This is a genomic window from Stenotrophomonas sp. Pemsol, assembly GCF_003586545.1.
GTDB classification, from domain to species: Bacteria; Pseudomonadota; Gammaproteobacteria; order Xanthomonadales; family Xanthomonadaceae; genus Stenotrophomonas; species Stenotrophomonas sepilia.
On the sequence record NZ_CP025780.1, the window covers coordinates 1920746 to 1978416 of the forward strand.

At 66.0% G+C, this 57671-nt stretch carries 51 protein-coding genes and 1 pseudogene (2 of these 52 running past the window's edge); 22 read left to right on the plus strand and 30 right to left on the minus strand.

All coding sequences use genetic code 11. The features are described from left to right. Positions 1-478, plus strand: the 3' portion of a protein-coding gene (locus tag PEM_RS08975) for an ABC transporter six-transmembrane domain-containing protein (RefSeq protein WP_111174630.1). Its footprint begins 449 nt before the window's first position; 478 of the gene's 927 nt are visible here — the last part of the coding sequence; its start codon lies off the left edge, out of view; it ends in the stop codon at positions 476-478. A gap of 96 nt (positions 479-574) precedes the next feature. Here the strand turns inward: PEM_RS08975 and PEM_RS08980 are convergent, their stop codons facing one another. The 3 genes from PEM_RS08980 to PEM_RS08990 all read right to left on the minus strand — a co-directional run bounded on the left by PEM_RS08980 (position 575) and on the right by PEM_RS08990 (position 3118). Next, on the minus strand, positions 575-1687 hold the full coding sequence (locus tag PEM_RS08980) for a crosslink repair DNA glycosylase YcaQ family protein (protein WP_005416674.1): 1113 nt from the start codon (positions 1685-1687) through the stop codon (positions 575-577). 71 nt (positions 1688-1758) lie between these two features. Then, a complete protein-coding gene (gene lepB, locus PEM_RS08985) occupies positions 1759-2385 on the minus strand; it encodes a signal peptidase I (protein ID WP_065196347.1) in 627 nt (208 codons plus the stop codon). A 139-nt stretch (positions 2386-2524) separates the two neighbouring features. Next, positions 2525-3118 (minus strand): TetR/AcrR family transcriptional regulator, encoded by a 594-nt coding sequence (locus PEM_RS08990; protein ID WP_005416676.1) that lies wholly within the window; start codon positions 3116-3118, stop codon positions 2525-2527. A gap of 255 nt (positions 3119-3373) precedes the next feature. Between PEM_RS08990 and PEM_RS08995 the strand changes: the two genes are divergently transcribed. From PEM_RS08995 to PEM_RS09015, 6 genes are all read left to right on the plus strand, one after another. Beyond that, positions 3374-5569 (plus strand): TonB-dependent siderophore receptor, encoded by a 2196-nt coding sequence (locus PEM_RS08995; protein WP_111174822.1) that lies wholly within the window; start codon positions 3374-3376, stop codon positions 5567-5569. Between the two features lie 175 nt (positions 5570-5744). Beyond that, positions 5745-5882, plus strand: a complete 138-nt coding sequence (locus tag PEM_RS20260; protein ID WP_155760274.1) for a hypothetical protein — start codon at positions 5745-5747, stop codon at positions 5880-5882. A 65-nt stretch (positions 5883-5947) separates the two neighbouring features. Continuing rightward, positions 5948-7192, plus strand: coding sequence for an efflux RND transporter periplasmic adaptor subunit (locus PEM_RS09000; protein WP_111174823.1), 1245 nt, complete (start codon positions 5948-5950; stop codon positions 7190-7192). Next, entirely contained in the window at positions 7192-9354 is a 2163-nt protein-coding gene (locus PEM_RS09005) for a peptidase domain-containing ABC transporter (protein ID WP_111174824.1), read from the plus strand. The genes PEM_RS09000 and PEM_RS09005 overlap by 1 nt, the downstream gene beginning before the upstream one ends. Continuing rightward, complete coding sequence (locus PEM_RS09010; RefSeq protein ID WP_146256601.1) at positions 9351-10304, plus strand: hypothetical protein; 954 nt, start codon at positions 9351-9353, stop codon at positions 10302-10304. Before PEM_RS09005 ends, PEM_RS09010 begins: the two co-directional genes overlap by 4 nt. 211 nt (positions 10305-10515) lie before the next feature. Further along, complete coding sequence (locus PEM_RS09015) at positions 10516-11835, plus strand: bifunctional NUDIX hydrolase/phosphatase PAP2 family protein (RefSeq protein ID WP_162911587.1); 1320 nt, start codon at positions 10516-10518, stop codon at positions 11833-11835. Positions 11836-11903: 68 nt separating this feature from the next. On the opposite strand, the gene PEM_RS09020 is transcribed toward PEM_RS09015, so the two are convergent. Then, the gene (locus PEM_RS09020; protein ID WP_111129284.1) at positions 11904-12275 is read right to left on the minus strand and encodes a hypothetical protein; all 372 of its coding nucleotides are present in this window, start codon (positions 12273-12275) and stop codon (positions 11904-11906) included. Between the two features lie 659 nt (positions 12276-12934). Between PEM_RS09020 and PEM_RS09025 the strand changes: the two genes are divergently transcribed. Further along, positions 12935-13870: a hypothetical protein gene (locus PEM_RS09025; RefSeq protein WP_146256602.1), complete on the plus strand. Its 936-nt coding sequence runs from the start codon at positions 12935-12937 to the stop codon at positions 13868-13870. A gap of 26 nt (positions 13871-13896) precedes the next feature. Here PEM_RS09025 and PEM_RS09030 read toward each other — a convergent pair whose 3' ends face one another. The 15 genes and pseudogenes from PEM_RS09030 to PEM_RS09105 form a co-directional block, all read right to left on the minus strand. Continuing rightward, entirely contained in the window at positions 13897-14628 is a 732-nt protein-coding gene (locus PEM_RS09030; RefSeq protein ID WP_065196354.1) for a fimbria/pilus periplasmic chaperone, read from the minus strand. Positions 14629-14633: 5 nt separating this feature from the next. Further along, positions 14634-15671 carry a fimbrial protein gene (locus PEM_RS09035; RefSeq protein WP_146256603.1) on the minus strand — a complete coding sequence of 346 codons (1038 nt, stop codon included), beginning with the start codon at positions 15669-15671 and terminating at the stop codon, positions 14634-14636. 18 nt (positions 15672-15689) lie between these two features. Next, positions 15690-18257: a fimbria/pilus outer membrane usher protein gene (locus PEM_RS09040; protein ID WP_111129288.1), complete on the minus strand. Its 2568-nt coding sequence runs from the start codon at positions 18255-18257 to the stop codon at positions 15690-15692. 89 nt (positions 18258-18346) lie between these two features. Then, complete coding sequence (locus PEM_RS09045) at positions 18347-19075, minus strand: fimbria/pilus periplasmic chaperone (RefSeq protein WP_111129290.1); 729 nt, start codon at positions 19073-19075, stop codon at positions 18347-18349. A gap of 69 nt (positions 19076-19144) precedes the next feature. Continuing rightward, positions 19145-19657: a fimbrial protein gene (locus tag PEM_RS09050; RefSeq protein ID WP_111129292.1), complete on the minus strand. Its 513-nt coding sequence runs from the start codon at positions 19655-19657 to the stop codon at positions 19145-19147. Positions 19658-20054: 397 nt separating this feature from the next. Then, positions 20055-20558: pseudogene (locus PEM_RS09055) on the minus strand (fimbria/pilus periplasmic chaperone); the annotation flags it as partial. A 578-nt stretch (positions 20559-21136) separates the two neighbouring features. Next, a complete protein-coding gene (locus PEM_RS09065) occupies positions 21137-21931 on the minus strand; it encodes a molecular chaperone (RefSeq protein WP_111129295.1) in 795 nt (264 codons plus the stop codon). Next, on the minus strand, positions 21928-22959 hold the full coding sequence (locus PEM_RS09070) for a fimbrial protein (protein WP_111129297.1): 1032 nt from the start codon (positions 22957-22959) through the stop codon (positions 21928-21930). Before PEM_RS09070 ends, PEM_RS09065 begins: the two co-directional genes overlap by 4 nt. Before the next feature lie 2 nt (positions 22960-22961). Then, positions 22962-25571, minus strand: coding sequence for a fimbria/pilus outer membrane usher protein (locus tag PEM_RS09075; protein ID WP_111129299.1), 2610 nt, complete (start codon positions 25569-25571; stop codon positions 22962-22964). A gap of 86 nt (positions 25572-25657) precedes the next feature. Beyond that, positions 25658-26404, minus strand: a complete 747-nt coding sequence (locus tag PEM_RS09080; RefSeq protein ID WP_111129301.1) for a molecular chaperone — start codon at positions 26402-26404, stop codon at positions 25658-25660. An 80-nt stretch (positions 26405-26484) separates the two neighbouring features. Next, on the minus strand, positions 26485-27039 hold the full coding sequence (locus PEM_RS09085; protein ID WP_111129303.1) for a type 1 fimbrial protein: 555 nt from the start codon (positions 27037-27039) through the stop codon (positions 26485-26487). A 166-nt stretch (positions 27040-27205) separates the two neighbouring features. Further along, positions 27206-27889, minus strand: a complete 684-nt coding sequence (locus PEM_RS09090) for an outer membrane protein (RefSeq protein WP_111129305.1) — start codon at positions 27887-27889, stop codon at positions 27206-27208. A gap of 69 nt (positions 27890-27958) precedes the next feature. Next, complete coding sequence (locus PEM_RS09095) at positions 27959-28855, minus strand: hypothetical protein (RefSeq protein ID WP_065196365.1); 897 nt, start codon at positions 28853-28855, stop codon at positions 27959-27961. Positions 28856-29102: 247 nt separating this feature from the next. Continuing rightward, positions 29103-29420: a hypothetical protein gene (locus PEM_RS09100; RefSeq protein WP_134955340.1), complete on the minus strand. Its 318-nt coding sequence runs from the start codon at positions 29418-29420 to the stop codon at positions 29103-29105. Further along, the gene (locus PEM_RS09105; RefSeq protein ID WP_111129307.1) at positions 29413-30090 is read right to left on the minus strand and encodes a response regulator; all 678 of its coding nucleotides are present in this window, start codon (positions 30088-30090) and stop codon (positions 29413-29415) included. The genes PEM_RS09100 and PEM_RS09105 overlap by 8 nt, the downstream gene beginning before the upstream one ends. Before the next feature lie 77 nt (positions 30091-30167). Between PEM_RS09105 and PEM_RS09110 the strand changes: the two genes are divergently transcribed. Continuing rightward, complete coding sequence (locus PEM_RS09110; RefSeq protein ID WP_065177737.1) at positions 30168-30815, plus strand: response regulator transcription factor; 648 nt, start codon at positions 30168-30170, stop codon at positions 30813-30815. Positions 30816-30838: 23 nt separating this feature from the next. Here PEM_RS09110 and PEM_RS09115 read toward each other — a convergent pair whose 3' ends face one another. Together PEM_RS09115 and PEM_RS09120 are read right to left on the minus strand one after the other, a co-directional pair. Beyond that, positions 30839-34210, minus strand: coding sequence for a hybrid sensor histidine kinase/response regulator (locus tag PEM_RS09115; protein WP_111129309.1), 3372 nt, complete (start codon positions 34208-34210; stop codon positions 30839-30841). Between the two features lie 32 nt (positions 34211-34242). Further along, entirely contained in the window at positions 34243-36909 is a 2667-nt protein-coding gene (locus tag PEM_RS09120; RefSeq protein ID WP_111129312.1) for an ATP-binding protein, read from the minus strand. Positions 36910-37128: 219 nt separating this feature from the next. On the opposite strand from PEM_RS09120, the gene PEM_RS09125 reads away from it, so the two are divergent. Continuing rightward, positions 37129-38001: a hypothetical protein gene (locus PEM_RS09125; RefSeq protein WP_111129314.1), complete on the plus strand. Its 873-nt coding sequence runs from the start codon at positions 37129-37131 to the stop codon at positions 37999-38001. A 42-nt stretch (positions 38002-38043) separates the two neighbouring features. Here the strand turns inward: PEM_RS09125 and PEM_RS09130 are convergent, their stop codons facing one another. Next, complete coding sequence (locus PEM_RS09130; RefSeq protein ID WP_005416694.1) at positions 38044-38469, minus strand: organic hydroperoxide resistance protein; 426 nt, start codon at positions 38467-38469, stop codon at positions 38044-38046. A 117-nt stretch (positions 38470-38586) separates the two neighbouring features. Next, entirely contained in the window at positions 38587-39252 is a 666-nt protein-coding gene (locus PEM_RS09135; RefSeq protein ID WP_111129316.1) for a TraX family protein, read from the minus strand. Between the two features lie 114 nt (positions 39253-39366). Here PEM_RS09135 and pip point away from each other — a divergent pair, with 114 nt between their 5' ends. The 8 genes from pip to PEM_RS09175 all read left to right on the plus strand — a co-directional run bounded on the left by pip (position 39367) and on the right by PEM_RS09175 (position 47483). Then, positions 39367-40314, plus strand: a complete 948-nt coding sequence (gene pip / locus PEM_RS09140) for a prolyl aminopeptidase (protein WP_111129318.1) — start codon at positions 39367-39369, stop codon at positions 40312-40314. Positions 40315-40521: 207 nt separating this feature from the next. Then, positions 40522-40821: a hypothetical protein gene (locus PEM_RS09145; protein ID WP_065177732.1), complete on the plus strand. Its 300-nt coding sequence runs from the start codon at positions 40522-40524 to the stop codon at positions 40819-40821. Positions 40822-41114: 293 nt separating this feature from the next. After that, positions 41115-41414 carry a hypothetical protein gene (locus tag PEM_RS09150; RefSeq protein ID WP_005416698.1) on the plus strand — a complete coding sequence of 100 codons (300 nt, stop codon included), beginning with the start codon at positions 41115-41117 and terminating at the stop codon, positions 41412-41414. A 63-nt stretch (positions 41415-41477) separates the two neighbouring features. Then, complete coding sequence (gene mgtA, locus PEM_RS09155; RefSeq protein WP_111129320.1) at positions 41478-44237, plus strand: magnesium-translocating P-type ATPase; 2760 nt, start codon at positions 41478-41480, stop codon at positions 44235-44237. 31 nt (positions 44238-44268) lie between these two features. Beyond that, positions 44269-45006 (plus strand): MgtC/SapB family protein, encoded by a 738-nt coding sequence (locus tag PEM_RS09160; protein WP_065177730.1) that lies wholly within the window; start codon positions 44269-44271, stop codon positions 45004-45006. A gap of 239 nt (positions 45007-45245) precedes the next feature. After that, on the plus strand, positions 45246-46301 hold the full coding sequence (locus PEM_RS09165; protein ID WP_111129322.1) for an ATP-binding protein: 1056 nt from the start codon (positions 45246-45248) through the stop codon (positions 46299-46301). Then, positions 46294-46935, plus strand: coding sequence for a response regulator transcription factor (locus tag PEM_RS09170; protein WP_005416702.1), 642 nt, complete (start codon positions 46294-46296; stop codon positions 46933-46935). The genes PEM_RS09165 and PEM_RS09170 overlap by 8 nt, the downstream gene beginning before the upstream one ends. Continuing rightward, a complete protein-coding gene (locus PEM_RS09175) occupies positions 46932-47483 on the plus strand; it encodes a DUF1697 domain-containing protein (RefSeq protein WP_111129324.1) in 552 nt (183 codons plus the stop codon). Before PEM_RS09170 ends, PEM_RS09175 begins: the two co-directional genes overlap by 4 nt. Before the next feature lie 69 nt (positions 47484-47552). Here the strand turns inward: PEM_RS09175 and PEM_RS09180 are convergent, their stop codons facing one another. Both PEM_RS09180 and PEM_RS09185 read right to left on the minus strand, forming a co-directional pair. Next, entirely contained in the window at positions 47553-48725 is a 1173-nt protein-coding gene (locus PEM_RS09180) for a low temperature requirement protein A (protein ID WP_111129326.1), read from the minus strand. A 9-nt stretch (positions 48726-48734) separates the two neighbouring features. After that, positions 48735-49001: a hypothetical protein gene (locus PEM_RS09185; RefSeq protein WP_005416705.1), complete on the minus strand. Its 267-nt coding sequence runs from the start codon at positions 48999-49001 to the stop codon at positions 48735-48737. 203 nt (positions 49002-49204) lie between these two features. On the opposite strand from PEM_RS09185, the gene blaL1 reads away from it, so the two are divergent. Beyond that, positions 49205-50074, plus strand: a complete 870-nt coding sequence (blaL1, locus tag PEM_RS09190) for a L1 family subclass B3 metallo-beta-lactamase (RefSeq protein ID WP_111129328.1) — start codon at positions 49205-49207, stop codon at positions 50072-50074. A gap of 116 nt (positions 50075-50190) precedes the next feature. On the opposite strand, the gene PEM_RS09195 is transcribed toward blaL1, so the two are convergent. The 3 genes from PEM_RS09195 to PEM_RS09205 form a co-directional block, all read right to left on the minus strand. After that, a complete protein-coding gene (locus PEM_RS09195) occupies positions 50191-50730 on the minus strand; it encodes a DUF411 domain-containing protein (protein ID WP_111129329.1) in 540 nt (179 codons plus the stop codon). Positions 50731-50844: 114 nt separating this feature from the next. Further along, on the minus strand, positions 50845-51186 hold the full coding sequence (locus PEM_RS09200; RefSeq protein WP_095377611.1) for a hypothetical protein: 342 nt from the start codon (positions 51184-51186) through the stop codon (positions 50845-50847). Between the two features lie 25 nt (positions 51187-51211). Continuing rightward, positions 51212-53497, minus strand: coding sequence for an FdhF/YdeP family oxidoreductase (locus tag PEM_RS09205; protein ID WP_111129331.1), 2286 nt, complete (start codon positions 53495-53497; stop codon positions 51212-51214). Between the two features lie 244 nt (positions 53498-53741). Between PEM_RS09205 and fdhD the strand changes: the two genes are divergently transcribed. Next, on the plus strand, positions 53742-54581 hold the full coding sequence (gene fdhD / locus PEM_RS09210) for a formate dehydrogenase accessory sulfurtransferase FdhD (protein WP_111129332.1): 840 nt from the start codon (positions 53742-53744) through the stop codon (positions 54579-54581). Between the two features lie 204 nt (positions 54582-54785). Next, entirely contained in the window at positions 54786-55784 is a 999-nt protein-coding gene (locus PEM_RS09215; RefSeq protein WP_162911588.1) for a TraB/GumN family protein, read from the plus strand. 56 nt (positions 55785-55840) lie between these two features. On the opposite strand, the gene PEM_RS09220 is transcribed toward PEM_RS09215, so the two are convergent. Continuing rightward, the gene (locus PEM_RS09220) at positions 55841-56377 is read right to left on the minus strand and encodes a peroxidase-related enzyme (protein WP_095377525.1); all 537 of its coding nucleotides are present in this window, start codon (positions 56375-56377) and stop codon (positions 55841-55843) included. Between the two features lie 106 nt (positions 56378-56483). Here PEM_RS09220 and PEM_RS09225 point away from each other — a divergent pair, with 106 nt between their 5' ends. After that, positions 56484-57365 (plus strand): AraC family transcriptional regulator, encoded by an 882-nt coding sequence (locus PEM_RS09225; protein ID WP_111129336.1) that lies wholly within the window; start codon positions 56484-56486, stop codon positions 57363-57365. A gap of 251 nt (positions 57366-57616) precedes the next feature. Here the strand turns inward: PEM_RS09225 and PEM_RS09230 are convergent, their stop codons facing one another. Next, positions 57617-57671, minus strand: the end of a protein-coding gene (locus PEM_RS09230; protein ID WP_005416714.1) for a TetR/AcrR family transcriptional regulator. It continues 503 nt past the right edge of the window; only the last 55 of its 558 coding nucleotides appear in the window; its start codon lies beyond the right edge, outside the window; its stop codon occupies positions 57617-57619.

Sequence of the window (57671 nt, forward strand, 5' to 3'; positions counted from 1 at the left end):
TGCGGTGGCCATGCTGCTGGCGATCGAACCGATGGTCGGTGCCGCTGGCCTGGTCACCCTGCTCGGGGCCCTGCTGGTACTGCCGTCGTTCGCACGCCGCAACGAGCAATTGCATGGCCGGCTGAACAACCGCCTGGAACACGAGATCCGCCTGGTCGACCGGGTCAGCCCCTCGGTACTGCGCCGCCACTACACCACGCTGTCGCGCCTGCGCATCCTGCTGTCCGATCGCGAAGCCGGCGCCTATGTGGTGATCGGGCTGGCTGCTGCGGCATTGTTCGCGCTGACCATCGGCCGCCTTGCCACCACCGACGGAGTTACCCCGGGCCATGTGTACGCGGTGATGACCTACCTTTGGACGTTCGTCGGCAGCCTGGATGATGCACCGTCGATGGTGGATCAGCTGGCACGGTTGAAGGACATCGGCCGCCGCGTCAGCCCCGGCATGGAGGATGCGGAGCGCAAGGACGCCGCTTGACCGGTAGATGCCCACCTTGGTGGATACCGGTGGAAGCCAGCGCCAACCAAGGTTGGCGGCTGACAGGAGCGATAGGCGCCCATGCGCCGCTTGGCGCTACAGGAACTCCGCCATGCGCTGCAGTTCGTCTTCAAGCGCGCCACGAAACACCTTGTCGCGGGCCAGCGACTTGCCGGCATAACCCACGTTCGACACCAACTCACCCTCGCGCACGCTGAGATTGGCCCAGCCCACCACCTGGTCGTGCCACAACACCGGCAGTGCGTAGTAGCCATACTGGCGCTTCGGTGCAGGCGTGTAGGCCTCGAACTTGTACACCCATCCCCACAGCAGCTCGAAGCGACGGCGGTCCCACACCACCGGGTCGAACGGCGCCAGCAGGCGCACCTGTTCGTCCGGTGCATAGCGGCGCGAACGCGGATTCTCGTCCGCCGGCCAGTACCAGGTGGTGCCCTCCAGCGTGCAGCTGGCCAGCTGCTGCTTGGCCAGCGCCAGTGCCTTGCGGGTCTGCTCGGCCAGATGCGGTGCACCATAGCCCAGCAGGCGCACCAGATAGGTCAGGCTGGCCGATGGCAGCGGCGCGTACTTGCGCACCACCAGGTCGATCAGCGCGGCCGCGCGCTCGACCTGCGCTTGTTCGCTGGCATCTGGCTCGGCATGCGCGGCCACTGCATAGATGCGGGTGCCACTGTCGCGCCGCTGTACGCGCAGCAGGCCGCGGTAGTGCATGCCGTCCAGCAGGTGCGTGCTGGCATTGCTGGTGCCGCCCCAGTAGTTGGTCACCCGGCCATGCGCAAACGCCTGGTCAACCTCGCGGGGGTGCACACTGCCGCGCTCGCGCACGAACGCCAGCACCTCGGCAGCGCGGCGATGGGTCTCGGCGTCCCACTCGCGCTTGGCCGCGCGCGGGTGCATCAGCGCCAGATGCTCGCGTGGCAGGAAGCCGTAGTTCACCAGGCAGTCCTCTTCCACCGGCAAGCGGCTGTAGCGCCGCTCAAGATCGCCTGAGCGGTAGTCCTTCACACGGTGCCGCAGGGTCAGGTCCTGCGCGCGTGCCGGTGCCCGGATCGGGTCGGCCTGCACGAAGCCCAACCGCCGGATCGCGGTCAGCAGCGTGGTCGGCCTGAACAGGGTGCGCGCCACTGCATAGCGGCGAAGGTCATCGAGGGTGGGCGTAGCTGGCATGGCCGCATTGTAGATCCACGCCATGCGTGGATGGGAACACGGCAATTCCCCCGAGGGCTAGCGCTCATCGCACCCGGACACTTCACCGGGCCCAACTACAGGCGCTGCCAGACCACGCCCTCACCGCGGCGAAAGTACACCGCCACGGCGCGGCCGTAGATCCGGTCCGCATCGACCCAGCCGAAGAAGCGGCCGTCCAGGCTGTTGCCACGGTGATCGCCCAGCACCAGCACCTTGCCGGCAGGTACCCGCAGATCGGCAATGTCCGGGCCTCCGCCATGCGTTAGATCCAGTCGGGCCTGCCGCTTGCCGAACCGTTCCACGTCAGTCATGGCAGTCACCTGCAAAGGCTGGCCATTGATGGTCAATCGTCCCTCCTGCAAGCGCACGTGGTCCCCGGCTACTGCGACCACGCGCTTGATCATGCGCACGCCATCGGCCGGGGAAGCGAACACCACCACCTCCCCGCGTTGCGGCACGTTGTCGCCCATCAGCTTCAGCCCGGTGAAAGGCAGGCGCAGGCCGTGCGCCCGCATGTCGACAACCACACGATCACCCGGCTGCAGGGTGGGCTGCATTGAACCGGTTGGCACCACGTAATGGTTGGCCAAGGTGTCACGTGCTGCTAAGAACAGGCCCAGCAGCACCAGCAGCGGCAAGGCCTCCTTCTTCAGCCACAGCAGCGCTCGCTGGGGCAACGGCGCGCGGGAGGGGGCATGCATTGAGGGCTCCGGAAGATGATGGAAGGATCCAGCCCCCAGCCTAGACGTACGGCTCTGGGCCATGCATAGGACAAATTCCAGATGTCCTCACGGGGCGCATGGAGTGCCCGCCCGGAGGGCTGTCCGGCCTGGCTCGACGTTACAGCGCGCCGTCCGCATCCAGCATCTGCAACGACCCGATCACCAGCGCCCGCATGCCCTGCTTGAACTCGGTGATCACCTGGCCCTCTTCGTCATCCGCAATCGCGTAGATGGTGTCGGCGCCGGCGATGCAGTAGAACGCGATTGTGGCCAGCAGCCAGCGTGCCTTGTCCATCGGCAGGCCGAAGACTTCGGCCACGTGCGCCTGGTGGGAGGCGATCTTCTCCAGCATCGGCGCGGTCGCCACCGTGCGCCGCAGCAGGTACGGCGGCAGCCCGGGATGCGCCTTCACCACCTCGCACAACGATTCCACGAACACCATCAGATAGCCCTGCAGGCCGCCCGCCGCATCGGCCGAGGCGCGCGGAATCTGCCAGCGCTGGAACACCGCCTGGGCCACCAGCCGCTTCAGCGCCTCCAGGTTCGCCACGCGCTTGTACAGCGCGGCCTGGGTCACCGCCAGTTCGGCGGCCACGTTGGCCATGGTCAGGTTGGGCAGGCCCAGGCGAATGCCGATGTCGGCCAGGCGCTCGGGGGTGATGGTGGGCGGGCGGCCACGGGTCGGCGCCGTTGGATCGGGGTGCGGGCTCATACGGTGCGTGTTCATACCCTGCCGAGGGTGCCAGCAAAGGGACCCTCTTGTCCGCTTCGGTCTATTTAGTTTAATTTACCCAACTAATTCGGAATGCGTCTGGTTCGCACTCATGGCGCCGCCCGAACCGAGCCCCAAGCTCACTTCCCGCCAGGTCCCCCACCCAGCCGACAACCCTGCGCTGCGCGCTCTTCCCGTGCTTGCCGATGGCAGCGCGCCAGGCGCGCTCGCGCCCAAGATTCACAGGACCCTGGCATGACCACGTACCCCTCCTCTTCCCCGCAGAACCGAGCTGCCGCCGCGTCCTGCAGCCAGCCACTCCCACACGGCCTGGCGCGGCGCTACCGCGCATCGGCGCTCGCGCTTGGCCTGATGGCATCGTGCGCCGCGCTGGCCGACACCGCGCCGTCCACACTGCCCTCGGTGCAGGTGCAGGAACAGCGCCGGGTCACCGCAGACTATGCGGGCGGGCAAGTGGCTGCCGGCGGCCGCGTCGGCCTGCTCGGCAACAAGGACTTCATGGACACGCCGTTCAGTACGGTCAGCTATACCGAGTCCTTCATCCGCGACCGCCAGGCCAAGGACCTGACCGACGTCATCGCCGCCACCGACCCCACCGTCTTCAGCAACGGCGTCACCGGCGCATGGAGCGAGAACTACGCGATCCGCGGCTTTGCCTCCAGCACCAGCGACACCACCTTCAACGGCCTCAGCGGCATGGCGCCGTACTACCGTACCTCGCCGGAAATGTTCGAACGCATCGAGGTGCTGAAAGGCCCCTCCGCGCAGCTCAATGGCATGCCGCCGGGCGGCTCGGTGGGCGGCGCGGTGAACCTGGTGCCCAAGCGCGCTGGCGAGCAGCCGCTGTTGCGGGTCAGCGCCAACTTCGCCTCCGATGCGCAGTTCGGCACCCATGTGGACATGGGCCGTCGGCTCGGCGCCGACAAGCAGTTCGGCATCCGCTTCAACGGCGCGTACCGTGATGGCGATGGCGCGGTCGGCAAGCAGCGCAAGAAGGTGCAGCTCGGTTCGCTGGCCCTAGACTGGCGCGGCGAGCGTGCGCGGCTGTCGGCCGATCTGTACAGCGCCGATGACCGTGTTGATGGCCCCGCACGTGGCGTCGGCCTGGCACCCGGCGTCGCCATTCCGCGGCCGCCGCGTGGCGATACGCTGATCAACCCGGACTGGGCCTACGTGGACAGCCAGGACAAGGGCGCGATGCTGCGCGGCGAACTGGACATCAACGATAGCCTGATGGCCTACCTGGCCTATGGCACCAGCAGGACCGATTACCGCTACAACGGTTCGATCAGCGCGCAGATCCTCAACCCGGCCGGTGACTTCACCACGGTAATCGGCCAGCTCGCCTTCGATATCAGGAAGCAGTCCGGCGATGCCGGCCTGCGCGGTTCGTTCCACACCGGCAGCGTCGGCCACCAGTGGGCTGCCAATGTGACCCACTACCAGCATACCCAGAACGACTACGGCCGCCGCAGCGTGCCCGGCTGGGACTGGACCACCAACCTCTACAACCCGGTGTGGGGCCCGGTCGCGCCGTTCGTAGCGCCGCACATCTCGCATACCGAACTGCGGCTGGACAGCATCGGCTTCGCCGACACCTTGTCCTTTGCCGATGAACGTGTGCAGCTGACGCTGGGTGTGCGCCGCCAGCAGGTGGTCAGCGAGACCTTCAACGTGGCCACGGGTGCACGCACCTCACGCTACGACGAGAGCGCCACTACCCCGGCAGCGGCGCTGCTGGTGAAGGCGACCGACACGATCTCCCTCTACACCAACTACATCGAAGGCCTCAGCCAGGGCGCGACCGCGCCGATGACCGCTGCCAATGCCGGTGAAGTGTTCGCACCGTTCCGCACCAGGCAGAAGGAGCTGGGCCTGAAGCTGGACCTGGGCCGCTTCGCGCACACTTTCAGCCTGTATGAAATCAAGCGGCCCAGCAGCTACACCGACCCGGTCACGAATATCTTCTCGTTTGGCGGCGAACAGCGGAACCGGGGCGTGGAATGGGGCTTCTTCGGAGCACCACTGGACGGCGTGCGCCTGCTCGGTGGCGTGGCCTATGTGCAGCCGAAACTGACCCGCACGGCTGGCGGCGTGAATGAAGGCCGCATGGCCACAGCGGTTGCGCAGCGTCAGGCCAAGCTGGGCGTGGAGTGGGATGTGCCCGCGCTGGAAGGCCTGACTCTGACAGGTAATGCCACGGCGATGTCGAAGCAGTACATCAGTGCCGACAACCGCCTGTCGGTGCCGGGGCGCACGTTGTTCGACGTGGGCGCGCGCTACAGCACCGCTGTGGCGGGTCGACCGCTTGCGCTGAGAGCCAGCGTGAACAACGTGACCAACAAAGCATACTGGGGCATGCCGTTGCTGTCGAGCCTGGCGCTGGGCGCACCGAGGACGGTGCTGCTCTCGGCAACCATGGATTTCTGAGCAGGCATGGAACTCCTGTAGAGCCGAGCCCATGCTCGGCTCTGTTTCGTTCCGTCACGCGATCTGCGCCCGCCCTCGTTCGCTCTAGAACGTGTCCGATATCAACGCCTTCACACGGCCTACATCATTCGTGCGTCGTCAGCTTCGACGACGCTTCAACGCTAGGAGAGAAACGATGCAGACCCTGTCTGAAAGCCAGGCCCAGTCCATTCGTGGCGGTGGTGGCGGTCTTGTCATTATCGGCGCCGGCCTGTCGCTCTACGGTGCGATCGCGCTGATCAAGTGGGAATGGCGCCCGTGGAAGTGGTGCTGATCCACTGAGCCATGCGTGAACCCGCGAGGCGGCCCTCCGCCTCGCTCTGCTGTGGGTAGCTGTTGATGATCGAGAAACTGGGCCAGGTTCTTCCACGCACCGGAATATCCTGCATCGCACTGTCGTGGGCCTTGGCGGTGGTTTCCGCACTCGTACTTGTGGTGCTGTTGAAGGGGCGTTACGCGCGCACCGAAGAAGTACGTGGATACATCGCACTGGGCAACATCACCCGGGTAACTGTCGAACGTGCCGGCGTATTGCAGGTGCTGCGGGTTGCGCCTGGGGAGAAAGTCGAAGCAGGCCAGCCGCTGGCCAGCGTCACTATTCCAGAACTCGACGCTGTCTCCGAACACGGTCTCAGTGCCGGCACACTCGGCCTGCAGAGCCTGCAGGAAGTGCATTCCAGCGTGCAGCACGAAACCAGGCAGGCGCAGGCGCTTCACACGCTCCGCCTGCGCAGCATCGATGAGCAGGTCCAGCAGGTGGACCAAGAACTGCGCGCGCTCAATGCCGCGCTGGAAGCCACTACGGCCCGACAGCGCTTGGCCGACAGTGCGCGGAAGCGTTACCAGGCGTTGGCCGAGCAACGCTTTGTCACCCAGCTTGAACTTGAAGACGCCCAGGCCCGGCAGCAGCAGTTGCGCGCCGAACACGCCAACATGCAGGCCTCCATCCTGGCCGCGCGCCAGCGCCGCACCCAACTGCAGCACGAACGCAAACGCACCGAAGAGGAACTGACCACGCGCCTCAACAGCCTGATGTTGCGCGGCAACGACCTTCAGGAGCGCATCCATGCCCAGCGCCGCGAGCGCGGCTACACGGTGTTTGCCCCGGTCGCCGGCGTTGTCGACATGGTGTCGCCGGCCGTCGGAGACAACCTGGTCCCCGGGGCTCCGCTGGCGCTGATACGGACCGATGCCGACGCGCGCCAACCCATGGCGCGGCTGAGTCTTCCCCAGCGAACGGCAGGGCTCGTCCAGGTCGGGGACACCGTCAACGTGCGCATCGATGCATTCCCGTATGAGCGTCATGGGCTGGTGCCGGGAAAGGTCCTGCGCCTGACCTCGGGCACGCTCTCCATTCCAGGCCTGCCCGATCAGAAGGACGCCCCAGCGTTTCTCGCCGACGTAGCACTGGACATGTCGCCGGCAAGCGTGCGTATCCGTCCGGAATGGCTGAAGGACGGCATGGATCTGCAGGGTTCGGTGCGCCTGCAGGAAGTGAACCTGCTTGAGTGGCTGTTTCTTCCCGTCCTCAGGGGATGGACCCGCAACAGCGGCGACGTCCTGCTGAACAACGAGCACCCGTGATGCGCAAGCCCTTCACCTCCCTTCTCCGTTCCCTGCTCGGCCGCCGTCGGATAACCCCGGTACTGCAGGGCGAAGTAGCCGAATGTGGCCTCGCCTGCCTGTCCATGGTCGCCCAACACCATGGCAAGCAGGTCGGCCTGCAGCAGCTTCGGCAACGCTACCGCGTCTCACGCGATGGCCTGTCGCTGTTCCAGGCATTGCGCATCGGCGAAGAACTTGGTTTTGCCGGGCGACCTCTCCAGCTCTCGCTGCAGGAAATCGGCGAACTGCGCCTGCCCGCCATCCTGTTCTGGGACCAGCACCACTTTGTCGTGGTCGAAGCAGTCAGCCAACGTGGTCTTTCCATCATCGATCCGGCCGTCGGACGCCGGCAGTTCCGTTGGGCCGAGGCCATGCCATTGTTCAGCGGTGCCGCACTGGAACTGATTCCAACCGCGACCTTCACGCACGAAGGCGAGGCAGGCACCGCCTCGCCCCTTTCCGTGCGCAGCGTGCTGGCCAGCAATCCACGCCTGCTCAATCACCTTGCCACACTGGCGGTGCTCGGGGTGCTTGCACAGCTGGTGGCCATCGCATCGCCCAAGCTGTTCTCGCTGGTGATCGACGAAGTGGTGGTCAAGGACGACCAGGAACTGCTCTACCTGCTGCTGTATGTCTTCGGCCTGATCTTCGCCATCAGCGTTGCTGCCTCCTGGCTGCGCACACTGGTGAATGAGCGGCTTCGGGCCTCGATCAACACCGATCTATCGGCTGGCCTGATGTCGCGCGTGCTGCGCCTGCCAACGCGATACTTCGAGCGCCGGCGCCCGGTTGACATCCTGCGTCGGCTGGAAGCCACCGATCTGGCGCATGTGGCGTATACCCAGGGCTGGGTCGATATCACGATCGACGCTCTGTTCGCGGTCGTCTTCCTGGTACTGATCGCGCTGATCAACATGAAACTGGCAGGAGTAGCGGTGGGCCTCAGCCTGTTGTTCTTCGCCATCCGCGCCATCAGCCTGCCAGCGATGGCCAAGGCACAGCGGCAATCCATCGATGCAGAGACCGCGCGCAACCACACGCTGCTGCGGGCCGTTACTGCAATGGAGACGGTGAAGCTGCGCGGGCAGGAAGGCGTGCGGCTGGCCGAATGGGCCAACCAGCAGGCCGATGTACAGCGCACACGGGCGCGCGTGGACCGCATCCAGGCCATGACCGGCACGGCGCACGAAGCCATCTCGCATGCCAATACGCTGGTGATCAGTGCGCTGGGCGCGCTGGCCGTGCTGCGTGGCGACAATACCATCGGCGACCTGTTCTCATTCGTCCTGTACAAGGACATGTTCATGGGCTGCACCCAGCGCATGATGGAACGCTATGCCGGCCTGCGCCTGGCGCAGGTGGAACTGGCACGGACCACCGACATCACCGATGCACTTCCCGAACTGCCCTGCGACGCCGGCTACCGCTCCAGCGCAGCGGCCGGCGACGAGCCGGTGCGCAGTCTCGCGATCTGTGGTGCCACGCACCGCTATGGCAGCTTCGACAACCCGACCTTCCGTAACCTTCATCTGGAGGTGGCCATGGGCAGCAAGACCGTTGTCACCGGCCCTTCCGGCTGCGGCAAGAGCACCCTGCTGAAGGTGGCGGCCGGCTTTCACGCACTGGACGAGGGCGCGGTCCGGGTCAATGGCGTGCCGTTGCAGCGCTTCGGCCTGGACCAATACCGCCGGCGCATCGCACTGGTCGGCGATCGCGATGAAGTGATGCCGGCCAGCCTGGTGGACAACATCTACGCCGACTGCCCCGTGCGCGACGAACGCCGCCTGCAGCAGGCGCTGGAGCAGGCTGACCTGCATCAGGCAGCGCTGGCCCTGCCCGCCGGCTACAACACGCAGCTGGGGTTTGCCGGGGTTGAGCTGTCCAGCGGCCAGCGCCAGCGCTTGCTGATCGCCCGCGCGCTGTACATGCAGCCAGACCTGCTGATCCTGGATGAACCGACGGCGCATCTGGACCGCGACGCGCGCGACGCCGTCATCCAAACGCTTAAGTCGTTGCCGGTCACCTGCCTGATCGCCAGCCATGATGCAGAACTGGTCGCCGCCTGCGATCAGCGCTATCGCATGCAGGAAGGCCAACTTCGGTCGATGGCTGCGCCGCAGGCCCGCGTCGTGCCTGCATGAGCCAGGCTTGGATCGCCCGCCAGGCCATGGGCCACATCAGCGGCCAACTGCTGCGCCATCTATTGGTGATGGCCGCCGCGCCCTTGCCCGGTCGATGGGATGCGCCACTCATGCGCGCTGCGATGAGCTCGCAGGCAATCGCGTGGCCGTTGCGCCAATCACGGTATGCAGCTGCGCTCTGTCATCTCCAGGCCTTGGGTCTGGACCACGCCGACGCAATCGAGCAGGCGGCGCTGCACGTTGCCATCGAACTGCTGCGCGATGTCCGCTTCCGTCGTTACGAAATCAGGCGACCGGCGCAATGGCGCCGTCGGATCCATGACATGCAATGGAACGACCCGCACCACTATTGGCAGGAGATGGCGGCCAGCGGCGGCCTGATTGCGCTGTTGCACACCGGGGAATATCGCCTGGCCGTCGCGCGGGTCATCGAGGCCCATCCACAGTCTGCGCACGTGCTTGTGCCCGCCCTGTGCCGGGAGGGCGACGCCATGTTCCAGGCGTTGAAGAGCCTGGAAGCGTTCGGGCACCGGGTGGACGTGGTGCATCCGGGCGAGCCAGGCCTGGCCACGACGCTGTTCCGCCATCTGCGCCGGGGTGGTACCGCCGTCGCCTTCATTGATCTCCCCGCTGCGATTGGCCCACAGCGCTTCGGCGACCCGGTGCGCTGTCGCTTCCTCGGGCGCGACGCACGCTTGGCGTTGGCGCCGCTGCAACTGGCCGCCAAGGCCGGTTGCCCGGTGCTGCTGGCGGCCAGCTGGATCAGCCGGCACGGCACCGGGCATCTGGAACTGCTGCATCGCGCCGGGAGCCTGACCACGCCCGATGTCGTGCAGGCAGTCCTGCAATCTGCCAGCGACTTCATCACACACGACCCTTCCAACTGGTTCCTGCTGGACCGGCTGGACAACTACCTGCATGCACGCCCTCAGCCCCGTTCGCTGGCATGACGCCCGCGAGGTGCCGGGACATCGGCGCCCGGTCAGGCACGACGCGGATCCGCTGAAGCACACTATCGGATTCGTACGAATCCGATAGTGTCCTTCCCAGCGGGGCTCCACCATCGGCGTGACCCTCTCACGCGGCGGTGCCATGCCCCTTCCAGCCCTCCCTTCCTTCGCCGCCTCGTTGCGAAGTGTGCTGCTCGCAACACTCCTGCTCGTGCCCCAGCTGGCCAGCGCTGCATCGGTCTGCGTCATGCGTTCGGGCGAGCGCATACTGCTGGTGCAGGACGTCACCTCGCGCTGGCAGCTTCCTGGTGGTACCGCATTGCACGGTGAGCTCCCTCCGCAGACAGCCCTGCGCGAAACGTGGGAGGAGACCGGCCTGCAGATCGCCACCACCGACCTGCTGGAAGACGACGCCGGTGTCCATGTGTTCGCCTGCCGCGCGACCCAGCCCATACAGGTGCAGGGGGCTGCAATAGATGTCCTGGACGCCCCGCATCTCGGGCGCGAGCTTATCCAGGCGCGCTGGGTCACCCGCGACGAAGCCCGCCAGCTGCGTACGCGCTTCCCGCAACAGCTGGAGCACGCCTATCAGCGCCTGCACGCAGTAGCCGAGAGCGAAGTACGTCCCGTCGCGCGCTTCGGGCCCGCCTCTGCCTTCCGACAGGCGGAGCTGGATCGCGTGCAACGTACCCAGCAGTGGCCGGTGCGCGGGCTGGCGGTGGTGGGTAACGCCCTGGGCGAATTCTGGTTCTATCTGCTGGCGATGCCTGTGTTGTGGGTGGCGTTCGGCGCGCAGGCATCCCGCCTGATGTTGATGGCGCTGATGGTGGTCACGCTGGCCGTGCAGAGCATCAAGGTCTTCGCACCGGTGCCACGCCCCTTCAGCTTCGACACCACGCTCAGCCTGGCCGGTGCCGCCGGCCCTTCCCTGCCTAGCGGGCACACCACCAGCGCTACCTGCTTCTTCGTGCTGGCCGCGCTGTGGTTGTTGGCACGCCAACACACCACCGGAGGGTTCAAGCGCGCGGCAGTGCTGGGCATCGCGCTGCTGGCCGGAGTGATCGCCGGGATGGCCCGGGTCTGGTTGGGGGTTCACTATTGGAGCGACGTCGCTGCGGGGTTGTTGCTGGGCGGTGCGATCGCGGTTGCAATCCATGCCCTGGGTAAGTCGCTGGCACGCGCCAGCCATCCGGCTGCGCGCGAGCGAATCTGCTGGGGTGTCATCGCCGTTGCCAGCCTGGCCGTGGGCGTGACCTGGCAGGCCATGCCGCTGCTGTTGCCGTTCTGCGTGGCGGCCGCATGCGCGGTGGTGCCCCGTGTCGCGCCGGAACGTTCGTCGATGGGCTCGGCAGCATGGCTGCTGGCCGGCCTGCTGGTGCTGGGTGGCGTGTGCCTGCCGATGGCCCAGCGCGCCGAACCGTTCGTGCTTGCGGCCGGCCTGCAGGCGCTGGTCTACGTGGCGCTGGGCGCGTGGGTGGCGTGGGGTGCCAGCGCGGTTGCCGCGTGGCGGCCGATGAAGCACCAACGGTAGCGTAGCTCTGCTGTAGAGCCGAGCGTGGGCCCGGCTCTACATGAACAGCACCCATGCATGGTACGGATCTATTCGGGATGCAGCCGGAAAATGGCGTGGTTGGTCAGCGCCAGCGCGGCCAGCTTCAGCCCTTCCATCACGCGATCGCCCACGTAGTGTTCCGGGCCACCGTTCTGGCGCGCGCGCTCGGCGGCCAGCAGGATCTCGTTGACGATGCGCAGGCCCGCCAGGGCGCCGTCAGTGTCGGCCAGGGCCTGGCAGCGGCCCGGCAACTGATGGCGCTCGGGCCAGGGTTGGCCGTCCGCGGCCACGCCGCGACCAATCTGGTGCAGCAGCGCGATCAGGTTGTTGGGGTCGGGCCTTGCGCTCGCTTCCTCGCCCTCATCGCCGTTGGCCGGGGCGTACCGGGTGCGCAGAGGGGGAACATCCGCTGGGTTCATGGCTGGTCTCCGTACAGAAATACGGCGCCACCGCCCTTAACAAAGGCGGCGGGACGGTACGTGTGTGGAAACCGGTAGCTAAGCGTCATTACCCGGTGGGTACGCTTGCGCGCACCCCACGTACCGCCCGCCATGGAACGCGAACGGAATGCCAGCCGGCGCCGCGCAAGGCGACGCCGGCTGGCAAGCGTAAACAACGCATAGCTAAACGGGTTTCCACACCCGGCCACCCTTTTCCGGTGGCAATCCATCATGCGCACAACCGGCCTGCCATCAGCAAGCGCTGCGGTGCACAGACGGAGACATTCATGCAGCGGGCGGCATTGTCGCATACCGGCCATTCCCCGTGTTCCGGGCCTTGGCGTGGACTACCGGTCCCGACGCGACAGTCTTGTCTTCTCTGGCGTCCCAGCTTCAGCCACAGCCGCCGCAACCATCACCGCGTCTATGGCGACAACGGGATGCCGCCCCTGCCCGGCTGGTCGTCGTGTGTCCTTTGCGCTACCGTCCGGCTTGGCAGCGCAGGAGATCGTCGCGTGGGCGAGCAGGTGCAGGCAGGATATCGTTCAACCGGCCGCTGGCTGGCATGGCTGCTGCTGGGCGTGCTCGCCGTCGCCTGCCCGGCTGTTCATGCCTGCAGTGCTGGCCCGGCGAAATGGATGTCCGCCGCGCCAGGCTACTACGACTCGTACGCCGAGAACGACATTGTGGTCGGCTGGACCCGTGCGGTGGTGAACTACTACGTGGACTGCGACCCAACAGCCAGTGCCCGCGTTTACGTGCGTGCACAGGGCAAGATGGTGGGCTTCACCGATGGCCGAGCCATCTTCAGCACCGATCACGACGGCATCGGCGTGCAGGTCGAGTTCCGTTACATCCGGGCCGTTTCCGGATCGGGTGAGCCGGAGTATTCCGAGTGGCAGGCCGTAGGTTCTGCCGGCACGGTCGTCACCGCCTACGCGAACTACGTCAAGGGTGACCCCACCGCCTCGTTGCCCATCGAAGTGGACTACCGCTTCGTGGCACTGCGGGACTTCGCCGGCGAAGACATCCTGATGGGCGACCTGGAACCGTTGGCCGTCCGTGACATGAGCTATGGGCTATCGCTACAGCAGTTGTCGGTGGAGGGCGTGCGGCGGCGCCCGCGCGAGCATGCCAGCTGCGAGTTCAGTTCTGCGCCCCCGTCCACGCTCACCGTTCCCAGCGCGCATCTGGGCATGCTGCGCGAACTGGGCGACGTGGGGCCTCCAGCGAATTTCTCGTTCGCCTGGCGCTGCCGCGCAGGCAACCAGGGCCACAGTGGGCGGGGCGACTTCCGCTTCCTGTCGGCTGCCGCCGTCAGCGGCGTGCCCGGGCACCTGACCGCCAGCGGTACCGCACGCGGTGTCGATATGCTGGTCACCCTGCAGCGTGCGGACGGCAGCCAGGACCCCATCCTCTTTGACCGCTGGTATGCCAATATCCTGGCGCCCGGCGCCGGCGGGTTGCCCAGCGCCGGCAGCCAGAGCATGCAGGTACGCTTCATCCGCAATGCCGACGCATTGCGGGCCGGCAGTGCCAGCAGCACCCTCACCATCCAGGTCGTACCGTTCTGAGTGTCCGACGGCTGCGCCGCAACACGTCAGCTGCCGCCGGCAGGCAGGTCCTTGGTTGCCACGTGTTCCAGCCCTTCGTCGTCGATCCAACGGTACTCAAGCCGGTTGCCCACCGGAGTTGCCCCCGAATGAAGCGAACTTTCCCATTCCGCGAACGGGGCGATGGTGGACGTATCGGGCGTCACCGCCACCGCTGCGCCGCCCAGCTGCACACCCGCCAGGCTGACGTGATACGGGCCGGAATTGCGCGCACGCAGGGTTATCGCTCCGGCAGCGGAATGTTCCACCTGCCAGTGCAGGCCATCGGCCGCATCGCGTGGGCTGCCGGGCAAACCTTGGGGACGATGGAACAGTTTCAGCTTCCAGTGCACGGCCACGTCCAGCGGTTGGGTGGTGCCATCCGCCTTGCTGCCCATCACATCCAGCACGTTCAGCCAGAACATCGATTCGCGATCGGTCGGCAGCGCACGCGTGTCGGCGGGGCGTATGGTGATGTCGCGCCGCTTGCCAGCCTCCAGCTTGAACACGGGTGGCGTGACGACGAACGGTTGGCGCTGCTCTTCCAGCGGAACGTCGCCTGGGCTCTCGCCTACCCAGGTCTGGACCAGCGAGGGCCGATCCCCCTGGTTGCGCAGGCGGATGGAGGGCGCGTCAGCGCCTGTCACATGCACCACCCGCGTGGCGTCCACCCGCAGGTCGGCCGCCGCCGGCGGCGCTGTGCCAGCGGCAAGCACAAGCAACAGCAGTTTCTGGGCCAAGCGGTTCAATATTTGAGTACCTCGATCGTCAACGTCCCCTGCACATCGCCGGGGACCAACGTGGCTTCGCCATTGCGGACAAATCGTACCTGAAGATCACGCCGGCCCGTGTAGGGCAGTGGCTTTCCCTTGCTGTACCAGACTTCATGCTCGATCGGCTTTTCTTCCTTGGTACCAGGGTCGGTCATGCTGACCAGCAGATCCGCCCCCTTGGCCGTCCCGGTACTCTGGATATGCCCCGTTTTGCCGGATGATGCCTTCGTATACTTGAACCTGAAATCGCCACCACCGGCATAGTCCCCATCATTCCCATCAACGCAATACCAGCCAAATGAGAATTCTGAAGCACGCCCGGTGTCGCCCTCGCGCGCGAGGGTGCCTGGCGCCGTGGTCGGTACCGTCACGGTGCTCGGCGGCGTACTCGAGAAATTGCAATAGGAATACAGGCGGCGCGTCACCCCGAATCCCTCCACATCGGGTTCGGGCAGCGAAAGTCCGGAGTGGGAACGGCTGTTGGCCATTGCCAGAGCTTGACCATTCACAGTTCCGTTGCCCGTAAAATCATTGATTGCAACGTAGCGAAAATCGTACTGCACCGGGAAATGCCAGGTCCCGTCTGCCGCGTTGGGGATGGCTACGCCGGCTGCCACGCCTCCCATATCATCCAGTCGCTTCCAGTCGGACATTCCCCCGGAAACTGTCGGATGACGATATTCGATCTGCAGGCCGATATCCCGATCAGACGTACTGAATGTGGGTACACCTTCGACCTCACCGTAGTAGGGCGCCCTCGAGAGGAGGGTAATATCCACCCGCTCTGACGGATCACAGTTCACCTTGTAGTGGATTGTGTTTCCGGTAGAGCCTTTGACCTCGTCACCGGCCTTGAACCCATCATCGAAGTACACATTACTCATCGGCACCCAGGTGTCGTCGCCCGCGCTGCACCCTGCCCTGGCTTCGCCGGCCGCCAGGGCACCGCCAGCCAGGATCATCGCCAGCAGTAGGCGCGCGTGGCTTCCCGGTTTCGTCGTCATGTTCATTGTTCACCTCTGTCTTGATCAGTTGGGGGCACCTACGCCCGTGCCCAAACCGGACTCGTCCGCCAGTCGGGTTTCACGCTGGCAGCTGCTCATGTGAATCGGCTCATCGCCGGCCGTGGTCAGGTCATAGGCAATCGTGCAGCTGTCCAGCGGACCACTGCCGGTATCAACCCGCAGCACGCCCTTGTCATTGATGCCGCGGACCCACAGACGGCTGCCCTGGCCCACGATGCCTACCGCCACGCCCTGCTCGTCGAAGACATCCAGGCCGAACGGCAAGGCCTTGCCATGGCTGTCCCGGGCTTCGATCAACGCACTGCGGCCAACCGCCGTCGGAATCATCATCTTCACTACCGCGCCAGCGGTCGGAACCGCCGACACCGAGCCGGCTTTCAGTTCCACGTCCATCGACAGTCCCTTTGAATCCACCGAGACCTCGTTCTGGCGGTACGCGCTCAGGTAGGGAACCACCGCATAGCCGTTCTTGTCGGTGCGGATACCCTGGCGGTTGCCCACCATCGCCTTCGCGGCCCCCGGCACATGCAGCAGGCCGACGGTATCGCCAGTTCGCTGCGAGAAGGTCGCACCGCCACCGTGGACCACCACACTGCCGGTGGCCGACAAGCCGAGCTGGTGCCCGCTGTCGCTGCTGTTCCACGACGCCCCCACGCTTGCCTTGGGACCCAGGTAGTTCACGCTGGCACCGAAGTCCCGCTGCTGGCTCGACTGGCCGTAAGACAGGTTGTAGGACCCCTGCTGGTCCGCACCGAACTGTCCGCTCAGATTGGCGTTGTACCCGGTGTCGCGGCCGATGCCATTGGCCGAAGCACTCAGGCGCGGCGCGGCAGGCGCACGCCCCAGCGGCACGTGTACGCTCAGGTTCGCGCTGTTGCTGGCCTTCTTCGGGCCACCCGACAGCGAGGATTCCAGCGAACGACGCGCACTGATGTTGAACGTCGCGCGCCCCAGTTGGCCGGCATAGCCCAGCGAAAAGTTGGTGCTGCGACGGTTGTCCGTCCAGTAGTCGATTGAACTGCCCTGCAGGTACAACGATCCCTTGGGCAGGCGATGGTTCACGGTCAGGTCGAGCCGGCTGCGCTGGCGCGAAAGGCCGGCGCCACTCTCACCGTCCGCCAGTGCGCGCTGCAGGCGCGCTGCGTCGGAAAAGTCCAGGTAGCCGTCCGTCGAGTACCGGTAGGCCGCCAGGGTAAAGCTGGTGGCCGCACTGAAACTGCGGCTGTAGGCCAGCCGATAGGATTGCCCCTGCATGCGCGTGCCGAAGCCGGCCACCTCGCCCGGCAGCCGTGTATCGGCGAAGGTGACGTCGCCGGAGAACGCACCCAGGCGGGTGTTCACCGCCGCCCCCAGCAGCAGCGCTGCATAGCCGTCGGCTACCAGCGCGCCGCCATAAGCGGTGACCGCGCTGCCGACGCCGCGGCGCACGGTCGCCTGCGCGAACATCGGCGCATCGGTCTGCTCGTTGCGCAGCTGGCCCACGGTCACGCTGCTGCGCTGCTGCCCCTGGCGCAGCAGCCCCGGCACGGCGGCATACGGCACCACAAACGACTCGACGCGGCCATCCGCCTCGGTCACTTCCACTTCCAGATCACCACCGCGCGAGGTGTTGCGCAGGTCGTCGATCTCGAAGGGGCCCGGTGCCACGGTGGTTTCGAACACTACGTGGCCCGCCTGGCGGATGGTCACGCGCGCGTTGGTCTGCGCCACGCCACGCACCACCGGGGCATAGTTGTTGGCCGTCTCCGGCAGCATGCGCGGGTCGGTCCGCAGGTTGGCCCCCAGGTAGCCGACCGAGTTGAACAGGTCGCCATCGGTGCTGGCCTCGCCCAGAGTCAACTGCGCGTTCCAGCGGCGGATTTCGCGCTGGGCATAGCTGGTGCCGGCCGAGTACATCGGCGCGTCACCGTTGACCTGCGAAAAGTAGCCGCTGTGGCGAAAGCGCCAGGCGCCCAGGTTCAGGCCGGCATCAAGGCTGCCACTGGTGCGGCTGGCGCTTTCCCCGCCAAACTGGGAGCGGGTGTGATTCACACTGTAATTCAGCAGGAAAGCGTTGATGCCGTTGTCCCACTGCGAAGGGTCCACCCAGCCGCTGGAACGCGAGGCCAGGAAGGCCTGCGGCATGCTGATCTCCAGAATCTGCTCGTCAGCATTCAGGCTCGCCTGGGCCGAGGGAATGAAGCGGCCCAGGTCCTCGCAGGTCGAGGCCGTCGGCAACGGCAACAGATCGGCCTGCTCGCCCTTGTCCCGCATCGCTTCCAGCTTCTTGATATCCAGTCCCAGCAGGTCGAACAACGGCGCTTGCAGGCACAGGCGCTCCTCGCCATCGGTCTCGCGCACCTCCACTTCCTGCTTGCCCACGCTGCGACCGTTCACCTGCACGTCCACGTTGTAGATGCCCGGCAGGTTGCCATCGCGCTCGAAGCGGCTGACATCGATATTGCCGTGCAGCAGGCTCGGGTTGAACGCCACCGTCGGCGCCGCCATCGCGGCTGCGGGCAGCAGCGCGACGAGCACGGCCGCGGCAAGGCGATGCTGGCGCAGCAGCGTTGTCGTCGGGAAGCGGTTCATGGCGAAGTCCTGGCGTTGGGCAAAGGGGAACCAGGGCCCCCGTGAAGGGAGCCTGGCGGCGAGCGGGTCTGGGGATTAGCGGGGCAAAATCAGGGCCGCTGCAGCGGCACGGTCAGCGTATGGAAACCACCCTGCTCGTTGCGGAACTGGTAGGTCACCTGGGTACCGAGCGCAGCCTGCTGGGCATGGCTGAGGCGGTAAGTGGCGGAGGAAAACGGTGCGACGCGGCTCGCGGCAATGCGCTCCTTGTCGCCGATGCCACCCAGATGCACGTAGTACGGCGTCGGGTTCTCCGCGTGCAACGTCCAGCCCTGTCCATCCCGGGCCAGCGACCAGCGCAACTGCTCGGCGGCCTTGAAGGCACCGGCCGCCGTCAGCCCCTCGGGGCGATAGGTCAGGCTGAAGCGTGAACGCACGATCAGGTTCAGTACGGCATCGGCGCCCTGCGTGGTGGCGGGCACATCCAGGAGATTGAAGAAGTACATCGTCTCGCGGTCGCTGGCGGCTGGCGCGCCTGCGGCCACAATACGCAGGACCTTTTCGGCGCCAGCGTTGACGCGCGCTACCGGCGGACGGATGACGAACGGCACCGCCGCTGCCGTCTCCGGCGTGCTGTCGGCATCACCGTCGTCGATCCACGCCTGGATCAGCGCGGGCGAACCGCCCTGATTGGAGAGGCGGACGGTCAACTCCTGCTCCTTTGCAGAGAAGTGGAAATGCGTTGCGTTGGGCACGACCGCCGCATGCGCGGGTGCACAGATTGCCGCAAGCGCCGCCAGCACGGGCGCCATCAATCGGGTGCGGGAATGGCTCAACATGGTTCGTACTCCAAAGAGGGCCGGCAGGCCCTTCAACCCGTCAAGGTGCTGAAGGGCCCGCTCACGCGTTCAATAAGTGACGTTGATCAGCAGATCGCCGGAATAAGTGCCTGCCTCGACGGTGCCCACGCCGGCCCGGTCCAAGCGGGCCTGCAGCGGAATGGTGACGACTCCCTCGGCGGCCAGCGTGTGATTGATCACGTCAGTCGACAGATCCAATTCGGAGCCATCTTTCACAATCGTCAGCGCCACGTTCTTTGCCGCACCGGTGGTGGCGCTGTTGCTCAGCATGCCGTCGGTCAGCGCGCTGTCCTTGAAGGCCAGCGTGTAAGTATTGGCCGGGCACTTTCCCGCATCGGTGCCCATCTTGAGGTCGAAGTCGACGTTACGGCTGGCGCCACTGGTGATCTGATCCGGGGTGATCGTCGGCATGGCGACGCTGGTACCACCGGCGCCAACGCTGATGGCGCACGGCAACGCCTTGATGTCGCCCTTGAAGTTGATGGTGGCATCGGCCGCCGAAGCCGAGGCAACCGCGCCCAGCGAAAGGGCGGCGGACAGTGCAAGTGCAAGCTTGTTCATGATGATGAATTTCCTGTGTTTGGTATTGGGTTTGTGTGTTCAAGCCGCACTGTGCTGGGGCTTGAGCGAAGGGCATCTGCCTTCGAGAAGAGATGCTAGAAGCGACAGGGATTGGCAGGCATAGGACAAGTACCAAAGCGAAGCCCGGACCTGGGCGAAGCGAGGGCCGTTCAGGCTGAAAGCGCCGGGCGATAAGGGCTCATCGGCATACCGCGCACCCGACAGGCAGCGTAGGACTCGCTCCAGAAAGGAACGCCCAGCCCGGCCAATCACGCAGTTGGAGGCTCTTCAACGCCACATGGAATGCGTCCTTCCGATAGCGATCCCGGAAACAAAAACACCGCCCGGTGGGCGGTGTTGAGGTCAGAAGACGCGTTGGGTGCCGCGATGCCGGCACTCAGAGCAAACGCTGCTCCGCGTGCAACACGCCGTCGTCGTCCACCCATTCGTAGCGAACCTCGGTCAGCGGGCCGGCAAACCCTTCGGGTAATGCCAGCGTGCGGGCTTCGCCGGGCGCCAGATAGAAGGCATCCACGCTGCGCTCGCCAGATGCGGAGAGCAGCGTCATGCTGGCGAGGTTGAAGTAGTGGCGCCCCGTGTTGCGCAGCGCCAGGCCGCCCACGCCTGCTGCCATGCCCACCTGGCCGTCGGGGTTCAGTGGCGTCCCGAGCCCCTGCGGGCGGTAAAGCAGCTTCATGCGGAAGCGGATGGCCACCTGCACCACGTTGTCATCGGCCTTGGCCTCGCGTGCAGGCACATCCACCACGTTCACCCAGTAGAGCTGCTCCTGCTCGCCCGCCGGAAGCTGCGCGGCGATGCCCCTTATCCGCAATGCATGCGATGCCCCGGGATCCAATCGCAGCAGGGGACGGTCAAGAACGAAGGGCGCCTTCGATGCTTCCGGGGTCTGCTGAAGACTGCCGTACTCCCTTGAAGGCGGTCACCGGCACGCCCCCCCCCATGTTGATCTCCCGCGTGCGCATGGGCAGCAGGGACGATTCTTGACCTTCAGGGTCGTTGCGCCCACCAAGAGCTTTTGCTGCAATAACCCCGCGCGCCCTTCGTCAGGCGCGACTCGAACACCATCTCCCGATTGATGGTGCTGCTGCCGCAGGCAATGCTGCCGGTGCGCATGTAATTGATCATCAATCGCGCCCCACCGGCCCGATGCCGCTGTCACCTGCGTGCAGGACGACTTCATCGTAGTCCATCGCGGACCGGCGGGCGCGGCGACCGCCCTTATACTCAGCCAGAAGCGCCATGCCGCGACCCACCACGCCGGTCTCGTACACGACATACGATGCACCACCTTCATGGTAACGCTCGCGGATGAACCCGCCGTGCGTCTCCTTGCGGAAGTCGATAGGCGCGCTAGAATCGCAGCGGAACTGGGCGGACGCACATACGTATTGGCACGCCCACCCAACACAAGCCATAATTTTTGACGGACCGTGCGCTCGATCCAGGCGGGAAGCCGACTCAGGGTAACAGGTGGCGCGCTGGGTGTAGGCGGCCCTCGTCGTCGATCCATGTGAACTCCAGGATGGCGCCCGATGCATCAACGTCATCGGGCAGCACAATGGAGGACGTCGAATGCGGCAGGACGTGTGGATTATCCAGTGCGCTCCTGTTTCTACCTGACACGATATCCACGCTGCCCAGGTTGAGGACGTAGGCCGATGCGTTGCGAGCTACCAGGACGCGCGCGCCATCCACGCGGTCGACGCTCCATGTCACACTTACCGCCTGATTCACCGGCCGGCTTGACAACCCCGCCGGGCGAAACAGCAGCTTGTAGCGACTGCGCACACTCAGTTCGAGCTGGCCTTGATCAGCGTGGTGTTGTTTGGGGGCAAGTGCGAGAACGTTGAGCCAGTAGAGGTGTTCCACCTCATCACTCGGCGCCTGTGCCGCCAGCTGCTGTACCCGGATGTACTTGGACTGTCCAGGTTCAAGCCTCACCATGGGCGGTGCCAGGACGAATGGAGCGGTGGAGGCTTCTGGAGACTGGTCCGGGTCGCCATCGGAAATCCAGGACTGAACAAGCACTGGAAATCCGCCCAGATTGTGGATCGGGACCGAAACACTCTTCTGCGCAGCGGGAAACACCACACGCGTGGTTGGAATTGCCACTTGCCCCCACGCTGATCCCACCTGCAGCAGCGCAAGGCAAACCGACGCCCCTGCTGCAAACAAGCGTCGACGCAAGCGTGGACGCCCCGACGCGCGCGCAGCCCCCCCTCTCACCTCCAATGAAGCGTCCTGGCTGCTCATGGGTAATCGATCCGGAAGCGCACCGTTGCGCTTGCATCGCCCGGCTCAATGTCCGCCGCATCGGCCGCTGTGCGAATGAAGCGCGCACCAAATGTTTCGCTACGCGCTCCGTCCGCGCCACTGGAACCGAATGGATAGCTGCGTCCCAGAATGATGTTGTCCCCACCCGGCTGCAGCAACTGTACACCCACGCCCTTCGCCGTTCCCTGCACATCCACGACCCCGCGACCCGAATCGACTTCAGCCGTCGCTCCCGTGGCTTCCACATAATAGTTGACCCGACCCGCGCCCACCTCACAGTTCAGGTCAACTGTGAACCGACGCGTCGGTCCGAATGACCACCGATTGGGAAACGCAGCAAGCGCGACAAATCCAAGGGGTACCGTCTTGGGCATGACATGGCACAGCGGCCGGTGCTGAACCTCGATCGTGACATCTCCCAGGTATTGGCTCTGTGACCATCGATATGTCCTCTGATGATGCTCCATATCGAGCAGCTTTAGCTTCTCCAAGGCCACAGTCTGAACCGGCGCGTTGCCTGTTTTGATGAAGCGCACACGTATGTCCTGGATTACATCCAGACCCTCGCCCCATGGCGGAGATGCAACAATCCGCCGCAGTTCAACGCCCGCCCTGATTGGCCATGAAGTGGTCTCGTACAGGATTGACGGACGAACGCTGATGGCAACTCCGATGCCAGTGACTCCGGTTGCAAATACGCTGTATGTGCTGCCACCTTCAACAAAGGTGCCGACTTCCGGCGAGCTCGCATTGAATGCATTCACCTGGGATAAGGACCCTCCGTAGCCGCAAACTGTCGTGGTCACCTGATTGGATGACAGCCATGGGCTTAGTGCCTCGCCGACGTCGACCGCGTTCGCTACAAGTGTGATTCTGCTGCCGATTGAAAACGAGTAGTCGCCACTGTAATCATTGCAGGCTGCGTTGGCCGCACCAGAGAGCACCAGCATGCACGGGAAAGCCAGCGCGGCCAGGGAATATCGACGGGATAGCCAGTTCGTTAGCATCTCTACAGTTCCTGTGTGCTGTCGTGAGAAGTTCGCGTGCCTCGTTCAACAAGGAGTTCCGGGGTATTCTGGATGCACGGTTCGATCAGCATTTCACCCGTCTGCGCCACGCCGAGGTCGTATGCGATGCGGCATTGGGTGGCTTGGTCCGGCCCCACCATGATGAAGAGCTCGCCTTTCTGGTCCAGACCACGCACCCAGAGCCGGCTGCCCTGCCCGACCACGCCTACCACGTCACCGTGCTCATTGAGCACATCAGTGCCAAACGGCAGCGCAGTGCCATCGGGCAGCCGCGCTTCGATCAGTGCATTGCGGCCCACGGCCGTCGGCAACACCATCTTCACCACTGCGCCCGCGTTCGGGATGGCAGACACGGCGCCAGCACTCAGCTCGACATCCAGCGACAGCTCGCTGGGGTCCACCCGCACCTCGTTCCGCCGGAATGGACTCATGTAGGGAATGACCGCATAACCGCGCGAATCGGTCTTCACGCCTGTCGCATTGTCAACCTTCGCGCCGGCGGCGCCAGGCACATGCAGCAGGCCAACGGTTTCACCCAACCGTTGCCCCAAGGTGAGCCCGCCGCTGTGTATGACAAGGCCGCCACTGGCGCCCAGCGACAACCGGCTGCTCTGGGCAGAACGATTGTAGGATCCGTTCAGATAGGCCACGGGCAGCTGGTAGTTGGCACTGGCCCCATAGCTGGTGCGGTCACCATCACGGCTGAGCGAGGCGTTGTAGTTGCCCCGCCAACCATCACCAATGGACCCAGCAATACCCATACCCAGGGCGCTGCGGCCAGCGCTATCGCGGCTTGCGTTCACATCCAGGCGCGGCGCACTCGATGGCACCCCCAACGGCACACTCACACTGACATACACACTGTTGGTGGTTTTCGCCGCGCCACCGGAGAACAAGGAGGTCTCCAATGTACGCCGCGCGCTGATCGAATAGCTCGCGCGGCCGATACGGCTGCCATAGGCAAATGAGAAGCTGGTCTGGCGGCGGTTCTGGTCCCAGTAGTCACTGGTGCTGCCGGTGAACGTCAACTGCCCCCTGCCTTCCTGCAGGCGCTGATTGACCGTCAGGTCCAGCCGACTGCGTTGACGCCCCACGATGTCATAGCCCGATGCCTGGTCCAATTTGCCACGAAGGCGCATGGTGTCGGCCAGGGTCAGGAAGTCGCTGGTGGAGTAGCGGTAGGCCGCCATGGTGACGTTGGTATTGTCGTCAAACAACGCCTTGTTGTACGCCAATCGATAGGACTGGCCGCGGCGCCGCTCGACGCCGCCGACGACACTGGGAATACGCGCATCGCTGAAGGTGATGTCGCCAGAGAACGCACCGACGGGCGTCGACCACGCGCCACCCAGCACCATGCCCCGGTAGCCCGATGCTGCGGTAGCAGCGCCGTAGCTGGTGAACTGATTGCTCAATCCCTTGCGCAGCGTCGCCTCGATGAAGCGAGGCTTCTGCACGAACTGATCGTCACGCAGTTCGCCGGCCGTGATGCTGTAGCGCTGCTGGCCAGGACGCAGCAGCTGCGGCATGGCGGTGAACGGCACGACAAAGCGCTCGATACGGCCGTCAGTCTCGGTGACTTCCACCTCGATGTCGCCACTGGCGCCGTAGATCTGCAGATCGTCAATCTCGAACGGGCCTGGCGCGACGCTGGTCTCGTGAATCACAAACCCACGCTGCCGAATGGTCACTCGTGCATTGGTCTGTGCCACGCCACGCACCACCGGCGCGAAGTTGTTGGCACCATCCGGCAGCATCCGCGCATCAGTGGTGATGTTCACACCACGGTAGTTCACGCCCTGCAGCATATCGCCGCTGGTTGAAGACTCGCCTACGGTCAACTGCGCCCCCAGCGAAGGCAGGTTGCGCTGCAGATAGCTGCGGCCGGCGGTGTAGTCGGTGCCGGCGGCGCCGGCGTGCCTCAGATAGCCACTGTGGCGCAGGCGCCATTCACCCACGTTCAAGCCGGCGTCGACGGTCATGCCGGTATGATTGGACTGCCGATCGCCATAGCGCTGCCGTTCGTGGCTGATGCTGTATCCAAGAGTGGCGGCATTAATCCCGCTTTCCCACAGTGCGGGGTCAACCCACCCACGCGGTGTGCGCAGCAGGTAGATCTGGGGGACCGAAATATCTAGACGCTGCTCGCCTGAATCGAACGCTTCAGACGCACCAGGTACATAGTCCGACAGTGGCCGGCAGGCCTCCTCGGTCGGTAGCGGCAAAGGTCTGGAAGCGCCTTCTTCGGATTCATTGCGCGCTGCGGCCAAGCGCGCCTCGTTCAGGCTGAGCATCTCAAATATCGCCGGGGACAGACAGATGCGCACGCCATCGTCTTCCGCAAGCCGTGCCGTCAGATCCATTCGCCCAAGCAGTTCGCCATTGAGCAGGATGTCGGCGTTGTACGTACCCGGCAGCAGGCTGCCACGCTCGAAGCGCTCCAGATCAATGCCGCTCGCATTGCCGAACAGCATGTCCGCATTGAACTCAACCTTCGGGGCGGCCAGCACAGGCATCGGCAACAGCGCCGCCACGACAGCGGCGACCAACGGTCGGCGCCGCATGAGATTTTGCCGATGATGACGCTTCATGTCGGACTTCCTTGGGCGAGAGGACACCTGTCCCGTCCCTCGCCGGACAGGCGCCACTCAAAAGTATGGGAATAGGAGTTGACGGATCAGGGAGTGCGCAGCGGAGCGGTGTGCTCGATCAGCGCGCCATGCTCGCTGGCGAACCTGAATTTCACGCTGCCGGAGGATGCGCCGGGATGGCGCGGCAAGGCAAAGTACTGCGTGGTCAACGGAGCCATCATGGCGATGCCCTGTGCTTCCACGCTGTCCTTGCCATTGATGACTTCGGCACGAATCAGGCTGACGTGGTAGGCACTGGGGTTGTGTACCTGCAAGGCCCAGCCACTTTCGTGCGGCACAACCGCCCATTCCAACTTCTCGACGGTGCCGCCTACCGGTTGCTTGGCCAGCGATTGCGGGCGGTAGAAGAGCTTGATTCGGTTCCGCACTGAAATCTGCAGCTGTGCAGAGCCCGGCCCACGCTTCTCGGCAGCCGGAACGTCGAGGATGTTGAGCCAGAACACGGACTCGCGATCCTGCGGCAGCTCACCGCCGATCTTGCGCAGCCGCAGCACCTGGCTCTTTCCGGCGTCCACACGCAGCAATGGAGGCAACGCGACGAACGGGGCACGCGTGGTGCTGGGGTCGGCCTTCACACCGACCTCATCCACCCAGACCTGTACCAGGCTCGGGACCTGACCGGCATTCTGAATCCGAACGGACGCTTCTTTCATATCGGCCGTGTAGATGACACGCGTCCCTTCCACTACCACGTTGGCCTGGGCCAGCAGCGAAGCGGCAAGCAGCGGCACGACTGCAGCGCAGCGAACGGCATTGCGGAAGAATGTGGTCATATCGCTATCTCCTGGACCCGGTTGGCAGGGTCGTGGGATTTCAAGCCCACGGCCCTGCCCCAACCCTTCTGCGAATCAGATCAGTAGTTCTCGACGTCGAACATCAGCTGCGAGGTGAAGCTACCTGCGGTGGTGCTACCTGTTGCACCGGTTCTCTGATAGCGGGTGGCGAACTCGTAATCGAATGCAGCCGAATCCTTGCTCGCGGTCAGCTCGGCAGTCTGCAGATTGAGGTCCGTTTCGACGCCGGATACGATTCGCGACAGCTTCAGCGAGACGTTGGACGCCGGGTCGTCCGCGGTAGCGGTGTGCTGATTTGCAAGGTGACCATTTGCGTTGACGGTGCTCTTGTAGACGTAGAGCTTTGCCGTGTCCTTGTCGCAGGCCGCGCCAGTAGCGGTGTCAGCCGACAGCCTGATCCTGAAGGTGCGCCGGCCCGCATCGGGACCATCGGCAGCGCCCGTACTGATGTCCGGCAGCGCAATGGTGGCCGACGAGCCGCCGTCGCCGATTTCCACCTTGCAGGTAGCAGCGACGACTTTGCCATTGAAGGTAATGGTGCCATCAGCCGCCGAGGCCGAGGCGGCAGCGCCCAGCGAGAGCGCGGCGGTCAGAGCAATTGCAAGCTTGTTCACGATGTTGAGTTTCCTGATGGGTTTTGGTTGTTTGCCTTCAAGCCGCGTTGCGCCCGGCCTGAACGAAGGGCATTCCCTTCGAGGGGAAATGCTAGAGACGTCGCGACTGGCAAGGCATAGGACCACGACGAGAAGTCCTGACTGGCCGTGCCGCGACGAAATCGGTTCAGAACGCGTAGCGCAGGCCCAGCGTCACCTCGCGCGACACCAGGTCCAGCTGCATCTTCTCGTCCTGCAGGCCGCGCGCATTGCCGAAGGTGTTCCAGCCACTTTCGGTGCTGCCCAGGTCCGCATAGCGATAGCCCAGGTCCACAGTGAGTGCATCGCTGGCGGCAAACGAAACACCTGCACCCAGCGACCAGGCCAGGCCGGTGCGGGTCGCCTTGGCGTACTGGCGGCCTTCGTTGCCCTGCCAGCCGCCGGACTCGATCTGCGACAGGCCCAGGCCGGCACTGCCGTACGCCGACCAGGCCTCGTTGAAGGCGACATCGCGGTAGGCGTTGAGCATCAGCCGCTGCGAACGTACCTGATGGTGGTTGAAGCTGGTGGCGAAGATGCTGGAACCGCTGGTGTAAGTATCGCTGCGGCGGGCCACGTATTCGCCCTCGGTACGCCAGCCATTGCCGTAGCCACGGCCAAAGGCCAGCGAACCGGTGGCGAAGTTCTGCTTCTGGTCACCAGCAACGAACTGGCCGATGCCCGGGCGGGCGCTGGCGTCCATGCTGCGGGCCTGGTGGTGGGCGTCGATGACGCGGACGGAAGCGTAGTAGCCGGCTTCGGTTTCAGCGGTGGCCACCGACGGCAGCGCACACGCAGTGATGGCGCACAGCGCCAACAGGGAAGGCTTCATGGAAAAACTCTCTCGGCAAGCGGAGGGAAGGCGGCGCGGGTCCAAGGAACCCAGCGCCGTGTGCGCAGATCAGTAGACGCTGTAGCCCCAGCGGCCTTCGCTGGCGTTATAGCGGTACGTCGCCTTGTTGATCGGGTGGCCGTTGACGCTGTAGTAGCGCGAGTTGGACAGATCGGTGATCTGGATGATGTCGCCATCCACGGCCTCGACCGGCAGCGTCATGTTGCGCGGGGTGGTCACGTCTTCGGCCGGGCCGGAGAGCACGATATCGGTCCAGCGCTGCTGCATCTTCGGCAGCTGCGCGGTGGTCGGCTGGAAATGGGCGCGGCCACGACGCGCGTGCCACTGGCCATCAGCGCCATCGAAGACAAAACCACAGCTCTGGGCTACACCGCAGGTCTGCACGCCACCAGCCACTTCCGGGCCTTGGATGGTCACGTCATTCTGGGTGTAGTTCACCAGGCCCAGCACGGCACGCGCCGGCGCCTGCGGCGGCAGGCTCACGCTCGACACGGTGCGGGTGACGTGCAGGTCGATGAACGTCTTCTCGGTAGCCGGTGCCTGGGCATGCGGACCGTCCCTCAATACAATGCGGTCGTCATCCAGGCCGCGTCCGACATACCAACGCCCAAGGCTGTCACTCTTCGCCAACACGAGGTTGCTCAGGCGCTGCACCGGGATGTACACCAGATCGGCCGCGCTGGTGCCTGCGGCGTCCAGCATTGCGACGCGGCGTCCTGCCATGGACGTCAGCGCAACCTGGTCACCATCGCGCGGGTTGGCTGGCAGCTTCAGCTCTGCGGCAAAGTCGCTGTCGGAAATTTCGAAGAACAGCTTGCTGTAGCCCGACGGCATGGCGCCGCTGTCGCCGTTGGACTTCGGGGTCAGGTGGGCTTCGGCGGCGCTGGCGGCCAGCGGGGCCAAGCACAGCAGGGTGGCGGCACACAGGAGCTTGCGTGAAATCATGGTCTCTCGCGGTTTCAGTTGAGGGAAACCACGCCACTGCCCAAGCCTGCGGCAGTAGCGTGGTGCCCCAACGATGCCTGCGAGGCGCCATGACATCTGTCTGACGTGTACGATTTTCACGTCGATTTCACATGGTGCAAGGAAGGGCTGGAACCCTCACCGGGTGCTGCCTGTCTGGCGTGTACGAGAGCGACCTGCGACGCTGGGCCGAAATCCGTTGGCAGTGACCAGGCCGAAGTGCGTGCGGCTAGCGGGTGCCGGTACGCACCTGGGCTGCGGGCGTGTCCTCATGGCAGCCACAGGGTTCGATCACCACGTCCGGCCATGTGCTGCGCAGCTGCCTGCGCTGTGCGGGCGAGGCATACAGATACACATTCAGAAGATCCAGGAATCGCTTCTGCCCTTGCGGCGACAAGCGGGAGAAGCTGGACATCAATGCGGCGATGCGAACATCGAGCAGACGCGACACGGCGGCTCCGGAATGAGAGTGAGGGGTTCCCATCACCCTATCCAGTGCAGCGGCCAGTTCCATCGGACGACGTCTGATTTGCACGGCGTCAGTCATCTTCTTTGCTGCCGGTTCCGCGGGCCAGCCGTGCACCCTGTGATGCAGAAACCATGCCTTCGCTCACGGCGTACTCGAAGATGTCTGCCGTGCGATCAAGCTTCAACTTGACCATGGCCGAGTGCTTCTGCGTGCTGATGGTCTGGCGGCTGCGCTGCAGCTGTGCGGCGATTTCCTTCTGCGACTTGCCTTCGGCGATCAACCGCACCACTTCGGCCTCGCGCTTGGTCAGCACCGCCGGCAGCGCATCATCATCGCCCAGCTGGTGGCGCACGTCGCGAGAGAGGTAGCGCACACCCTGCTTGGCGCAGCGGATCGCCTCGGCCAATTCGTCGATGGGGTCGGTCTTGGCCACGATGCAGTTCACCCCTGCCCTGCGTATGCTGCTCAGGACCTGCCGGCCGCCGACGGCGGTAAGCACCACCAGCGGGACGGCGGCGAAGCGGCGGCGCAGGAAGCCGACCAGGGCGACGCCGTCGCCGTACTGGCCCCCGGGCATCGAGAAGTCGGTGACCGCTACATCCACGGGAAAGCGGTCCATCACCTCGACCAATGCCGTAGAATCCTCTACGCTCGCTACAACCTTGATGTCGGCTACCCTGTCCAATGCTTCGCGTACGCCAGCAAGGATGACAGGATGGTCATCGGCAATAACGATGCGGATACTCATGGTGCGTTCTCCTTGAAGCGGTTCGTGTTTCCTGCTGCGCTGCCAGCCATCCCGTTTACGACCGGACAGTTCCCCTCATGATCCAGCTCGCCATCCGTGTTGCGCTCGCCGACGATCATCCGGTCATACGACTGGGCGTGCAGAGCGCGCTGGACCAGGCGCCGGCCATCCACTGCATCGGTGCGGTGGAAGACTCCACGGCGCTGGTGGCACTGCTGGAACGGGAGAACTGCGATGTGGTGGTGACCGACTACGCGATGCCGGGCGGTGCGTATGGCGATGGCCTGGAGCTGCTGGCGTACCTGCAGCAGCATTTCGCACAGCTGCGCATTGTGGTGATGACCGGCCTGGACCAGCCCAGCCTGCTCAACCGGCTGGACGTGCTGGGCGTGTCCGGCATCCTCAGCAAGGGCGACGACCTGCATCACGTGCAGGCCGCGGTGATGGCCGTGTATGCCCACCGCCGCTACTTTTCGCCGAGCGTGGCCGAGCTGCTGCAGCGCAAGGAGGCCCGGCGCGTGACCGAACTGTCGCCGCGCGAGAAGGAAGTCGTGGCCCTGTTCGTCAATGGGCTGACCGTTGCCGAGATCGCTGCCCGGCTGGACCGCAGGAAGCAGACCGTCAGCACGCAGAAAGTGAATGCCATGCGCAAGCTCAACGCCACCAATGACGCCGAGCTGCACAAGTTTGCCGTTGACCTGGGCCTGAACCTGCTCGGCAGCTGAGGCGGTCTGGCGCGCTGCGGGAATCACGGGGCCGCCTCCAGCGTCTGCCGGTACTGGTCCAGGCGCACCTGCAATGCGTGCTGCAGGGCATCCAGTGCTTCGGCATCGACCGTCTCGCCGTCACGCAACGCACGTTCGATGACGCCGCACTGCTCGGCCAGCGTCTTCTCGCCCAGCATCTGCAGTGCGCCCTTGAAGGCATGCACGCGCTCCAGCAGGCGCAGCGCGTCGCCGTCTGCACGGGCCTGTGCAATCGCACGCAGGTCCTTGTCGCCGGTTTCAACGAAGATGCGGCGGATCGCGGGCGACACGGTTGCTGCGGGCGGAGCCGCGTCCATGGCGGGCGTTGCATCCACACGCACGCGGGTCAGCCCGGCTTCCAGGCGGTCCAGGTTCAAGGGTTTCAGCAGCAGGTCGTCGATGCCGGCCGCCAGGCAGCGCTCACGCTCACTGGCCAGCGCAGTGGCGGTGATGGCCAGGATCGGAAGCGAGTGACCACGGCTGCGCAGTTCACGCGCCAGCGCGTAGCCGTCCATCACCGGCATGTTGATGTCGGTCAGCACCGCCAGGTAAACGCCGTCCTGCCACAACGCCAAGGCCGCCTGGCCGTCCTCGGCGGCATCGACGGCAAAGCCCAGCTCCTCCAGCTGCTGCTGGATCAGTTCGCGGTTCACCGCGTTGTCCTCCACCAGCAGCACCCGTCCACGTGCGTTCACCGCTGGCACCGGGTTCGCCTGTGGCGCAGGCGCGGCGCCTTCGTCGGCCCCGATCGCCGCCAACAGCGCATCGCTGGCATAGCAGGTGACTTCGGTATAGCCGCCGCGCAGTTCGGGATTCAACGGACCCTGTGCGTAGGCCAGCACCGCATGACGATGGGCGGCAGCCAGCTGCCGTTCCTCCTCGCGGTCCCACGGGCGGTGATCGCCAATGACCAGCAGCACATCGCCAGCGGCTTCGGCCTGTGGATGATCCAGCGCGTTGACAGCCGCACCCCACTGCACCAACAGGCGCTCGAACTCGCCGCGCCATTCCGGTGACGACGACAGTACGGTGATCCGACGCCCACGCAGTGGCTGCGGCCGCGCCGTCGTCGTCGCCTGCGTGCGCACCGGCAGCCACAGGGTGAAACTGCTGCCCACGCCCACCGTGCTCTGCACCGACACCTGGCCGCCCATGGCGTGCGCCAACTGCTGGCACAGGGCCAGGCCCAGGCCACTTCCGCCGTAGCGGCGCGAGACGCTGGCATCGGCCTGCTGGAAAGGCTGGAACAACTGCTCGGCCTGTTCGGCGGTCATGCCGATGCCGGAATCGACCACCTGCACCCGGAGCTGCGATGCGCTGCCGTTGATCAGCAGCTCCGCACGCAGCAGGATACGGCCAGAAGCGGTGAACTTCACCGCGTTGCTGACCAGGTTGTTGAGTATCTGGCGCAGCCGGTGCACATCGCCGATGCAGTCCTGGCCGGCCGGTGCTTCAACCGCGAAGTACAGGCGCACACCCTTGCGCAGCGCATCGGGTGCGTACAGCAGGGCCACGCTCTCGATCAGCGGCCGCAGCGGGAACGGGGCCAGCTCGACATCCAGCTGCCCGGCCTCGATCTTGGAGAAATCCAGCACGTCGCTGATGATCCGCATCAGCGCGTCTGCGGAGAACCGGATGCGGTCCAGTCGCTCGCGCTGGCTCGGCTGCAGCGGCGACCGGCCGAGCAGCTCCAGATGGCCCAGCACGCCGTTGAGCGGGGTGCGGATCTCGTGGCTCATGGTGGCCACGAAGGCCGACTTGGCCCGGGTGGCGGCTTCGGCGGACTGCCGCGCGGTCTCGGAGTCCTCGCGCGCGCGGCGCAGGTTTTCTTCCAGCTCGACCTGCGCGGTGACATCGCGCAGTGCACACACCCACACCGCCTGGTCGTGGTACCTGGCCAGCGCCAGGCTGATCTGCAGCTGGGTGGCATTGCCTTCTTCGGCCGACCAATGAAGGTCCAATGATTCGTCACCCTGCACGCCCCGCCCGGCTTCGGCCAGGCGCGCGTACAACGGCGGCACTTCATCTTCCTCGGCATCATCCTCCTCAACGGCCCGCACCAGTTGCCGCGCGGTTTCGTTCTCAAGCAGTGGGCGGCCATTGTCGCGGGCAAGCAGCGCCAGCCCAATCGGTGCAGTACCGATGATGGCGCGGCTGAGGGCCTCGCTTTCGTAGACACGCGACGCATCGGCCAGCGCCGGCGCAAACACCCGCCGGTCGATGCGGCGCAGCAACCACCACAGCAGGACGATGATCAACAGCGCGCTGATCCAGCGTACCAGCAGATAGTTGCCCTGCGCCTGCCAGATGTCGGACCAGTCATAGACGTGGCTGAGCGTCCAGTCCACGCCGGGCAGCGCGCAGGCCAGGATGAAACGGCCGTTCCCGTAGTGGCGCACTGGCTTGGTGCCCAGCCCGCTGGCGACGGCAGCCAGTGCCAGCGCCTGCTCGTCAGCGGTGAGCCCACCACTGCTGAGCACCACGCGATGATCGCCGGTGGCCACCAGGTAGCGGCCCTCCTCGCGCGCTTCCAGGCGTGCACGGATGGTATCGATGGACTCGAACACGACCCGCCTGAAGTACGGCGTGGTGCCTTCGGCCATGGTCACGGTTCCCACCAGGGATGCCTGGCCATTGAACGGATTGACGGCGAAATGCGAGCGCAGGCGTCCTTCACGCGACGCCGAGCGGATCGGGCCGGGGCGCGCTGCCAACCGCCGTACATCGGGCTCGTCGCGCAACAGCCGTGCGAAGGCCTGTTGCCGCGTCGCAACCCCAAGCGTCTGCAGCAGCTGCGCCTCATCACGCACGTTGGACACGGCCAGCAACCGCCCCTGTGGCTCGTAGGCGTAGACCATCACCGCGCCGGGAGCCTCCTGCGAGGTGATCGAATCGGCGGTGTAGGCCGAATAGATCTCGATCATGCCCAGATAGGCGCTGAGCTCATCCGCCGGCAGCGGATTGTCGCGTAGGCCGAGCACCAGCCACGGCACCGCCGTGCGGCCTTCGGCGCGCACCAGGAGCTTCTGGTCCTGCGCCTGGAAGCGCTCGGCCAACGGTCCGCCGGCGTGCTGCAGGACCGCCCGCTGGTCGCGCCAGAGCACGTCGTTGCCGTTGACCACCGTGGCATACGCGCGGTCACGCTGGAACAGGAAGTAGTCCATCGCAGCCCGCGCTTCCATGAACGACTGCCGTTCACGGCCATGGAACTCTTCCACGTCGGCGATGGAGCTGACGATGGCCGCCAGCAACACCAGCACGGTGATCAGGGCGCCGCCGCCGATGAGGAGGCGCTTGCGCAGGCGGCGCAGGTCGTCCAGGCGCGCTGCGGCAGCCGAGCTTCCTGCGGTGGGCGCGGTTCCGGAACCTGCCATGACATTGATCCTGACGTGGGTGCCCATGCAATTTATCCGATTGCGACATTCACTGGCGGTTCTGGCTCGCTTTGAACCAGAGCCTGATACAGCGATTCGCTGGCATAGCAGGACACCACCTGCCCCTCCCCTTGCCACTGCGGACGCAGCGGGCCTTCACGGCAGACCCGGACCCACGCACGGCCGGAGCGCTGCACGCCCTCCCACTCGCTTGGAGCAGGCTCAAACATCACCACCACCGCCCCATCGGGAATATCCAGCCACGGCGCCGTCGCCAGCAGCTGCGGAGTGACGACCTGGGCTCCCCAACCGCGGATGCGCCGTTCAAGTTCCGCGCGCCACGGGCCGGCCGCAGCCAGCAGGCCCACCACCCGGCCCGCCAGGGGCACCGCCGCCGCCTGTGTGACCGAGGTCGCCAGCGGGGTTTCGAACACGAAACGGCTGCCGACCCCGGGGGTGCTTTCCACCCATATGCGGCCGCCCATGCGCTCGCAGAGCTGCTGGCACAGTGCCAACCCCAGGCCCGAACCACCAAACCGCGACAGGATGGTGGTGTCGGCCTGCACGAACGGCTTGAACAGCCGATCGCACTCCGCCTGGCTCAGGCCGATGCCGGAGTCGGTCGCCTCGAAGCGCAGCCACGCCAGCGCGTCCTCGCGACGGCAGGTTACGCCCAGCTGCACGCGCCCGGACGCAGTGAACTTCAACGCGTTGCTGGCCAGGTTGCGCAACACCCGCTCGATCGCCGCCATCGGCGCCACCGCGCCTTCCGGCACGTTGGCACCCACCACGCAATCGAGCTGCAGGCCCTTGGCATTGGCCATCGGTGCGAACAGCAGCGCCACCCGTTCAAGCATCGCCGCAGGCGAGAAGCGTTCGGGCGTCAGTGTCCACTGGCCGGACTCGATGCGCGACAGGTCCAGCACGTCGGTGATGATGTCCATGAGTGAATCGGCGGACTGGCGCAGGCGCAGCACCCGTTCCATCGACTCTGCGGGCAGGGGCGCGCGCGCCAGCAGTTCCAGGTGGCCGATGATACCGTGCAGCGGCGTGCGGATCTCATGGCTCATCGCCGCCACGAAATGCGATTTGGCGCGGCTGCACGATTCTGCGGCAGCGGTCAGTTCCTGCTCGGCCAGCAGGGCGCGCATGTCGTCGCTGATGTCTTCCACCATCAGCAGCACGCCTCCCGGCCACGCGTGCCCGCCGCAGTGGACGTGAGTACGGTGGAACAGTCGCTGCTGCGGATCGCTGGCCAGCGGCAGCTCGCCGCCGAGGATGACCGGGCCATCGGCCAGATCAGCCTGTTCGACCGCGGCGCGCAGCTGTGGAATCAAGCGGCCACCGCTGGCGCGGTCCATCCGCTGCAGGGGACTGTTGAGGTCCTGTACCTCACCACTGCGGGCATCCAGCAGCGCAACCCCGACTGGAACATAGTCCAGCAGCAGGCGCAGGCGCTGGTCGCGCGCGTAGATCGCCTTGACCTGGCGCAGCGCCGGCATGTACATGCGCTTGTGCAGCCACAGCAGGAAGATCCACAGCACGGCCAGCGCGGCGATCAGCGAGGCGCCGCCCGACAGCAGCATCGGCGCTATGCCGCGCAGGATGTCGCGCCAGCGGTAGGTTTCCACCAGCGTCCAGGGCGTGCCATTCACCGCCAGCGCCAGGGTGAAGCGCCCGTTGTGGAAGCGTGCGCGGGTGGCATTGCCGAGCAGAACCCAGTCGGCGTCGGCGCCGCTGACATCACGTGCATCCTCGTGGCTGGAGAGCACGCGCAGGCCGTCACGGTCCAGCAACATCAGGTGGCCCTGGCTGTTGCGGCGAAGCAGGTCCTGCAAGCGGGCCAAGGGCTCGTACGCGACGAACGTGGCAATGGGGGCGTCGCCGGCACTGGCCTGGAACACTGACACCAGCGAGGCTTGGCCGGTGATCGGATGGCGGCCGAAGGTGCGCTGCGGTGCGTCGCTGCGTGCCAGGCTCTCCAGCAGCGGCACCTGGTCATGCAGCGAGGCGGGGGCCAGCAGCTGCGCAGGAGCCCGCAGGTGCTCGAAGATCTCCTCGCGCGAGCGCATGCCCAGCGCGTCCGCCAGGCTGCGCTCGGTCAGGCCGTTGTCCAGCGACAGGTACTGTCCGCTGGGGTCGAAGAAGTACGAAGCCCCCACCGGCTCGCCTTCATCGGAGGTGCGGGTCAGGCGCTGGATCAACGAGACGGCGGCACTCAGCTGCAGGTAACGCTTCAGCTCCTGCGGCTGCCACTGCAGTGTCTGCAGGCCCAGCGCCATCTGCGGCCGGCTGCTGTCGTCGGCCACCACCAGCAGCCGCTGGCCGCCCTGCAGATACGCCTGGTACATCGCATCGGAACTGGCCTGGCCCAATCGCGCGTCGTGGCCCCAGGCGTACTCGGCCATGTTGGCCAGGCGGGCGTAGCTGGCATCCTGCCGCGCCAGCTGGATCTGCAATGCATTGTGAGCACGGCGGAAATCGGCGATGCGACGGGCCTCGTAGGCGTTCACCTGGACCACGATGAGGGTGATCAGCACGCTGATCGAGAGCAGGCTGAGTACCGCCCCGCACGCCAGCATCAGCCGACGTGGGTAGCGTCGCAGTGCCTGCAGCTCGCCGCCATCAGCCGGCCCCGCACCTGCACGGGCGTGCAGGCGGTACGGGGACGCTGCGACGGTGGTAGGGGACGACGGCATGGCAGGAGGCGGCGTTGGAGGCTCGCAGACAGATCGGGGACGCTCAGCATGCAGTCGCGCCCCCCCTATCGATGTAGGACGATGTCCAAATTCGACGCTTGATGTGTCGTATTCCGCCCAAATCTTCACACCCCTCACAATTCGTACTTGTCCGGTTTCTGCCCGTCCCACCCGCCGCGACCCTGTCCGTCCCGAACCCCAGGACACGGAGAGACCGCGATGTGGGCACGACGCATGGGCGAACGCTGGTGGCTGCTGCGGCTGCTCAGCCGGCATGCACTCGATCAGGCCAGCCTGCGCCTGGGCGGCTTCGCCGCGCGCCTGCTGTCACCGTCGCAACAACGGCGCGTCGCCTGTCGCATTTCTGCTGCGCTGGGGCCCAGCCTGCAGCCCCGTCGCTACCAGAGCGCCTGTAGCGCCCTGCAACGGCTCGGCCTGCCCGCCGGCACGGCGAGCAGGCTGGGCAGCATCGTGCTGGCGCACGCGTGGCTGCGACGAATGCGCCTGCGCCACCTGCGCACACTCCCCTTCCACGCGGTGAAGCGGCATGCGCGCCTGATCGCCTGGAAGGACCCTCAGGCACTTTGGGCGTCCGGCGCGGGCCGGCGCCGTGTCGTCTGCCTGCTGCCCACCGGTGATGTGGAGCTGGCCATCGCAGCGGTACTGGATCGACCCGGTGCGCCTGCGCACTATTTCATCCGCAGCCCGCACGCTCCAGGGTCGGCCGAGCATCGAATCCTGGCGGCACTGCAGGGCCAGGGCCATCGCCTGGACATCGGATCATCGTCCATGCCCGGCCAGGGCTGGCGGCAGCTGCAACGTGGCGCCACGATCATCGCGCTGCTGGATCCGCTGCTGATGGTACGTTCCGCGCTGCCGGGCCATCGTCACACCGCACCGTTGCGGCTTGCGCGACTGGCGCGTGTGCCGGTGCTGCTTGCCGGGCATCGCAACGATGACGACGGCGCCGGCACCCTGCACGTGCTGGGTGAGTTCCGGCTGGATGGGAGCGCTGCGCAGTCGGACGCGCTGTACAGCACAGTGCAGGCATTTCTCGCAGCATCACCACTGGACTGGATGGCGCCGGGGTAAACCCGAAGGCCGCAGCGGGCGCGTCCCGCTGCGGCGGTTGGCTCAGGCTACGATGAGCGCGACGTTGATGTTGTTGCGGGTGGCATGCGAGTACGGGCATACCACGTGGGCCTTGCTGACCAGATCGCGTGCCTGCTCGCTGTCGACGCCCGGCAGCGAGATGGTCAGCGCGACGTCGATGGCGAAGCCGGTGCTGACCGGGCCGATGCCAACGCGACCGGTAACCGAAGCATTGTCGGGGATGCTCACGCCCTCGTGGCCAGCGACATGGCGCAGCGCGCCGAGGAAACACGCCGAGTAACCTGCGGCGAACAACTGCTCCGGGTTGGTGCCCGTCCCGCCAGTCCCACCCAGTTCTGCCGGCGTGGACAGCGCGATATCGAGCATCCTGTCCGATGAGGTGGCGTGGCCCTCGCGACCACCGACGGCGGTGGCCTGGGCGGTGTACAGGATCTGTTCAATGCTCATGGAGTGCTCCTTTGCGTGGTTGCGCGACCGCAGACGCGGCCGGAAACCGCATCGTGGAAGCAGGATCGAGCACGTTCCATCGGACAGGGACGATAGCCGCCACCCTGCAGCGACGAATCAGGCGCGCAGCAGCACGTACGCAGCAAGCACCGCCAGGTGCCCGACGTAGTAGAGATAGAACGCCCACCGCCAGCGCGGCAGTGGCCATGTCACCCGCGCGGCCAGCAGCACCACCGGTACGGCCAGCAATGCCCAGCCGTTGTGGTTCGCCCAGCACACCGCTGCGAGCCCGACCAGCAGCAGCCACCACGCGCGATGCCGGAACGCGATCCATCCCAGCAGCACGCAGCCGACACCCGCCCACTGGTAATCCACAAACATCGGCAGCACGCCGGCAGCCAGCAACAGCAGAACGGGCCGATGGTTCGCCAGCGCATGAATGGCCACCGCAGCCAGGGCAAAGGTCAGCAGGATGTTGAGCGGCAGCCAGGAACCAAACGCGAATGCGTGCAATGGCTGCGCGATCAGCCCCCACAACGCGAGCCGGCGTATCGATTTGCGCAGGTCGGCCCCGGGCTGGGCCAGGTTGCAGGCCATCACCAGCGCGAACAGCGGGAAGGCAATGCGCCCCAGTTCGCTGACCACCGGTACGTAGCCGCCAAAGACCACCTTGGCCACGTGATCACCGGTCATGGCCAGCAGTGCGATCCACTTCAGCAGCTCGCGCGCGCCGCTGCAGAGGGTGAAGTTGAAGGTTGACGTCCCGGTCGTGGTCGCTTGCATCGCGGAAGCTTATGCGCATCGGCCAACCCATTTCCAGCGCCGCGCAGGAGCCCGTCGCTGCAGCCCGCAGGTGGCGGCGCTATGCTGGCCGCCCCAGCTTGTGAGACACCTGCCATGCGTACCCTGTACCCCGCCATCGAACCCTACCGCGAGTTCACCCTGCCGGTGAGCGATCTGCACACGCTGCATGTCGAAGAGTGCGGCACACCGGACGGCATTCCGGTGGTGTACCTGCACGGCGGCCCAGGCGCGGGCATTTCACCCACCCATCGCCGTTTCTTCGATCCGGCACGCTACCGCATTGTGTTGATCGACCAGCGTGGCAGCGGCCGCTCCACACCGTTCGGCGAGCTGCGCGACAACACCACGCAGGACCTGGTGGCCGACATCGAGAAGGTGCGTGAGCACCTGGGCATCGAGCGTTGGCTGGTCTATGGCGGCTCCTGGGGGTCGACCCTGTCACTGGCCTACGCACAGGCGCATCCCGAGCGCGCCACCGGCCTGATCGTGCGCGGCGTATTCCTCGGCCGCGAAATGGAAAACCGCTGGTTCGCCGAAGCCAACGGCGGTGCGCGCTGGATCTTCCCGGAGCGCTGGGACCGCTATGAGGCCTACATTCCGGAAGCCGAGCGCGGCGACATGATCGCAGCCTACTGGAGCCGCATGGACAGCCCGGATGTGGCGACCCGGATCGAAGCCGCGCAGGCCTGGCTGGGCTGGGAGGACAACGCGGCCACCCTGCAGCACGACGTGGATGCGCAATCCACCGACGACCCGCTGGACACATTGGCAAAGGCCCGCATTGAAGCGCATTACTTCCGCAACAGCATCTTCCTGGAGCCGGACCAGCTGCTGCGCGATATCGATCGCATCCGCCACCTGCCCTGCGTGATCGTGCAGGGGCGCTACGACATCATCTGCCCGCCGCGCAGTGCGTGGGATCTGGCCAAGGCCTGGCCGGAAGCCCGGCTGGAGATGGTGACCTCCGGCCACAGCGCGAACGAGCCGGCCACGGTGGATGCGCTGGTGCGGGCCACGGACGCCTTTGCCGACCGCTTCTGAAGCAGACGGGAGTGCCGGTCGATGGCCGGCATCCCACCGTTCGAGGGTAGCTTCGACTCCGCGCAATCGCTGCTGCGCGGCCAGGTGAATGGCGACCCACCGGCAACGGTCCACGGCCCCATTCTTCGCAGCCCGCTTACAGCTCCGCGCAGAAGATCCGGCGGTGACCACCGCACCGGTGGTTCGCCCTTTCCCCAGGAGCACGCCATGACCGGTTATCGCTGCCTTCCCATCGCTCTCTCGCTATCTGCGGGCCTGCTGCTGGGCGCCTGTTCCAATCCCCAGGAGGCCAGCAAGGCCACCGCCGCCGAGGACGTGACAGAAGTAAGGCTCATCCCTGCCTACGAATCGCTGGACAAGGACAAGGACGGCATCGTCACCCTGGCGGAAGTCGATGCGGTAGCACCGGACTGGGCCGAACGGCTGCATGCCTGCGATACCGACCGTGACAAGACGTTGACCCGTGGCGAGTACGACGTGTGCAAGCAGACCAGCGCTTCGCATTGATCCATCACTGAACCCTCGATTGGCGCTGTGCATGCCCGGCTATACCAAGGTATAGCCGGGCTAACCCACGAGTCTCTAGGCCTGTCCCATTCAGGGGCGGACAATAGCACCAATGGCCAGGGCAACCCTGGCTGCCAACTTTCCCTCATGGAGACGCAGATGGACCCCGACCCTGCCGGGTGCGCCGCACCCCGGATCACCGCCTGTTGCCTGTTCCTGGCGCCTGCCCGCCGGTCCCTGCCTGCCTGAGTGACGGGGGACCGCCAGGCGCCGCCTGCCTGGAGATCGCCCCCATGTCCTACAAGATCCTCTACATCACCCTGCGCCGCCTGATCGGCGAGCGCGATGTTGCCGCCCTGCGCAGCCAGCTGCTGCAATACGGCCCGGTCATGTTTGCCCGTTCGCTGTCGCTCGGTTCGCCGCGCGTGGTGGCCGACGCCTTGTCGCTGCTGCCGATCAGCGAGCGCATCACTGTGCTGCGTCATCTGCCCTATCCCCTGCGCGATGCGATGAAGCCGCTGTGCATCGGTGGCAGCCAGCGGCTGCACATGCAGCCATGGTCACCGGCGGTGCTGGCGATGCGCCACGCCTGATCTGTGTCACCCATTCCGTTCGTGTTCCGGCTGCGGCCGGCTCTGACATTCGAGGAGCGTCCCATGAGCCTGCTCAACGCCTGGTTCAACGCCTTCCTGCGCAGCCGCCGCGCAGGCAACCTGTTCCGCCGCCGTGCGATGCCCGAAGCCGGGTTCGGCCCGGGCAGCACCGAAGCGGCGCCATTCGCGCTCACCACCGGCCTGGTTACCCTCGCCCAGCAGAATGAAACCCAGCTCCTGGCCACGCTGGGCTCGCATGCCGATGGTCTCAGCCCGCACGAGGCCGGGGAGCGCCTGGCCACGCTCGGGCCCAACGAGGTGGATCACGAGAAGCCGCTGCCGTGGTGGCGGCACCTGTGGCAGTGCTACCGCAATCCGTTCAACCTGCTGCTGACCGTGCTGGCGGCGGTATCCTGGCTGACCGAGGACATCAAGGCGACGATCGTCATCGGTGCGATGGTGCTGCTGTCCACGCTGATCCGCTTCGTGCAGGAGGGTCGTTCGAACCGAGCGGCCGAGCGGCTGAAGGCACTGGTCGGCAACACTGCGCGCGTGCTGCGCCGCAATCCCGGCACCGAGGCTGCGGATGTGGCAGACCAGTACTTCGGCGCGCGCCTGCACAGCCGTCGCCCTGCACGCCTGCTGGACCTGCCGATCCGTGAACTGGTGCCCGGCGACCACATCGTGCTGTCGGCAGGCGACATGATTCCGGCCGATTGCCGCGTGCTGAACGCCAAGGACCTGTTCGTGGCGCAGGCGGCGATGACCGGCGAGTCGCTGCCGGTGGAGAAATTCGCGCACCCGGGCGATGGCCTGGCCGGCCTGCTGGAACAGCACAACCTGCTGTTCATGGGTACCAACGTGGTGTCCGGTACGGCCACCGCCATTGTGCTGGCCACCGGTAACCGCACCTACTTCGGCACCCTGGCCCAGCGCAGCACCGCCACCGACCGTGCGCCCACCGCATTCCAGGCCGGCGTCAACAGTGTCAGCTGGCTGCTGATCCGCTTCGCGCTGGTGATGGTGCCGTTCGTGCTGCTGATCAACGGCTGGACAAAGGGCGACTGGACCGAGGCGTTCCTGTTCGCGCTGTCGGTGGCGGTGGGCCTGACGCCGGAAATGCTGCCGATGATCGTCACTTCCACCCTGGCCAAGGGCGCGGTGCTGCTGTCGCGGCGCAAGGTGATCGTCAAGCGCCTGGACGCCATCCAGAACTTCGGCGCGATGGAAGTGCTGTGCACCGACAAGACCGGCACGCTCACCCAGGACAGGATCGCGCTGGAGCGCCACACCGATGTGTTCGGCCACGATTCGGAAGACGTACTGAAGTTCGCTTACCTCAACAGCCACTTCCAGACCGGGCTGATCAACCTGCTGGACCGTGCGGTACTGGAGCACGTGGAGCTGCAGAGTTCGCTGCGGCTGTCGCAGGACTACCACAAGGTGGATGAGATCCCGTTCGACTTCGAGCGCCGCCGCATGTCGGTGGTGGTCTCCGAGCGCGAGGACCACCACGAGCTGATCTGCAAGGGGGCGGTAGAAGAGATGCTGGCAGTCTGCAGCACCGTGCGTGAGAACGGCCAGGACATGCCGCTGGACGAGCGTCGCCTGGCGCGGGTGAGGCAGACCACCGAGGAACTGAACGAACAGGGCCTGCGCGTGGTTGCGGTAGCGATGAAGGAGACCGCGGCCAGCCAGACCACCTATTCGCAGGCCGACGAATGTAGCCTGACCCTGATCGGCTACGTGGCGTTCCTCGACCCGCCGAAGGAATGGGCCGCGCAGGCGCTGCAGGCGCTTGCCGCGCATGGCGTGGAGGTCAAGGTCTTCACCGGCGACAACGAACTGGTGACCGCGCGTGTCTGCGCGCAGGTGGGGCTGGACGCCGACACCATCCTGACCGGGCCGCAGATCGAGCGCATGGACGACGGCGCGCTGTCGCGGGCGCTGCACCACCATCGCGTGTTCGCCCGGCTGACGCCGCTGCACAAGGAGCGCCTGGTGCGCGAGCTGCGTGCTCAGGGCAAGGTGGTCGGCTTCCTCGGCGACGGCATCAATGATGCACCGGCGCTGCGCGCAGCCGATATCGGCATCAGCGTGGACAGCGCGGTGGACATCGCCAAGGAGGCTGCCGACATCATCCTGCTGGAAAAGAACCTGATGGTGCTGGAGGAAGGCGTCATCCAGGGCCGGCGCACGTTCAACAACATGCTGAAGTACATCCGCATGACCGCCAGCTCCAACTTCGGCAATGTGTTCTCGGTGCTGGTGGCCTCGGCCTTCCTGCCGTTCCTGCCGATGCTGCCGCTGCAGCTGCTGGTGCAGAACCTGCTGTACGACATCTCGCAGATCGCCATTCCGTTCGACAACGTGGACGAGGAGCTGGTGCGCAAGCCGCTGAAGTGGAACCCGGCGGACATCGGCCGCTTCATGGTGTTCTTCGGGCCGATCAGCTCGATCTTCGACCTGACCTGCTTCGCGTTGATGTGGTACGTGTTCGATGCACGCACGTCGGCCGACCAGGGCCTGTTCCAGTCCGGCTGGTTCGTGGTCGGCCTGCTGACCCAGACCCTGATCGTGCACATGATCCGCACGCCGAAGGTGCCGTTCCTGCAGAGCATCGCCGCGCCGCCACTGCTGCTGATGACCGGCCTGATCATGGCCATTGGCGTGGCCCTGCCGATGAGCCCGCTGGCCGGCTACTTCAAGCTGCAGGCGCTGCCGGCCGGCTACTGGCCGTTCCTGGTGGCGATCCTGTTCGGCTACGCGGTGCTGACCACTGCGCTGAAGCGGTTCTACATCCGTCGTTACGGCTGGCAGTAAGCGCCCGCCGCTTTGTCCAGGGAGAAACACAATGGACATCAATCCGAACCTGCCGGCGTTCGACGCCGGTGCCACGCTCAGCTCGCTGATCAGCCTGTCAGTGGCGTTCGTGCTGGGCACGGTCATCGGCCTGGAACGCCAGCTGCGGCAACGCACCGCGGGCCTGCGTACCAACACGCTGGTGGCGGTGGGAGCGGCGGTGTTCGTCGATCTGGCAGTGCGCTTCCATGACCTGTACGGCGGTCCACCGTCACCGCTGCATGTGGTGGCCTATGTGATCTCCGGCGTCGGCTTCCTTGGTGCCGGCGCGATCATGAAGGACGGCGCGCAGGTGTCCGGCCTGAACACCGCCGCCACCCTGTGGGGATCGGCGGCGGTGGGAGCATGTGCCGGTATCAAGCTGCTGCCCGAAGCAGTGCTCGCCGCGGTGTTCGTGCTGGCCGCCAACACCCTGCTGCGGCCGGTGGTGAACCGCATCCAGCGGCAGCCGCTGCCGGAAGCGTTCAGCGAGGCAACCTATGCGATCAACGTGGTCTGCCAGCGCGAGCAGCAGGCCGAGGTACTGGACCAGCTGTTGCTGCTGCTTGAGCAGGCGCAGTACCCGGTGCGCGCGGTGGACCAGCGCCCGTTCGGCGAGCGCGACGTGGAAATCGAAGCGGTGCTGTATGCCACCACGGTGGATGCCGGCGAACTGGATGCGGTACTGGCGACGCTGGCGACCACGCCCGGCGTGCTGCAGGGGTTCTGGAACGCCAGCCTGGAGGAGTAGTGCCGGCCGCTGGCCGGCAACCTCATGATCTCCGGACGCCCCGTGCATCGCCTCGGCATGCCCACCGCTGGGGGTAGTGCCGGCCGCTGGCCGGCAACCCCGTGATCTCCGGAAGCACCGTGCAGATGCCGGCCAGCGGCCGGCACTACCAGGCATCGCTTTGACCGGTGCCGACCAAGGCCGGCATCCACCGATGGCGGCTTTGCTATCCTTTCACCCCACGCCAGGGAGCCGTCCCGATGCCATCGCTGTCGCCCCGCCGCCCACTGGTGCTGCTGGCCCTGATCGTCGTGATGGCGGCGATCTTCCTGATCGACACCGTCACCGATTACGCGGTTGCCGCCGCCTGCTTCTACGCGGCGGTCATCCTGGCCGCATCGCGCGTGCTGGGCGCACGCGGGTTGATCACGCTTGCCCTGGCCTGCATCGCGCTGACCGGGCTGAGCTTCTTCCTGACCCGCTTCGGCACCTACCGCATCGGCCTGGTCAATTCGGTCATCGGCATGCTGGTGATCGGCATCACCACCTACCTCGCGCTGAATATGGAAGCGGCCAAGGCCGCCGTGCAGGAAGCACAGGGCCGCCTGCTGCGGGTAGCGCGCGCCTCCACCGTGGGCGAGCTCACCACCTCCATCGCGCATGAAGTGAACCAGCCGCTGGCGGCCATCGCCAGCAGCGCCGAAGCCTGCCAGCGCTGGCTCGCGCAGGACCCACCGAACGTGGACAAGGCACGGCAGACCGTGGCCCGCATCCTGGCCGATGCGCATCGCGCCGGCGACGTGATCGCCCGCATCCGCGGCCTGACCCAGGGCGCGGCACCGCAGCGACGCGCCTTCGATCTGAACCAGGCGGTGGAGGAAATGCTGGCGCTGTCGCGCAGCGAGCTGGACCGGCATGGCGTGGCCGTGGCGCTGCTGCTGGACGCCGAACTGCCACCGGTGCAGGCCGACCGCGTGCAGGTGCAGCAGGTGATCGGCAACCTGATCCTCAATGCGGTGGACGCGATGGAGACCGTGCCCACCGCCGACCGGCGCTTGTCCCTGCTGACCCGGCGCGACGGCCAGCGGGTCAGCCTCAGCGTCCGTGATCGCGGTGTCGGCCTGCCCGCCGATCATCCCGAACGCGTCTTCGATGCCTTCTGGACCACCAAGTCGCACGGTCTGGGGCTGGGTCTCAGCCTGAGCCGCTCGATGATCGAAGCCAACGACGGCCAGATCCGTGCCGAACGACCGGCAGGCGGCGGTGCCTGCTTTGTGTTCGACCTGCCCATTGCCACGGACGCCCACCATGCGTAAGCCCACTGCCGCCAACCCCGATCGGGCACCCATCGTCTATGTGGTCGACGACGATCCGTCGGTGCGCGCGGCACTGGAAGACCTGCTGGCCTCGATGGGCCTGCAGGTGCGGGCCTTCGCCTCCACCCAGGCCTTCCTCGAACACGCGCTGGAAGACGCACCGGCATGTCTCGTGCTGGACGTGCGCATGCCCGGCCAGAGCGGTCTTGAATTCCATCGCACGATGGGCAGCCACGGCCTGCAGCTGCCAGTGGTGTTCATCACCGGCCACGGCGACATCGCGATGGGCGTCAACGCGATCAAGGACGGCGCCATCGAATTCCTCACCAAGCCCTTCCGTGACCAGGAACTGCTTGACGCCATCCACAAGGGCATCGAGATCGACCGCCAGCGCCGCCGTGAGGGCGAGGCACTCGGCGCGCTGCAGCTGCGCTGGGACACCCTCAATGCCGGCGAGCGCGAGGTGGTCGATGGCGTGGTGCGCGGCCGCCTCAACAAGCAGATCGCCGGCGACCTGGGCGTCAGCGAGATCACGGTGAAGGTGCGCCGTGCGCAGGTGATGCGCAAGATGGGCGCACGCACCCTGGTTGACCTGGTGCGCATGTACGACCGCCTGCAGGCGGGTACGCCATGAACGTCCACGTCGCGCTGCTGCGCGCGGTCAACGTCGGCGGCACCGGCAAGCTGCCGATGCGCGAACTGGTGGCGATGTGCGAGGACGCAGGCTTCGCCGATGTCCGCACCTACATCGCCAGCGGCAATGTGGTGTTCCGCGGCGGGTTTGATGAATCCACCGTACGGGAGGCCCTCGCCCAACGGCTGCAGGCGTACGCCGGCAAGCCGCTGGGCGTGCTGGTGCGCTCGGCCAACGAGATCGCCGGCGTGGTGGCACGCAACCCGTTTGCGCAGGCCGCCGGCAACCGTGTGGTCGCGCTGTTCCTCGACGGCAGCCTGCCTGCCGATCCGCTGGACGGCGTGACCGGCCGGCGCGATGAACAGCTCGCACTCGGCACGCGCGAGATCTTCATCCACTACGGTGCCGGCATGGCCGACTCGCGCTTGCGGGTGCCCTATGCCCAGCACGGCACCGCCCGCAATATGAACACAATCGGCAAGCTTGCAGTGATGGCCGCAGCGCTTACCTCGCCTGCCAGCAATCCGCGTGTTGGCCGGAGGCGGTAGCGTCGACCTTCAGGCACTGCGCCGCGCTCGCGCTCCGTGAAGGCTGAAGCAGTGGGCGGACCCAACGGATCACGCCCGCTGCAAGCGGCGCTTCAATCGCGTATCCAGCAGCCCCACGCCCAGCAGCACCAGGCTGGTCAGCCATCCGGCGGCCAGCAGATGCACGTGCGGTAGCATCAGCCCCAGCACAAGCAGCGCCACCGCGCCCAGCAGATGCGAGCGCGGCGCGTGCCCATAGACCACGCGCTTGTACAGGGCACTGCCCAGCAGATAGATCAGCGGGCCTGCCACCATCACGGTCACGTAAACCGGGGTGACGGCCCCCCCCGGATGGCCCATGACCAGATCATTGCCCACCGCCGTGGCGATGATGCCGGCGATCAGCAATGCATGCACGTAGTGGAAGTTGGCGCCCATCCGCCCGGGGTCTTCGGCGTGGGTGATGGCCTCTGTGGCATCGCGGCTGGAGATGCCGAAGTACAGCCACCACATGGCAATCGTGCCGGCGAAGGTGGCCAACACCGCTGAAACCACTTCCAGGCTCCAATGCTCGACGTCGCTGAGCACGCCCCCGGTTGCCAGCAACGTCTCGCCCAGTGCGACGATGACGAACAGCTGGCAGCGTTCGGCCAGGTGTCCGCCCTCGATGGTCCAGTCGCGGGTGTGCGAACGGCCCATGCCCGGGAACGCGAAGCCGAACATCGGCGAGATGTATTCGCAGGCCACCGCCACCGCCCACAATGCCAGGCGGAGGTTGCCCTCGGCCGCCGCGCCGGCCAGCCAGAAGCAGGCCGACACGCTGACCCAGGCCAGCATGCGGCGGAAGTTCGGTGCCAACGGATGGCTCCGGCCGACCTCCAGCAGCACGAACGCGGTGCGTCCGACCTGCATCGTGGCGTACGCCCCGGCGAAGATCCACGCACGATCGGCAAACGCCTCGGGAATGGACGAGGACATCAACAACGCCAGCAGCATGGTGGCGAACAGCAGGCCGCGGATGCGCGGCACCTCCGGGTCGAACCAGTTGCTGACCCAGCACGCGTACTGCCAGCCGAGCCAGACCGCGAACCACAGCACCAGCGTCTGCAGTACACCGGCCAGGTCCAGGTGGTGCAGCAGATGGTGGCTGAGCTGGGTGACCGCGAATACGTAGACCAGATCGAAGAACAGTTCTTCGTAGGTCACGCGGGCATGGTGGCCGTCGCGGTGGCGCAGCGCGGGCAAGCGCAGTCGGGTACGCATGGAACTCCTTCAGCGCGCCAGGCGCCAGTACAGGAAACCGGCCAGCAACGCCGGCGCGGCAAACACCAGCAACAGGATCGGCAACTCCTCGCGTACCGCGTAACCGGCCTTGCTGACCCCCACCCACATGTTGGCCACGGCCACCAGCAGCCAGGTAGCGATGAAGGCGATCAGCGCCGTGGGCAGCTGCGAGGTGCCCACGCTCCAGAGACGGCCAAACAGCAGGAACACGCCCAGCAGGAGCACGCCGCCGAGCATCACCATGAGCACATGCATGGTCCACCTCCTTGAGCCTGGGAACAGGCTAGCCCCGGCCGATTGTGCGCAACAGCCCGTGGAGATGGATTCACAGTCCAGAGCAAGCGAACAATCCCGGCATCGGCTGCGGCGAACCTTATGGCAGCCATGAGTTATTCGCGAAACGGGCCGTCCAGGGTACGTGCTAGCTTCATCCGACCCTATCCAGACCCCTCTCCGCCATGCGCCGTTGCCTGACGACCCTTGCCCTGACTGCCACACTTGCCTTTGATGCCACTGCCGCCGACACACCGCTGCCACAGCTGCAGGCCTACACCGTAGACCCATCCTGGCTGCAGCCGATGGCGCCGCTGCAGATCGCCGACCATACCTGGCAGATCGGCACTGAGGACCTGACCGCGCTACTGGTGCAGACCGCCGACGGCGCGGTGCTGCTCGACGGCGGCATGCCGCAGATGGCCAGCCACCTCATCAGCAACATGAAGGTGCGCGACGTGGCGCCGCAGGACCTGCGCTTGATCCTGCTCAGCCATGCGCATGCCGACCATGCGGGCCCGGTGGCAGAACTGAAGCGCCGTACCGGTGCGATGGTGGCAGCCAACGCCGAATCAGCGGTGCTGCTGGCGCGCGGCGGCAGCAACGACCTGCACTTTGGCGACAGCATCACCTTTCCGCCGGCCAGCACCGACCGCATCATCATGGATGGCGAAGTGGTCACGGTGGGTGGCATCGCGTTCACCGCACACTTCATGCCGGGGCACACCCCGGGCAGCACCGCCTGGACCTGGACCGATACCCGCGATGGCAAGCCGGTGCGCATCGCCTACGCCGACAGCCTGAGTGCGCCGGGCTACCAGCTGCAGGGCAACGCCCGCTATCCCCACCTGGTCGAGGACTACCGGCGCAGCTTCGCTACGGTGCGCGGCCTGCCCTGCGACCTGTTGCTGACCCCGCATCCGGGCGCCAGCAACTGGAACTATGCCGCGGGCAGCAAGGCCAGCGACAAGGCACTGAACTGCAAGGCCTACGCGGATGCGGCCGAGAAGAAGTTCGACGCACAGTTGGCCAAGGAAACGGCCGCAGCACGCTGATCCCGTAGAGCCGAGCCCATGCTCGGCTTGCCGGCCAAACACAGCCGAGCGTGGGCTCGGCTCTACACAGGATGCGTCGAAGAGTGCCGGTCAGAACGACCGGCACCCGCCGTCCATCAGCCACCCTGTCCGTGCTGGGCGAACGGCTCGGTGTTGCCGTCGGTGCGCACCAGCTCGACGGTATACGGCTGCACGTAGCCATCCGGCATTTCCATGCCCGGCGAACCGGCCGGCATGCCGGGCAGCACCAGCCCGCGCGCGGCCGGGCGTTCGGCCAGCAGGCGCTTGATGTCCTCGGCCGGAACGTGGCCCTCGACCACATACCCGCCGATCTCGGCGGTATGGCAGGACGCCTTGCCGACCGGCACGCCCAGGCGAACCTTGATCGGGTTCATGTCGTCGGTGTCATGCACCTCCACCTGGAAGCCGGCGGCCTCCAGGTGGTCGACCCAGATGCCACAGCAGCCGCAGCTGGCGGTCTTGTGCACGATGGCCACCGGCAAGGCCGGATCGACCTTGGCTGGGCTGGCCTGGATCGGTGCCACCGGTGCTGCGCTGGCGATCGGTGCGGCGGCGGATTCTTCAGCGGCACGTGCACAGGCGGTCGTGGCCAACACGGTACCCAGCAGCAGGCCGAGGGAGAGAGTACGGTTCATTGCGTGATTCCTTTGCAGAGGCGGGCAACGCGGCCCGTCGCCCGCGCATCGAAGGCACAGGCAGCGTCGAGAAAAGTCGAGCAGCTACGGCAGGCGCTTGAGGCCTGCAGGGAATCACGCGATAGGGGGCCGCAACGGGTCCGGCATCGGCGGCGGTGCGCGTTGCCGGGTACTGGCGGCTACCGGCGCCTCGCGCCACGGCGAGGCGGGCATACCGCTCGACATGGCCAGCATGCCAAGGCAGGCCGGCGGGCATTCACACTCACCACTCTGGCAGGCCGCCGGGGCCGCATCATCGCAGCAGCCGGCTGCCGCCATCGCGGCCGAGTGCGGTGCAGCGCAGTGATCCTGGTTGCCCGACCCGCCGTACGAAGACGAGGCAAGCGCGAGCGCCGGTGCATTCAGCACCAGGGCGACAAGCAGCATCCATCGCAGCAGCAGGCCAGGCAGGTTCACCCGCCGACGATAGCCGATGCGCGTGTCACGCAATCGCCGCCGCCATTGCACTCATCCGCACCGGAATCGACTTGGCAGCGGGCGTGCCGCTGATGCGGTCGTAGTAGTCCAGTGGCAACAACGGGTTCAGTTCCGGGTAGTAACCGGCCAGCGCGCCGCGCGGCATCGGGTAGTCCAGTACGGTCAGGCCCTCGACGCGCCGCGGCACGCCATCGCGGCTGATCGTCTCCAGGCTGACCAGCGCCTCCTTCTCCAGCCCGCGCGCCAGCCGGTCCTCGATGTTCATGAACAGCACCATGCGATCGTTGTACACGCCGCGATAGCGATCGTTGTAGCTGTAGATCGTGGTGTTGTACTGGTCGTGCGAGCGCACGGTGGCCAACCGCAACATGTCCGGATCGTGCACCGGATCGTCGACGTCCAGGCCGGGCATCACCAGGATGTTGGCCTTGCCATTGGGCGTGGGCCACACGCGGCGGCGCGGCGGAATGTCCAGATGGAAACCGTGCGGCTGCTGGATGCGCTCGTTGAAGCCGGTGTAGATCTCCGGGTACACGGCAGCGATCAGTTCGCGAATAGGTGCATAGTCGTGCATGCAGCGCGCCCAGTCGACCTTGCTGTGCGGCAGCGCAGCCATCGCCATGCGGCAGACGATCTCGACCTCGGGCAGCACCTCCGTGCTGACCGGTTCGAGCACGCCGCGCGAGGCGGTCACGTTCGACATCGCGTCTTCGATGGTGACGAACTGCTCGCCGGCCGGCGTGACGATGCGCTCCGAGCGCGCCACTACCGGCAGGATCAGCGCATCGCGGCCATGAACCAGATGACCTCGATTGAGCTTGGTGGCGATGCCCACGGTCAAGTCCAGCCCACGCATCGCTTCATACGCGCGAGGCGTATCGGGCACCGCATGGATGAAGTTGCCCCCCAGGCCGATGAACACCTTGGCGCTGCCGTCCAGCATCGCCTCGATGGACTCGACCACATGGTGGCCATGCTCACGCGGCGGATCGAAGCCGAACACCTGCTGCACGCGGTCCAGGTAGGCCGGCTTGGGCTTCTCGTCGATGCCGACGGTGCGGTCGCCCTGCACATTGGAATGACCACGGATCGGCCCTATGCCAGCACCGGGCTTGCCGAAGTTGCCACGCAGCATCAGCAGGTTGGCGACCTGCTGCAGCAGGCGCGAGCCGTACTGATGCTGGGTCAGGCCCATGCCGTAGCAGATCACGGTGGCCTTGGAGCGGATGTAGATCTCCGCACAGCGGTGTATCTGCGCCTGCGAGATGCCGGATACCTGCACGATCTGGTCCCAGTCCTGCGCCAACACATCCTCGCGCAGCGCCTCCAGGCCCACTGTGTGTTCTGACAGGAAATCATGGTCGAGCACGCGCTCGCCCTGCGCCTCGCGCTCGAACATCACCTTCATCATGCCCTTGATCAGGGCCAGGTCGCCGCCGATGCGGATGTGCACGAACTCGCTGGTGATCTCGGTCGAACCGAACGTGGCCATCTGCACCACGTCCTGCGGCTCGGCAAAGCGGATCAGCGCGCGCTCGGGCATCGGATTGACCGCCACAATCGGGATGCCGCGTTTGCGCGCATCGACCAGGTTGCTCATCATCCGCGGTGAATTGGTGCCGGTGTTCTGGCCGATCACGAAGATCGCCTCGGCGTGCCCGAAATCCTGCAGCACGATGGTGCCCTTGCCCACCCCGATGGCCGGCGGCAGGCCGCGGCTGGTCGGCTCGTGGCACATGTTCGAGCAGTCCGGGAAGTTGTTGGTACCAAACTCGCGCACGAAGATCGAATACAGGAACGCCGCTTCGTTGGGCGTGCGCCCGGAGGTGTAGAACTCGGCCTGGTGTGGGCTGTCCAGCGCCTGCAGGTGGCGACCGATCAGTGCAAAGGCATCGTCCCAGCTGCACGGCACGTAGTGGTCGGTGGCTGCGTCGTAGCGCATCGGCTCGGTCAGCCGGCCCTGCATCTCCAACCAGTAGTCGGTCTGCGCCATCAGCTCCGTGACGGTGTGGCGGGCGAACAACTCGCGGCCGGCCCGGAACTCCGTAGCCTCCCAGGCCAGTGCCTTCGCGCCGTTCTCGCAGAACTCCAGCTTCCTGCGTTCGTCGGCATCGGGGAACGCGCAGCTGGGGCACTTGAAGCCACCGGGCTGGTTCATCGCCAGCAGCGCCTTCGACCCCTTGCCGATCACACTCTGCTGCAGCAGCACCTTGGCGGTGGCACCGGCGGCACCCCAGCCGCCGGCCGGCTGGTTGTAGGGCTTGTAACGCGGCGGTTTCTGCTCGGACATGTTAGGGAACCTTACGGAAGGAACGCAGCAACAATCGGCACAACGCGGTCCGGCGGCGCAGTCAATGGCACGACCAGCCGCACAGTCAAGCACGGCCTGCGCGGCTTCGCCAGAGGGTACAGGCGGTTTTCAGCACAACCTGCCATGGCAACGGTTACAGCCGCGTCTGCGCGCGACCACTGCGCTATCCTCGAAACCGCAGGCGGTGGCCCGCCCGCGTTTCTCCCTTGTCCGGACGCGCTGCATGCCTGATTCGATCCCGCCGCACACCCCACCTGCCGGCACCGCCCAACGCCCGCTGCAGCGCTGGCGCAACGAGGGGCAACAGCAGCAGGTCGATGTGGTGGCCGAAGAAGTGCCGGTGGCGCTGCGCTACAACGGCACCGCCTTTGCGGTGATGATGGCCACACCGTGCGACCTGGAAGACTTCGCGCTCGGCTTCTCGCTCAGCGAAGGCCTGATCGACACCCCCTCGCAGCTGCTGTCGATCGAGATCCGCCCGCAGCTGGAAGGCATCGAGTTACAGATGACCGTGGCTGAGGAGGCACCCGGTGCCGACCTGGACCCGTCCAATGGACGCCTGCTGCCCGGTCGTGGTGGCTGTGGCCTGTGCGGCACGCGCCAGCTGGAAGAAGTGCTGCGCCCACTGCCGCAGATCCGCGAGCGACGCAGCTACTCGCCCGCCGCTCTGCAGCGCGCGCTGGCCACGCTGACGCAGCACCAGCCGATGAATGCGGCAAGCGGCTCCACCCACGCCGCGGCCTGGGCCGATGCCAGTGGACGCATCGGCTGGGTGCGGGAGGATGTCGGACGCCACAATGCACTGGACAAGCTGATCGGTGCGCTGCACCACAACGAACACGCCATCGAAGGCGGCCTGCTGGTGATTTCCAGCCGGGCCAGCTACGAAATGGTCAGCAAGGCGGTGCGCGCCGGTGCCAGCGTACTGGCTGCAGTCTCGGCACCGACCGCGCTGGCGATCGACCTGGCCCGCAGTGCCGGCCTGTGCCTGGTCGGGTTCGCGCGGGAGAGCGGGTTCAATGTGTATACCCATCCGGACCGGTTGCAGGCGGACGACCGGTAATCTCCGCTGCGTAGGGTCGACTATCACTCGTGGCGCGAGGTTTCCGGGCACCTGAAGGACGAGCAGTCGATTAACTGTCGACTCTACCGCAACGGCTTCCGGGCCCCTCGCCCAGCCAAGGCGAAATCGTCGTAGTCCGATAGCCAGCAATCGGCGCGCCACGCACCATCGAGGACACTCATCATGGTCCTTTCTGGAGTTCCCATGTCGGCTGCCCGGCAACCACGCTCACTGCTGTCGGTTTCCCTTGATGTTTCCGTGCACCGTACGTTGGCAGGTGCGCCGGCTTCCGGAAGCCGCGGAACCAAGGTAACGGATGCCCTGCCTCCCCCCACGATCCGTGCAGAAGGTCCGGCGCTCTGGCAGGCAAGGCGTGAAGAGGCCCACCTGTGGATCCTGCCCGTCCCCACCGCGCTACCCGGATCGATGCGATGCGTGACGGGCGAAGCAGGACGCATTGCCGCGGTTGCGCACACCATTCTGGGCCGACCGAAGGTGGACATCACCGGCAGATGGGAGGGCTCGGGACTGAGCGCGTTGTTCACACTGGCCCGTGCGGTGTCTGAAGCCGAAACCATCCACCACAATCCCGACAACCTGACCCTGAAGGATGTTCTGCCGGCGGACGTCCATGCAGAATGGCAAGCGGCATTGAATGAGTGCGGAATCGATCCAATCGAGCTGGAACGCCTGCGTCCCCACTTCGCGGCCAGAGCGCTGCGCAAGGCCGTCATGGCCAGGCATCAGCTGGAGTCGCCGAAGGCATTCTGCAAGGAGCTGCGCAGGATAGGACGCGCGGGCGGAGCCCGCTACTTCGTGCCGCGCACTGAACTGGCTATCGACATCGCGGCAGCTGACGACTGCGGTAAACCGCATCCTGCACTGGATGACACGACACGGTTTGCGGTGCAGGTCGAACGACTCCGTCGCCTTCACCATACCGCCCGTGTTCAGTCCAAGGCCTGGGCGCAGGGCGATGCCCTTGGCATGTGTGGGCATGACGTGCCTATGGATATGCACGTGACAGCGACTGGCAGCAACGAGCTGGACACGCTTCGACGCGAGGCCTGGCTCAGCGCAGTGGAAACCGTAACTGCGGGAAGATCAACCACGCTTGCGATGCTCGATATTGCAGATGCGTTCGACGGGAACGGCTACATCAGAGCGCTGCGCGAACGCGGTTTCAGCTTCCAGCCGGCGTAGCCACTGAGCTGCGGGCCTGAGTCCGGGCAGCACTCTGCTGCCCGGAGCAATTGCACTCAGCGCAGCGCGACCTTCGGGAAGTCCACCGGCACGTCGAACGCCACGTTGACGTAGTTGGTGAACAGGTTGAGCGCCACATGCGCGAGGATCTCCACGATCTGCTCATCATCGAAGCCAGCCGCGCGCAGCGCCTGCACGTCGCCGTCGGCGATCTGCGCACGCTGCTCGACCACCTTCAACGCGAAGTCGAGCGCCGCCGCAGTGGCCGGGTCGCTGGACTGGCCGATCTGCGCGGCGGTCATCTGCTCGCTGCTGGCGCCGGCCTTGCGGCCCAATGCCGTGTGCGCGGCCAGGCAGTACTCGCAGGCGTTGCGGTTGGCGATGGCCACGGCGATCTGCTCGCCCAGCAGCGGCGACAGGCGACCGCCGCCCAGCGCGCCGAACGAACCCCACATGCTCTGCAGGGCGGCCGGCGAGTTGGCCACGGCGCGGAACATGGCCGGGGTGGCGCCGAAAGCGGCGTGGACCTGGCCCAGCAGGACCTGGCGGTCGGCGGTGGTGTTGGCGGCATCGATCAGAGGGACACGGGACATGGTGGATCTCCTTGGGAAAGCGTCCGGGATTGGACGACCTGCCCATCCTAGGTAGACTCTCCGGACTCATCAGCCGTAATTCTCCGCACATGTTGTCCATACGTCCATGATCATGCCCGCCGCCGCCCTTGCGCCAGATCGACTCTCCTGCCTGCTGGAACGCTTCCGGGTGCAGGCGGCGCTGTTCCACAGTGGCCCGCTGTGCGGGCAGCACGTCTTCGAGCCGCAGCCCGGTCGTGCGTTCCTGCACATCCTGCGCCAGGGTGAAATGGAAGTCCGCCATCCCGACGGCGATAGCGCGCTGCCCCGGCTGAAGATCGACACACCCAGCCTGCTGCTGTACCCGCAGCCGCTGCACCATGTGTTCTTCAACGCGCCGCTGGATGGCCCGGATTTCACCTGCGCCACGCTGGATTTCGATGGCGGTGCGCGCAATCCGATCGTGCAGTCGCTGCCGCCGGTGATGGTGGTGCCACTGGCGGCCATCGGCGAACTGGATGACACCCTGCAGCTGCTGTTTGCCGAGGCCGATCGCCAGCGCTGCGGTTCACGGCTGCTGACCAATCGCCTGTTCGAGGTGGCGCTGATCCAGATCCTGCGCTGGGTGGTCGACCACCCGGATGCAGCCGGCGTCAGCCACGGGTTGATGCGGGGGCTGTCCGATGCGCGGCTGGCACGCGCGCTGGTGGCGATGCACCAGGCACCGCAGGACGAATGGACGCTGCCGCGCATGGCGGCGACCGCCGGCATGTCGCGCAGCGCGTTCGCGGCGGTGTTCAAGGAGGTGATGCAGGCGACGCCGGCCGCTTATCTGCTGGACTGGCGGCTGAGCCTGGCCTGCGCGCAGCTGCGGGCCGGCGTGGCGGTCAAGCAGGTAGCGGTCGAGGTGGGGTTTGCCGATACCGCGTCACTGTCGAAGGCGTTCCGCAAGCGGTTGGGGGCCTCGCCGCGGGCGTGGTTGGCCGCGAGCACCGCCCAGGCCGGGTAAAGGGTGAGGGGGTAGAGTCGGCCGCTGGTCGACTATCGCGCGACGCGCGGGATGTTCGTTGTCCGACCGAAGGGCAGTCGACTAACGATCGACTCTACCGATGCGGCATTTTCGTGATCTGACCGAAGAGCAGCCGACCAGCGGTCGGCACTGCCACGGACGATCGAAGCGGCATTTCCGTGGCCTGACCGAAGGGCAGCCGACCAGCGGTCGGCTCTACCACGGGCGATGTCTGCGCGCCGACCGGCCGCTCAACTGGACGTGCCGTCAGACTTCGCCAGCAGCCCGGCGATGCGCTCGGCCACC

What these genes read in the sequence shown, in the direction of transcription:
- PEM_RS08980 (WP_005416674.1), bottom strand. Translation starts at nt 1,687, where the DNA reads ATGGCGTGGATCTACAATGCGGCCATGCCAGCTACGCCCACCCTCGAT.
- lepB (WP_065196347.1), bottom strand. Translation starts at nt 2,385, where the DNA reads ATGCATGCCCCCTCCCGCGCGCCGTTGCCCCAGCGAGCGCTGCTGTGG.
- PEM_RS08990 (WP_005416676.1), bottom strand. Translation starts at nt 3,118, where the DNA reads ATGAGCCCGCACCCCGATCCAACGGCGCCGACCCGTGGCCGCCCGCCC.
- PEM_RS08995 (WP_111174822.1), top strand. Translation starts at nt 3,374, where the DNA reads ATGACCACGTACCCCTCCTCTTCCCCGCAGAACCGAGCTGCCGCCGCG.
- PEM_RS20260 (WP_155760274.1), top strand. Translation starts at nt 5,745, where the DNA reads ATGCAGACCCTGTCTGAAAGCCAGGCCCAGTCCATTCGTGGCGGTGGT.
- PEM_RS09000 (WP_111174823.1), top strand. Translation starts at nt 5,948, where the DNA reads ATGATCGAGAAACTGGGCCAGGTTCTTCCACGCACCGGAATATCCTGC.
- PEM_RS09005 (WP_111174824.1), top strand. Translation starts at nt 7,192, where the DNA reads ATGCGCAAGCCCTTCACCTCCCTTCTCCGTTCCCTGCTCGGCCGCCGT.
- PEM_RS09010 (WP_146256601.1), top strand. Translation starts at nt 9,351, where the DNA reads ATGAGCCAGGCTTGGATCGCCCGCCAGGCCATGGGCCACATCAGCGGC.
- PEM_RS09020 (WP_111129284.1), bottom strand. Translation starts at nt 12,275, where the DNA reads ATGAACCCAGCGGATGTTCCCCCTCTGCGCACCCGGTACGCCCCGGCC.
- PEM_RS09025 (WP_146256602.1), top strand. Translation starts at nt 12,935, where the DNA reads ATGTCCGCCGCGCCAGGCTACTACGACTCGTACGCCGAGAACGACATT.
- PEM_RS09035 (WP_146256603.1), bottom strand. Translation starts at nt 15,671, where the DNA reads ATGAACATGACGACGAAACCGGGAAGCCACGCGCGCCTACTGCTGGCG.
- PEM_RS09040 (WP_111129288.1), bottom strand. Translation starts at nt 18,257, where the DNA reads ATGAACCGCTTCCCGACGACAACGCTGCTGCGCCAGCATCGCCTTGCC.
- PEM_RS09045 (WP_111129290.1), bottom strand. Translation starts at nt 19,075, where the DNA reads ATGTTGAGCCATTCCCGCACCCGATTGATGGCGCCCGTGCTGGCGGCG.
- PEM_RS09050 (WP_111129292.1), bottom strand. Translation starts at nt 19,657, where the DNA reads ATGAACAAGCTTGCACTTGCACTGTCCGCCGCCCTTTCGCTGGGCGCG.
- PEM_RS09065 (WP_111129295.1), bottom strand. Translation starts at nt 21,931, where the DNA reads ATGAGCAGCCAGGACGCTTCATTGGAGGTGAGAGGGGGGGCTGCGCGC.
- PEM_RS09070 (WP_111129297.1), bottom strand. Translation starts at nt 22,959, where the DNA reads ATGCTAACGAACTGGCTATCCCGTCGATATTCCCTGGCCGCGCTGGCT.
- PEM_RS09075 (WP_111129299.1), bottom strand. Translation starts at nt 25,571, where the DNA reads ATGAAGCGTCATCATCGGCAAAATCTCATGCGGCGCCGACCGTTGGTC.
- PEM_RS09080 (WP_111129301.1), bottom strand. Translation starts at nt 26,404, where the DNA reads ATGACCACATTCTTCCGCAATGCCGTTCGCTGCGCTGCAGTCGTGCCG.
- PEM_RS09090 (WP_111129305.1), bottom strand. Translation starts at nt 27,889, where the DNA reads ATGAAGCCTTCCCTGTTGGCGCTGTGCGCCATCACTGCGTGTGCGCTG.
- PEM_RS09095 (WP_065196365.1), bottom strand. Translation starts at nt 28,855, where the DNA reads ATGATTTCACGCAAGCTCCTGTGTGCCGCCACCCTGCTGTGCTTGGCC.
- PEM_RS09100 (WP_134955340.1), bottom strand. Translation starts at nt 29,420, where the DNA reads ATGACTGACGCCGTGCAAATCAGACGTCGTCCGATGGAACTGGCCGCT.
- PEM_RS09105 (WP_111129307.1), bottom strand. Translation starts at nt 30,090, where the DNA reads ATGAGTATCCGCATCGTTATTGCCGATGACCATCCTGTCATCCTTGCT.
- PEM_RS09110 (WP_065177737.1), top strand. Translation starts at nt 30,168, where the DNA reads ATGATCCAGCTCGCCATCCGTGTTGCGCTCGCCGACGATCATCCGGTC.
- PEM_RS09115 (WP_111129309.1), bottom strand. Translation starts at nt 34,210, where the DNA reads ATGGCAGGTTCCGGAACCGCGCCCACCGCAGGAAGCTCGGCTGCCGCA.
- PEM_RS09120 (WP_111129312.1), bottom strand. Translation starts at nt 36,909, where the DNA reads ATGCCGTCGTCCCCTACCACCGTCGCAGCGTCCCCGTACCGCCTGCAC.
- PEM_RS09125 (WP_111129314.1), top strand. Translation starts at nt 37,129, where the DNA reads ATGTGGGCACGACGCATGGGCGAACGCTGGTGGCTGCTGCGGCTGCTC.
- PEM_RS09130 (WP_005416694.1), bottom strand. Translation starts at nt 38,469, where the DNA reads ATGAGCATTGAACAGATCCTGTACACCGCCCAGGCCACCGCCGTCGGT.
- PEM_RS09135 (WP_111129316.1), bottom strand. Translation starts at nt 39,252, where the DNA reads ATGCAAGCGACCACGACCGGGACGTCAACCTTCAACTTCACCCTCTGC.
- pip (WP_111129318.1), top strand. Translation starts at nt 39,367, where the DNA reads ATGCGTACCCTGTACCCCGCCATCGAACCCTACCGCGAGTTCACCCTG.
- PEM_RS09145 (WP_065177732.1), top strand. Translation starts at nt 40,522, where the DNA reads ATGACCGGTTATCGCTGCCTTCCCATCGCTCTCTCGCTATCTGCGGGC.
- PEM_RS09150 (WP_005416698.1), top strand. Translation starts at nt 41,115, where the DNA reads ATGTCCTACAAGATCCTCTACATCACCCTGCGCCGCCTGATCGGCGAG.
- mgtA (WP_111129320.1), top strand. Translation starts at nt 41,478, where the DNA reads ATGAGCCTGCTCAACGCCTGGTTCAACGCCTTCCTGCGCAGCCGCCGC.
- PEM_RS09160 (WP_065177730.1), top strand. Translation starts at nt 44,269, where the DNA reads ATGGACATCAATCCGAACCTGCCGGCGTTCGACGCCGGTGCCACGCTC.
- PEM_RS09165 (WP_111129322.1), top strand. Translation starts at nt 45,246, where the DNA reads ATGCCATCGCTGTCGCCCCGCCGCCCACTGGTGCTGCTGGCCCTGATC.
- PEM_RS09170 (WP_005416702.1), top strand. Translation starts at nt 46,294, where the DNA reads ATGCGTAAGCCCACTGCCGCCAACCCCGATCGGGCACCCATCGTCTAT.
- PEM_RS09175 (WP_111129324.1), top strand. Translation starts at nt 46,932, where the DNA reads ATGAACGTCCACGTCGCGCTGCTGCGCGCGGTCAACGTCGGCGGCACC.
- PEM_RS09180 (WP_111129326.1), bottom strand. Translation starts at nt 48,725, where the DNA reads ATGCGTACCCGACTGCGCTTGCCCGCGCTGCGCCACCGCGACGGCCAC.
- PEM_RS09185 (WP_005416705.1), bottom strand. Translation starts at nt 49,001, where the DNA reads ATGCATGTGCTCATGGTGATGCTCGGCGGCGTGCTCCTGCTGGGCGTG.
- blaL1 (WP_111129328.1), top strand. Translation starts at nt 49,205, where the DNA reads ATGCGCCGTTGCCTGACGACCCTTGCCCTGACTGCCACACTTGCCTTT.
- PEM_RS09195 (WP_111129329.1), bottom strand. Translation starts at nt 50,730, where the DNA reads ATGAACCGTACTCTCTCCCTCGGCCTGCTGCTGGGTACCGTGTTGGCC.
- PEM_RS09205 (WP_111129331.1), bottom strand. Translation starts at nt 53,497, where the DNA reads ATGTCCGAGCAGAAACCGCCGCGTTACAAGCCCTACAACCAGCCGGCC.
- fdhD (WP_111129332.1), top strand. Translation starts at nt 53,742, where the DNA reads ATGCCTGATTCGATCCCGCCGCACACCCCACCTGCCGGCACCGCCCAA.
- PEM_RS09215 (WP_162911588.1), top strand. Translation starts at nt 54,786, where the DNA reads ATGTCGGCTGCCCGGCAACCACGCTCACTGCTGTCGGTTTCCCTTGAT.
- PEM_RS09220 (WP_095377525.1), bottom strand. Translation starts at nt 56,377, where the DNA reads ATGTCCCGTGTCCCTCTGATCGATGCCGCCAACACCACCGCCGACCGC.
- PEM_RS09225 (WP_111129336.1), top strand. Translation starts at nt 56,484, where the DNA reads ATGATCATGCCCGCCGCCGCCCTTGCGCCAGATCGACTCTCCTGCCTG.